Annotated in this window: 50 protein-coding genes (2 of these 50 only partly in view); 24 read left to right on the top strand and 26 right to left on the bottom strand. The window is 69.2% G+C overall.

Features of this window, described 5'->3' with window-relative positions; all coding sequences use genetic code 11:
* Positions 1-2,370 carry the 3' portion of a LamG-like jellyroll fold domain-containing protein gene (locus tag AC0685_RS21115; RefSeq protein ID WP_478227110.1) on the top strand. Its footprint begins 153 nt before the window's first position, so the window shows 2,370 of its 2,523 coding nt (coding positions 154-2,523); the start codon falls outside the window, past its left edge; it ends in the stop codon at positions 2,368-2,370.
* A gap of 22 nt (positions 2,371-2,392) precedes the next feature.
* Here the strand turns inward: AC0685_RS21115 and AC0685_RS21110 are convergent, their stop codons facing one another.
* A complete protein-coding gene (locus AC0685_RS21110; RefSeq protein ID WP_478227109.1) occupies positions 2,393-4,048 on the bottom strand; it encodes a DUF885 domain-containing protein in 1,656 nt (551 codons plus the stop codon).
* 85 nt (positions 4,049-4,133) lie between these two features.
* Here AC0685_RS21110 and AC0685_RS21105 point away from each other — a divergent pair, with 85 nt between their 5' ends.
* Positions 4,134-5,132 (top strand): enoyl-CoA hydratase/isomerase family protein, encoded by a 999-nt coding sequence (locus AC0685_RS21105; protein ID WP_478227108.1) that lies wholly within the window; start codon positions 4,134-4,136, stop codon positions 5,130-5,132.
* On the opposite strand, the gene AC0685_RS21100 is transcribed toward AC0685_RS21105, so the two are convergent.
* Together AC0685_RS21100 and AC0685_RS21095 are read right to left on the bottom strand one after the other, a co-directional pair.
* Positions 5,120-5,824 (bottom strand): SWIM zinc finger family protein, encoded by a 705-nt coding sequence (locus tag AC0685_RS21100; protein ID WP_478227107.1) that lies wholly within the window; start codon positions 5,822-5,824, stop codon positions 5,120-5,122. The two genes, AC0685_RS21105 and AC0685_RS21100, sit on opposite strands and share 13 nt — an antisense overlap.
* Positions 5,817-8,813: a DEAD/DEAH box helicase gene (locus tag AC0685_RS21095; RefSeq protein ID WP_478227106.1), complete on the bottom strand. Its 2,997-nt coding sequence runs from the start codon at positions 8,811-8,813 to the stop codon at positions 5,817-5,819. Before AC0685_RS21095 ends, AC0685_RS21100 begins: the two co-directional genes overlap by 8 nt.
* A gap of 146 nt (positions 8,814-8,959) precedes the next feature.
* Between AC0685_RS21095 and AC0685_RS21090 the strand changes: the two genes are divergently transcribed.
* Together AC0685_RS21090 and AC0685_RS21085 are read left to right on the top strand one after the other, a co-directional pair.
* Positions 8,960-10,075 carry a sensor domain-containing diguanylate cyclase gene (locus AC0685_RS21090; RefSeq protein WP_478227105.1) on the top strand — a complete coding sequence of 372 codons (1,116 nt, stop codon included), beginning with the start codon at positions 8,960-8,962 and terminating at the stop codon, positions 10,073-10,075.
* A 428-nt stretch (positions 10,076-10,503) separates the two neighbouring features.
* Complete coding sequence (locus AC0685_RS21085; protein WP_478227104.1) at positions 10,504-10,710, top strand: hypothetical protein; 207 nt, start codon at positions 10,504-10,506, stop codon at positions 10,708-10,710.
* 6 nt (positions 10,711-10,716) lie between these two features.
* On the opposite strand, the gene AC0685_RS21080 is transcribed toward AC0685_RS21085, so the two are convergent.
* Positions 10,717-11,145, bottom strand: coding sequence for a MarR family winged helix-turn-helix transcriptional regulator (locus AC0685_RS21080; protein ID WP_478227103.1), 429 nt, complete (start codon positions 11,143-11,145; stop codon positions 10,717-10,719).
* A 70-nt stretch (positions 11,146-11,215) separates the two neighbouring features.
* Between AC0685_RS21080 and AC0685_RS21075 the strand changes: the two genes are divergently transcribed.
* Entirely contained in the window at positions 11,216-11,824 is a 609-nt protein-coding gene (locus AC0685_RS21075) for a TIGR03086 family metal-binding protein (protein ID WP_478227102.1), read from the top strand.
* Here the strand turns inward: AC0685_RS21075 and AC0685_RS21070 are convergent.
* Positions 11,806-12,678, bottom strand: coding sequence for an alpha/beta fold hydrolase (locus AC0685_RS21070; protein WP_478227101.1), 873 nt, complete (start codon positions 12,676-12,678; stop codon positions 11,806-11,808). The genes AC0685_RS21075 and AC0685_RS21070 overlap by 19 nt on opposite strands.
* A gap of 90 nt (positions 12,679-12,768) precedes the next feature.
* Here AC0685_RS21070 and AC0685_RS21065 point away from each other — a divergent pair, with 90 nt between their 5' ends.
* Positions 12,769-13,374 carry a TetR/AcrR family transcriptional regulator gene (locus AC0685_RS21065; RefSeq protein WP_478227100.1) on the top strand — a complete coding sequence of 202 codons (606 nt, stop codon included), beginning with the start codon at positions 12,769-12,771 and terminating at the stop codon, positions 13,372-13,374.
* Here the strand turns inward: AC0685_RS21065 and AC0685_RS21060 are convergent.
* A complete protein-coding gene (locus AC0685_RS21060) occupies positions 13,358-14,077 on the bottom strand; it encodes a TetR/AcrR family transcriptional regulator (protein WP_478227099.1) in 720 nt (239 codons plus the stop codon). The two genes, AC0685_RS21065 and AC0685_RS21060, sit on opposite strands and share 17 nt — an antisense overlap.
* A gap of 83 nt (positions 14,078-14,160) precedes the next feature.
* Here AC0685_RS21060 and AC0685_RS21055 point away from each other — a divergent pair, with 83 nt between their 5' ends.
* Positions 14,161-15,618, top strand: coding sequence for a carotenoid oxygenase family protein (locus AC0685_RS21055; protein ID WP_478227098.1), 1,458 nt, complete (start codon positions 14,161-14,163; stop codon positions 15,616-15,618).
* A 44-nt stretch (positions 15,619-15,662) separates the two neighbouring features.
* Here AC0685_RS21055 and AC0685_RS21050 read toward each other — a convergent pair whose 3' ends face one another.
* From AC0685_RS21050 to AC0685_RS21025, 6 genes are all read right to left on the bottom strand, one after another.
* On the bottom strand, positions 15,663-18,416 hold the full coding sequence (locus AC0685_RS21050) for a DUF5682 family protein (RefSeq protein ID WP_478227097.1): 2,754 nt from the start codon (positions 18,414-18,416) through the stop codon (positions 15,663-15,665).
* Positions 18,413-19,525 (bottom strand): ATP-binding protein, encoded by a 1,113-nt coding sequence (locus tag AC0685_RS21045; protein WP_478227096.1) that lies wholly within the window; start codon positions 19,523-19,525, stop codon positions 18,413-18,415. The genes AC0685_RS21050 and AC0685_RS21045 overlap by 4 nt, the downstream gene beginning before the upstream one ends.
* A 19-nt stretch (positions 19,526-19,544) precedes the next feature.
* Positions 19,545-20,915 carry a VWA domain-containing protein gene (locus tag AC0685_RS21040; RefSeq protein ID WP_478227095.1) on the bottom strand — a complete coding sequence of 457 codons (1,371 nt, stop codon included), beginning with the start codon at positions 20,913-20,915 and terminating at the stop codon, positions 19,545-19,547.
* Positions 20,912-22,291 carry a hypothetical protein gene (locus AC0685_RS21035; RefSeq protein ID WP_478227094.1) on the bottom strand — a complete coding sequence of 460 codons (1,380 nt, stop codon included), beginning with the start codon at positions 22,289-22,291 and terminating at the stop codon, positions 20,912-20,914. The genes AC0685_RS21040 and AC0685_RS21035 overlap by 4 nt, the downstream gene beginning before the upstream one ends.
* Complete coding sequence (locus tag AC0685_RS21030; RefSeq protein ID WP_051071892.1) at positions 22,291-22,788, bottom strand: hypothetical protein; 498 nt, start codon at positions 22,786-22,788, stop codon at positions 22,291-22,293. Before AC0685_RS21030 ends, AC0685_RS21035 begins: the two co-directional genes overlap by 1 nt.
* A 71-nt stretch (positions 22,789-22,859) precedes the next feature.
* A complete protein-coding gene (locus tag AC0685_RS21025; RefSeq protein WP_478227093.1) occupies positions 22,860-23,498 on the bottom strand; it encodes a haloacid dehalogenase type II in 639 nt (212 codons plus the stop codon).
* A 64-nt stretch (positions 23,499-23,562) separates the two neighbouring features.
* Here AC0685_RS21025 and AC0685_RS21020 point away from each other — a divergent pair, with 64 nt between their 5' ends.
* Positions 23,563-24,138, top strand: a complete 576-nt coding sequence (locus AC0685_RS21020) for a CGNR zinc finger domain-containing protein (RefSeq protein ID WP_478227092.1) — start codon at positions 23,563-23,565, stop codon at positions 24,136-24,138.
* 231 nt (positions 24,139-24,369) lie between these two features.
* A complete protein-coding gene (locus tag AC0685_RS21015; RefSeq protein ID WP_478227091.1) occupies positions 24,370-25,086 on the top strand; it encodes a dioxygenase family protein in 717 nt (238 codons plus the stop codon).
* Between the two features lie 322 nt (positions 25,087-25,408).
* Here the strand turns inward: AC0685_RS21015 and AC0685_RS21010 are convergent, their stop codons facing one another.
* Positions 25,409-26,128 (bottom strand): S1 family peptidase, encoded by a 720-nt coding sequence (locus AC0685_RS21010; protein ID WP_478227090.1) that lies wholly within the window; start codon positions 26,126-26,128, stop codon positions 25,409-25,411.
* A gap of 279 nt (positions 26,129-26,407) precedes the next feature.
* Between AC0685_RS21010 and AC0685_RS21005 the strand changes: the two genes are divergently transcribed.
* Together AC0685_RS21005 and AC0685_RS21000 are read left to right on the top strand one after the other, a co-directional pair.
* Positions 26,408-27,103 carry a nitroreductase family protein gene (locus AC0685_RS21005; RefSeq protein WP_478227089.1) on the top strand — a complete coding sequence of 232 codons (696 nt, stop codon included), beginning with the start codon at positions 26,408-26,410 and terminating at the stop codon, positions 27,101-27,103.
* A gap of 174 nt (positions 27,104-27,277) precedes the next feature.
* Positions 27,278-28,666 carry a Gfo/Idh/MocA family protein gene (locus AC0685_RS21000; protein WP_478227088.1) on the top strand — a complete coding sequence of 463 codons (1,389 nt, stop codon included), beginning with the start codon at positions 27,278-27,280 and terminating at the stop codon, positions 28,664-28,666.
* Positions 28,667-28,911: 245 nt separating this feature from the next.
* Here AC0685_RS21000 and AC0685_RS20995 read toward each other — a convergent pair whose 3' ends face one another.
* Positions 28,912-29,694, bottom strand: coding sequence for an adenylate/guanylate cyclase domain-containing protein (locus tag AC0685_RS20995; protein WP_478227087.1), 783 nt, complete (start codon positions 29,692-29,694; stop codon positions 28,912-28,914).
* Between the two features lie 228 nt (positions 29,695-29,922).
* Here AC0685_RS20995 and AC0685_RS20990 point away from each other — a divergent pair, with 228 nt between their 5' ends.
* Positions 29,923-30,519: a DUF6801 domain-containing protein gene (locus AC0685_RS20990; protein ID WP_478227086.1), complete on the top strand. Its 597-nt coding sequence runs from the start codon at positions 29,923-29,925 to the stop codon at positions 30,517-30,519.
* An 82-nt stretch (positions 30,520-30,601) separates the two neighbouring features.
* Positions 30,602-31,417 (top strand): MBL fold metallo-hydrolase, encoded by an 816-nt coding sequence (locus tag AC0685_RS20985; RefSeq protein WP_478227085.1) that lies wholly within the window; start codon positions 30,602-30,604, stop codon positions 31,415-31,417.
* On the opposite strand, the gene AC0685_RS20980 is transcribed toward AC0685_RS20985, so the two are convergent.
* The 6 genes from AC0685_RS20980 to AC0685_RS20955 all read right to left on the bottom strand — a co-directional run bounded on the left by AC0685_RS20980 (position 31,410) and on the right by AC0685_RS20955 (position 39,753).
* Positions 31,410-32,723, bottom strand: coding sequence for an MFS transporter (locus AC0685_RS20980; protein WP_478227084.1), 1,314 nt, complete (start codon positions 32,721-32,723; stop codon positions 31,410-31,412). The genes AC0685_RS20985 and AC0685_RS20980 overlap by 8 nt on opposite strands.
* Positions 32,724-32,744: 21 nt before the next feature.
* Positions 32,745-33,590 (bottom strand): DUF3592 domain-containing protein, encoded by an 846-nt coding sequence (locus AC0685_RS20975; RefSeq protein WP_478227083.1) that lies wholly within the window; start codon positions 33,588-33,590, stop codon positions 32,745-32,747.
* A gap of 183 nt (positions 33,591-33,773) precedes the next feature.
* On the bottom strand, positions 33,774-34,301 hold the full coding sequence (locus AC0685_RS20970) for a DUF3592 domain-containing protein (RefSeq protein ID WP_478227082.1): 528 nt from the start codon (positions 34,299-34,301) through the stop codon (positions 33,774-33,776).
* Between the two features lie 58 nt (positions 34,302-34,359).
* Positions 34,360-37,401 carry a hypothetical protein gene (locus AC0685_RS20965; RefSeq protein WP_478227081.1) on the bottom strand — a complete coding sequence of 1,014 codons (3,042 nt, stop codon included), beginning with the start codon at positions 37,399-37,401 and terminating at the stop codon, positions 34,360-34,362.
* Positions 37,388-38,443, bottom strand: coding sequence for a hypothetical protein (locus tag AC0685_RS20960; protein WP_478227080.1), 1,056 nt, complete (start codon positions 38,441-38,443; stop codon positions 37,388-37,390). Before AC0685_RS20960 ends, AC0685_RS20965 begins: the two co-directional genes overlap by 14 nt.
* On the bottom strand, positions 38,440-39,753 hold the full coding sequence (locus AC0685_RS20955; protein WP_478227079.1) for a hypothetical protein: 1,314 nt from the start codon (positions 39,751-39,753) through the stop codon (positions 38,440-38,442). Before AC0685_RS20955 ends, AC0685_RS20960 begins: the two co-directional genes overlap by 4 nt.
* Before the next feature lie 153 nt (positions 39,754-39,906).
* On the opposite strand from AC0685_RS20955, the gene AC0685_RS20950 reads away from it, so the two are divergent.
* Positions 39,907-42,891 carry a 3-keto-alpha-glucoside-1,2-lyase-like domain-containing protein gene (locus tag AC0685_RS20950; protein WP_478227078.1) on the top strand — a complete coding sequence of 995 codons (2,985 nt, stop codon included), beginning with the start codon at positions 39,907-39,909 and terminating at the stop codon, positions 42,889-42,891.
* 81 nt (positions 42,892-42,972) lie between these two features.
* On the opposite strand, the gene AC0685_RS20945 is transcribed toward AC0685_RS20950, so the two are convergent.
* From AC0685_RS20945 to AC0685_RS20935, 3 genes are all read right to left on the bottom strand, one after another.
* Positions 42,973-43,905 (bottom strand): carboxypeptidase regulatory-like domain-containing protein, encoded by a 933-nt coding sequence (locus tag AC0685_RS20945; RefSeq protein ID WP_478227077.1) that lies wholly within the window; start codon positions 43,903-43,905, stop codon positions 42,973-42,975.
* An 86-nt stretch (positions 43,906-43,991) separates the two neighbouring features.
* Positions 43,992-44,738 carry an EI24 domain-containing protein gene (locus AC0685_RS20940; protein WP_478227076.1) on the bottom strand — a complete coding sequence of 249 codons (747 nt, stop codon included), beginning with the start codon at positions 44,736-44,738 and terminating at the stop codon, positions 43,992-43,994.
* A 28-nt stretch (positions 44,739-44,766) separates the two neighbouring features.
* On the bottom strand, positions 44,767-46,110 hold the full coding sequence (locus AC0685_RS20935; protein ID WP_478227075.1) for an FAD-binding protein: 1,344 nt from the start codon (positions 46,108-46,110) through the stop codon (positions 44,767-44,769).
* 81 nt (positions 46,111-46,191) lie between these two features.
* On the opposite strand from AC0685_RS20935, the gene AC0685_RS20930 reads away from it, so the two are divergent.
* Together AC0685_RS20930 and AC0685_RS20925 are read left to right on the top strand one after the other, a co-directional pair.
* A complete protein-coding gene (locus AC0685_RS20930) occupies positions 46,192-47,364 on the top strand; it encodes an MFS transporter (RefSeq protein ID WP_478227074.1) in 1,173 nt (390 codons plus the stop codon).
* Complete coding sequence (locus AC0685_RS20925; protein WP_478227073.1) at positions 47,361-47,798, top strand: Dabb family protein; 438 nt, start codon at positions 47,361-47,363, stop codon at positions 47,796-47,798. The genes AC0685_RS20930 and AC0685_RS20925 overlap by 4 nt, the downstream gene beginning before the upstream one ends.
* On the opposite strand, the gene AC0685_RS20920 is transcribed toward AC0685_RS20925, so the two are convergent.
* A complete protein-coding gene (locus AC0685_RS20920; protein WP_478227072.1) occupies positions 47,778-48,773 on the bottom strand; it encodes a hypothetical protein in 996 nt (331 codons plus the stop codon). The genes AC0685_RS20925 and AC0685_RS20920 overlap by 21 nt on opposite strands.
* A gap of 157 nt (positions 48,774-48,930) precedes the next feature.
* On the opposite strand from AC0685_RS20920, the gene AC0685_RS20915 reads away from it, so the two are divergent.
* The 3 genes from AC0685_RS20915 to AC0685_RS20905 all read left to right on the top strand — a co-directional run bounded on the left by AC0685_RS20915 (position 48,931) and on the right by AC0685_RS20905 (position 52,005).
* Positions 48,931-49,503 carry a TetR/AcrR family transcriptional regulator gene (locus tag AC0685_RS20915; protein ID WP_478227071.1) on the top strand — a complete coding sequence of 191 codons (573 nt, stop codon included), beginning with the start codon at positions 48,931-48,933 and terminating at the stop codon, positions 49,501-49,503.
* A gap of 8 nt (positions 49,504-49,511) precedes the next feature.
* On the top strand, positions 49,512-50,660 hold the full coding sequence (locus tag AC0685_RS20910; protein WP_478227070.1) for an SGNH/GDSL hydrolase family protein: 1,149 nt from the start codon (positions 49,512-49,514) through the stop codon (positions 50,658-50,660).
* A 250-nt stretch (positions 50,661-50,910) separates the two neighbouring features.
* Complete coding sequence (locus tag AC0685_RS20905; RefSeq protein WP_478227069.1) at positions 50,911-52,005, top strand: S1 family peptidase; 1,095 nt, start codon at positions 50,911-50,913, stop codon at positions 52,003-52,005.
* A gap of 21 nt (positions 52,006-52,026) precedes the next feature.
* Here AC0685_RS20905 and AC0685_RS20900 read toward each other — a convergent pair whose 3' ends face one another.
* The gene (locus AC0685_RS20900) at positions 52,027-52,923 is read right to left on the bottom strand and encodes a LysR family transcriptional regulator (protein ID WP_478227068.1); all 897 of its coding nucleotides are present in this window, start codon (positions 52,921-52,923) and stop codon (positions 52,027-52,029) included.
* Positions 52,924-53,003: 80 nt separating this feature from the next.
* Between AC0685_RS20900 and AC0685_RS20895 the strand changes: the two genes are divergently transcribed.
* The gene (locus tag AC0685_RS20895) at positions 53,004-53,411 is read left to right on the top strand and encodes a hypothetical protein (RefSeq protein ID WP_478227067.1); all 408 of its coding nucleotides are present in this window, start codon (positions 53,004-53,006) and stop codon (positions 53,409-53,411) included.
* Positions 53,408-54,976 (top strand): multicopper oxidase family protein, encoded by a 1,569-nt coding sequence (locus AC0685_RS20890; protein ID WP_478227066.1) that lies wholly within the window; start codon positions 53,408-53,410, stop codon positions 54,974-54,976. The genes AC0685_RS20895 and AC0685_RS20890 overlap by 4 nt, the downstream gene beginning before the upstream one ends.
* A 72-nt stretch (positions 54,977-55,048) precedes the next feature.
* Here AC0685_RS20890 and AC0685_RS20885 read toward each other — a convergent pair whose 3' ends face one another.
* Positions 55,049-55,252 (bottom strand): hypothetical protein, encoded by a 204-nt coding sequence (locus AC0685_RS20885; protein ID WP_192744723.1) that lies wholly within the window; start codon positions 55,250-55,252, stop codon positions 55,049-55,051.
* A gap of 246 nt (positions 55,253-55,498) precedes the next feature.
* Between AC0685_RS20885 and AC0685_RS20880 the strand changes: the two genes are divergently transcribed.
* The 3 genes in view from AC0685_RS20880 to AC0685_RS20870 are tightly spaced (each overlapping or abutting the next) and all read left to right on the top strand, a layout consistent with a single transcriptional unit that may run on beyond the window.
* The gene (locus AC0685_RS20880; RefSeq protein WP_478227065.1) at positions 55,499-55,852 is read left to right on the top strand and encodes a RidA family protein; all 354 of its coding nucleotides are present in this window, start codon (positions 55,499-55,501) and stop codon (positions 55,850-55,852) included.
* Positions 55,845-56,489, top strand: coding sequence for a helix-turn-helix transcriptional regulator (locus tag AC0685_RS20875; protein WP_340682426.1), 645 nt, complete (start codon positions 55,845-55,847; stop codon positions 56,487-56,489). Before AC0685_RS20880 ends, AC0685_RS20875 begins: the two co-directional genes overlap by 8 nt.
* On the top strand, positions 56,486-57,032 hold the 5' portion of the coding sequence (locus tag AC0685_RS20870; RefSeq protein WP_478227064.1) for a pyridoxal-phosphate dependent enzyme. The gene runs 416 nt beyond the window's last position; 547 of the gene's 963 nt are visible here — the first part of the coding sequence; it begins with the start codon at positions 56,486-56,488; the stop codon falls past the right edge of the window. Before AC0685_RS20875 ends, AC0685_RS20870 begins: the two co-directional genes overlap by 4 nt.

The following is a 57,032-nucleotide window of genomic DNA, read 5'->3' as shown; positions in this document are numbered from 1 at the left end:
ACCACCCCGTGGACGAACCAGGTGTCGCCCACGAACGCGTTGCCCGAGTACCCCCGGCCGCAACTGGTGCGCGAGAACTGGCAGAACCTCAACGGGGTCTGGGAGTTCGCCGGCGCCGCGCCCGGCGAGGTTCCGCCCTTCGGCGAGAAGCTCGCCGAGAGGATCCTGGTCCCCTATCCCACGGAATCGGCGCTTTCCGGGATCCAGCGGCACGAGGACTTCATGTGGTACCGGCGGACGTTCACCGTGCCCAGGCACTGGAACGTCGGCAGGGACAACACGCTCCGGATCAACTTCGGCGCCGTCGACTACCAGGCGAAGGTCTACGTCAACGGCAAGGAGGTGGCCGCGCACCAAGGCGGCTACGGCGCGTTCTCCTCGGACGTCACGTCGGCACTGAAACCCTACGGAGAGCAGGAGATCATCGTCGGTGTCGAGGATCGCGCCGACGCGACCTGGCAGCCCGTCGGCAAGCAGCGGCTGGTTCCCGACCGCGGCATCTTCTACGAGGGCGCCTCGGGCATCTGGCAGACGGTCTGGATGGAACCGGTCGCGGCGAAGCACATCGGCACGCTCGACATGGTCCCCGACCTCAATTCCTCCACGCTCAAGCTCACCGTGGACACCGGCGGGAACTCCGGGCTCACCGTCGAGGCCGTGGTCCGCGACGGCAGGAAGGTGGTCAGCCGCAGCAAGGCATCCGCCTCCGGGACGATCTCCCTGCCGGTGCCCAAGGCGAAGCTCTGGTCGCCGGATTCGCCGTTCCTCTACGACCTCGACGTCGATCTGAAGGACGGCCGCCGCACTGTCGACAAGGTGTCGTCCTATTTCGGCATGCGCGAATTCGGCACCGCCAAGGGCGCCGACGGCAAACTCCGGTTCACCCTCAACGGGAAGATCCTTTTCCTCCAGTCCACTTTGGACCAGGGTTACTGGCCGGACGGCATCTACACCGCGCCGACCGACCAGGCGCTGCGCTTCGACCTCGAACAGCACAAGGTCCTCGGTTTCAACACGGTCCGCAAGCACATCAAGACCGAACCCGACCGCTGGTACCACCACGCCGACAAACTCGGCCTGCTCGTCTGGCAGGACATGCCGTCGATGCGCACCGGCGGACGTCCGCCCGCCGACGCCCAGCGGCAGTTCCAGGTCGAGCTGAAGGAATTGGTGGAGCAGAAGAAGAACTGGACCTCGATCGTCGGCTACGTGCCGTTCAACGAGGGCTGGGGCGAGTGGTCGCGCGAGACCACCGGCAAGATCGCCGGCGACGTCAAGGCCCAGGACCCGACCCGGCTGGTCAACGCGCACAGCGGTGTCAACTGCTGCGACTCCCTCGGCGATTCCGGCAAGGGCGACGTCATCGACTGGCACGCCTACCCTGGCCCCGCGAAGCCGATGCCCGACGGCAAGCGGATTTCGATCGACGGCGAACACGGCGGCTATGGCCTCGAAGTCGAGAACCACATGTGGTTCGGCGAAGGCCACGCCTACGAGATGGTGCAGGACCAGGCGACGCTGAACAGCCGCTACGTCCAGAACCAGCGCGACGTGCTCGCGTCGGCGCAGAGCTGCGGTATCAGCGGCTCGATCTACACGCAGATCACCGACGTCGAACACGAGGTCAACGGCTTCTTCACCTACGACAGGCAGGTGAAGAAGATGGACTTCGCCCAGGTGCGGGCGGTCAACCAGGCGATCGTCCGCAACGCCGACGGCAGCGGCTCCGGCGCGCCCGGCCCGGGCCCCGGCACTCCCGGGATCGACGGCGTGCACGCCTACAAGTTCGACGAGGGCACCGGATCCAGCGCCAAGGACTCGGTCGGCACCGCGCACGCCACGCTGACCAACGCGCAGTGGGCGGGCGGTGTCCAGGGTGGCGCACTGGCCTTCGCGGGCAACGGGCAGGCCGACACCGGAGCGAACCTCGTGAACACGGCGGGCAGCTACTCGGTTTCGGCGTGGGCCAAGCTGGATGAGGCGAGCGGCGCGTTCCAGACCGTCGTCAGCCAGGACACCGGCCGCGACAGCGCGTTCTTCCTGCAGTACTCCGGACAGGACCAGCGGTGGGCGATGAGCTTCGTCGGCCTCCGTGCCCTGTCGCCGGAGAAGCCGGAAGCCGGCCGCTGGTACCACCTGACCGGCGTCCGGGACGCCAAGGCCGGCACGTTGTCGCTCTATGTCGACGGCAAGAAGGTCGGTGCGCGGAACGCCTGCTCCGCCGCACCGAGCACCGGGCACACGGTGATCGGGCGCGGCCAGTACGGCGGTCAGCAGGTCGACTTCCTGCGCGGCGCGGTGGACGACGTCCGGCTCTACGACCGGCCGCTGACCGACGCCGAAGTCGCGACGCTCGCGAAGCGCGACTGAGCCCGGGCACGCGGCGCCGGGGTCACTCCCGGCGCCGCGTGCCGTCCACCCATTCCCGCACGATGTCGCCGAGCACGGGCAGCGGCACCTGCCCGTTCCTCAGCATGACGTCATGGAAATCCCGGATGTCGAAAGACTCGCCCAGGTGTTCCTCGGCGAAGGCCCGTAATCGCTGGATTTCCAGCCTGCCCGTCATGTACGACAGTGCCTGACCGGGCCATTCGATGTACCGGTCGGTCTCGGATTGCACTTCGACGTCGCTCAGCACGCAATGCTCGGCGAGGTAGTCCACGCATTGCTGCCGGGTCCAGCCCAACGCGTGCAGCCCGGTGTCGACGACGAGCCGCGCCGCGCGCAAAGAGTCCTCGGCGACCATGCCCAGCCGCATGACGTCGTCGGAGTACAGGCCCATCTCGTCGGCGAGCCGCTCGGTGTAGAGCGCCCAGCCCTCGTCGAACGCCGAGAGCGGGACGAGCTTGCGCAGCCGGGGCACGTCCTCCAGCTCGTAGGACACGCAAGCCTGGAAATGGTGCCCTGGAACCGCTTCGTGGAAAGCGACCGACTCGGCGATGAACCGGAACCGTTCGGTCACCCGGTAGGTGTTCGTGGAGTAGACCCCGGGACGGGTACCGTCCGCCGACGGCACCATGTAGTACGCCGGCGCCGCCGAGGGGCCATCGGCTTCCGGAACAGCGCGCACCACGCATTCGGCCGACGGCACCCGGCGGAACCAGTCCGGTGCCGCGGCCGTGGCCCGCGCGATCGCTTCCGTCGCGGTCGCGATCATCTCGTCCGCGTCCCGCCAGCACAGCGACGGATCGGTGCGCATCCGCCGCCGGACCGCGACGGGGTCGTCCGCGCCGAACACGGCCGCACCGAGCCGCCGGTACTCCTCGTCCAGCTCCCGGCCGAGTTCGAGGCCGGTCTGGTGCAGTTCCTCCGGCGAGATCCCGGTGGTGGTGTGCGTCCTGACCAGACCCGCGTAGCTCTCCTTGCCGCCGTCCAGCCGGCAGAGACCCGGCCGATCGTCGGAACGGCCACGTCCGGCGATCTCGCGGGCGAGCACTTCGCGATAGGCGACGAGCGCCGGGCGGACCTTCTCGGTGAACAGCCGCCGTCGTCGTTCCGCGCGGTCACCGGTCAGCGGCGGGACGAGCAGCGGATTGGGTTCGGCGGCCAGGAACCGGTCGACGTGGTCGATCGCGCCGCGCACCGCCCGTTCCACCGGGGTCCGGCCCGCCGCGACCCCGGCGCGGTGACGGTCGGCCAGGGCCGCGAAGAACTCCGGGAACGCCGCCAGCCTGGCCAGATAGTCCTCCTCCGCCTGCTCCCCCGACGGCTCCAGCTGCGGAAGCCAGGACAGCACCCCGGTGCCCTCGGCCGCCATCTGATCGGCGAGGGTGAACTCGACACTCCGCGAGTCGAGCCTGGTCAGCAGCGATTCCGCGTGATGGGCGACGACACCGAGGGTGATCCGGTCCGGATCCGTGGAGCGGGCGGCGTGCCCGGCGATGCGGACGGCCCGCTCCCTCAGCCGGTCGTCACCCGCCTCCGAGACGTCCCGCAACTCGTGGTCGTGTCCGGGGATGTTGTCGAAGGTCGCCATCAAGGGCATCTCGGTCGCGAGGACGTCGAGGAGTTCGTCGGCAAGCTCCGCCGCCGTCGGCTGTTCGCTCATATCCGATGACTACCAGAATTTCCGCGCGCTGAGGCGTGCGCCACAAGCGCCACATAGTCGGACGTCCTACTTTTAGGGTGGCTTCGTGAATGACGTCCAGTTCCTCGTCGAGAGTGGAATCGGCCGGATCACGCTGAACCGGCCGCGTGCGCTGAACTCGCTGAACCACGGCATGGTCCTCGCCATGCTCGACCACCTCGAAGCGTGGCGCACCGACCCGGGTGTCCGCGCCGTGCTGATCGACGGCGCCGGCGATCGCGGGCTCTGCGCGGGCGGCGACATCCGCGCCATCTACGAGGACGCCCGCGCCTGCGGCACCGCGTCCCTGCGGTTCTGGGCCGACGAGTACCGCCTCAACACCGTGATCTCGCGCTATCCGAAGCCCTACCTCGCGCTGATGGACGGGCTCGTCATGGGTGGTGGCGTCGGCGTCTCCGCGCACGGCAGCCACCGGATCGTCACCGAACGCTCCCGGGTCGGCATGCCCGAGACCGGGATCGGCTTCGTCCCGGACGTCGGCGGCACGTACCTGTTGTCCCGCACGCCCGGCGAACTCGGGACGCATATGGCGCTCACCGCCGGGGCGATCTCGGGACCCGACGCGATCCACTGCGGACTCGCCGACCATTTCGTGCCCAGCGAACGGATCCCGGACCTGCTCGACGCGCTGGCGGCCCGTACACCGGACGACGCGCTGGAGCTGATCGCCGAACCCGCGCCGCCGAGCACGCTGGCCGGGGACGCCCCCTGGATCGACCGGTGCTACGCGGCGGACACCGTCGAGGAGATCCTGGGCAGGCTCCACGCCGAGGGGGACGCCGCGGCCACCGCGGCCAAGGAGATCGAGGCGAAGTCGCCGACCGCGCTGAAGGTGACCCTGCGGGCACTCCGGTCGGCCGCCGCGATGCCCGATCTGGAAACCGCGCTGGCGCAGGAGCTCCGGATCTCGACCCACGCGCTCTCGTCCGCCGAGTTCGCCGAGGGGATCCGAGCACAGATCATCGACAAGGACCGCTCCCCGAAGTGGTCCCCCGCCACACTGTCCGAAGTGGACGACGAGCTCGTCGACGCCTACTTCGCCTGACCGGTGATCGCCCGGTAGAGCGGCCGCAGCAGGGCGGTGACCGAGGTTCCGTCCACTGTGGCCGTGAGCGGCGGGACCTCGTCGAGCAGTCCCAACGGGTCCCCGGCCCGCGGCCGTCGCGTGTTCGTGACGTCGCCGGCCGGGCCCCAGCCGAAGAAGTCGTCCATCACCTCGTCGAGACCAAGGGGCTCGGCCTCCGCTGACGGGGCGGTCACCCGGGCACCCGCCTGCCGTCCGATCTCTTCGAGCAAGGCCGTGCGGTCGCGGCCGCGGAGCGTGAAGATGGCGAACGGGTCCGCCTCCTCTTCGAGCGCGATCAGCCCGGCGACGAGGTGATCGCAGGGAACGCGGGTGCCGGGGCAGGTGCAGTCCAGCGACAGTTCCCACGCCGCCTCGGGGAACAACGGCACCTGCTCGGCGGCGAAGAAGCGATCGATGTCGTCCGGGATCCGGCCGTCGAGCAAGGCCGTCTTCGCGGTCTCGTCCGCGGCGACGGCGGCGACGACCGCCGTCCACACCTGCTTGCCGAACGTCGGCAAGCCGATGCGGACCTCGTAGAACCGCTGCCGGGTCACCCGGACGCCGGCGACCGCGGCGCCGGGCCCGATTGTGAGCGTGTCGACCCGGCAGGGCGGCACGAGTCCTTTGTGGACACCCAATTCGCCGAGTGCCCGGAGGAATCCGTCAGTCATCGCCCGCCTCCCGTCCGAGCGCGAAGACCTCGCGCAGCGAATCGGTGGACAGCTCCGTGAGCCAGTCCTCCCCGTCGGTGACGACGAGATCGGCCAGCGCTTCCTTCTTGGTGATGACGGCGTCGATCCGCTCCTCGATGGTGCCGGGGCAGACGAACTTCCGCACCTGGACGCTGCGCCGCTGGCCGATGCGGAAGGCGCGGTCGGTGGCCTGCTCCTCGACCGCCGGATTCCACCACCGGTCGAGATGCAGGACGTGGGTGGCCGCGGTGAGCGTCAGCCCCGCTCCCCCGGTCTTCAGTGACGCGAGCAGGATCGACGGACCCTCGCCCGACTGGAAGTGCTCGACGATCGAGTCGCGGCGCCGCTGCGAAAGGCCACCGTGCAGGAAGGCGATCTTCGCGTTCATCCGATGCGAAAGATGCGGTACGAGCAGGTGCCCGAATTCCGCGAACTGGGTGAAGCACAACGCGCGATCACCGGCGTCCAGGATCTCCGCCAGGAGCTCTTCGAGCCGGTTGACCTTGCCGGAACGGTGCCCGATCGGCGAGCCGTCGTGCAGCAGATGCGCGGGGTGGTTGCAGATCTGCTTGAGCTTGGTGATCGCGGCGAGGATGTTGCCACGCCGTTTGACCCCGGCGCTGTCGGCGATCTTGGTCATCATCTCGTCCACGGTGGCGCGGTACAGGGTCACCTGTTCGCGGGTGAGGCGGTACTCCTGGAGGATTTCGATCTTCTCGGGAAGGTCGGCGAGTACGGTGGGATCGGTTTTGAGGCGCCGCAACAGGAACGGCCGGGTCAGCCGACGCAGCTCGGTGGCCGCGGGAAGATCGCCGCGCCGTTCGATGGGCACCTCGAACCGCTCGCGGAACTCCTGCCTGCCACCGAGCACACCGGGGTTGAGCAGATCCGAAAGCGACCACAGGTCGGCGAGCCGGTTCTCCACCGGCGTCCCGGTCAGCGCGATCCGGTGCCCGGCGGTAATCCGGCGCAAGGCCTGCGCGGGCCCGGTGTTCTGGTTCTTGACCGCCTGCGCCTCGTCGAGCACGAGCCGGTGCCACCGGATGGCCGCGAGCTCGTCGGCGTCGCGGGCGGCGGTCGAGTAGGTGGTGACGACCAGGTCCGCGCCCTCGGTCCGGACGCGGCCGCGATCGGCGCCGTGATGGAGGTGGACGCGCAGTTCGGGTGCGAACTTCGCCGCCTCCCGCTGCCACGTCCCGAGGAGCGACATCGGACAGACGAGCAGCGTCGGCCGCCTGTCCCCCTGTGCCCGCTCGATCGCTTCGAGCGCGAGCAGCTGGACGGTCTTGCCCAGCCCCATGTCGTCGGCGAGGCAGGCCCCGAGCCCGATCGACGCCATGAACGAAAGCCACGCGACACCGCGGCTCTGGTAAGGCCGCAGGGTCGCCAGGAACGTCGACGGGGGCTCGACCGGCTCGATCGTGCGCTGGACACGACCGGCGAGGAAGTCGTCGATCCAGCCGTCGGTCGTGACCTCGGTGACCGGGAGCGGCGTGTCGTCGAACCCGTGGAGCAGGGCCAGCAGGTCCGCGGAGGTGGGCAGCGGCGGTTTCTCGCGGTCCGGGTCGCGGCGGAGGTATTCGAGACCGGAGCGCAGCAGTTCGGGGTCCACGCTCACCCAGCGGCCGCGCAGCCGGACCAGTGACGACTTCGCGGCCGCCAGCCCGGCGAGTTCTTCGTCGGTCAGGGCGTCTTCCCCGACGGCGAGCGCCCAGCGGTAGGAGGCGAGCTGGTGACGGCCGAGCCGATGCACGGCGGCCTGGTCGACCGGCGCGCCGCGCACGGACAGCTTGAGCGCCAGCTTGCGCCTGCCGCCCCAGCTCGCCGGGAGCTGGACGTCGAATCCGGCCGCCACCAGCCGTTCCGCGCCGCCGTCGAGGAACTCCACGGTTTCGGCGACAGTGAGGTCGTAGATACCCGGCTTCTCGGCCTCGACCGCGGGGCCGAGCAGCGGCAGCACACCGGCGGCGCGCTCCAGCTCGGCGGTGAACAGGCCCTCGGGGTCGGTGAACTTGGCGCCGGCCTCACCGGACCAGACGTCTTCCGCCGGAAGCAGGAGGCTCGGATCGGCCGTGGAGCGCAGGAGGAACCGCAACTGCCACTTGGTCCCGTCGCCGGTCTGGTCGTCGGGGTCGTCGGCCGGGCCGTGCAGCGTGGGGACCTCGTCGAGCCGGAAGCAGACGGTGCCCTCGGTCAGGTCGGTGTCGCCGACCGCGTCCCAGGCGGCGATGCCCTCGGCGACGATCCCCATGCGGCCCGGCGCCTGGCCGATCCGGTCGTCGGCGCTCTTCAGCGCGTGGAGCCACGACCCGAACGGGCCCTCACGGCCATCGCTTTCCGTGGCATGTCCGGCGGCGGCCAGGCGATCGCGGACCGCCGCGTCGACCAGGGTGTGGAGCGCGTCGGTGACGAGCGCCGCCGGATCCGGCCCGGGATGTTCGGCCCGGCCGACCGGCGGGGTGGCCGCGATCAGCGCCCGGACCGCGACCGCGTCACCTCCCCGGGCCACGGGCCGCCAGCGTGCCCGCGCCACGATCTCGTTCCGCACGAGCGTGGGCAGCACGCGGCCGCGGCGCACCAGATCGTCCGCCAGCCGGACGACGGCGCGGAGATGGCGGACCGAGGTGCCGTAGCCGACCGTCTCGGCCAGGTCCTCCAGCTCCGATGGGTCGATCAGGAGCGCGGGCACCGACCAGGGTTCCAGCGTCAGCTCCTGCTGCGGGCGGCCGCGGGAGCCCAGTTCGGGCGAGGCGACCGGACCGCCGCGACGCGACGGAAGCAGAAGAACGGCCGACGCCGGTTTGCCGGGGTGCAAGGCGGTCAGATCCGCGACCGACGCGGCGAACGGGTGCGGCCGGGCCGCGCTCGACGGCCGCATCGACGTCGTCGCCGGGCGGTCGCCGTGCTCGCCCCAGAGCACGATCCCGCGGCCCCGGGACCACAGGCCGTGCACGACGAGTGGCGACATGGTCCTCCTTCCGCGGTCTGGTCCCTCCAGCATGCCCGGGACCGATCAGCGTCCGGTCAGCGAGGGTCACACCATCGTGTGGCTAGGCGGCGGCCGACCGCTCTTCTAACCTGATCAGTTCATCCCCACACGGAAGCGATCCTTCGATGACCGACGGAGAAGCACGCGCCGGCGTGCTTTCGAAACGCGCGCTCGTGATCGCGTCGCACGCCGTGGAGCGAGCCGCGCTCGCCGAAGGCACCGACGAAGACATGGTCGTCCTCGCGCTCTTCCAGCGACTGCCCTACTTCGAACGGGAACGGGAGGTCTACGCCAGGATCGCGCGCCGCGCGGCCGTCACTGTCGTCGGGATGGTCGATTCGGGCCGTCCGGACCTGCCGCACGGCGTGACCCCTGTCCTGTTGCGTGCCGAGGAGAGCCTCGCCCACGAGTGGTCGGTCGCGGTGCTCACCTCGACCTTCGGCGGCTCGGTCGTCGCCCAGGACCTCGACGATGTCGACCCGTCGGCGTCCACGGTGGAAGCCGCGCGGCGGTTCCAGGGCCGCTGGGGTTTCCGCCGCGACGAGGCCTACGCCGAGGTCGTCCGCCTGCGCGACGCGCTCGGTGATCGCCTGCCGCCCACCGCGCGGATCAAGATCGACGAAGTGCTGAACAGCGTGACGACTCCTGCGGCGGCTCCCGTGGAGAACCGGGCGGAAGCGGCGCTGCGTCACCTCGCCGGGCGACTGGAACGGCGCGCGCCGTCGAAACCGGAGGAACCGGCGCTCGCGATCGATCCCGACACCGGGCTGGCGACCATGGCCGGGATCTCCGGCTGGCTGGGCGCGTCGACCGACACCGTCCCCCTCGGGCTGATCATGATCACCGTCGACGATCTCGCCGAGGTCGGCAGACGCCACGGCGACCGGGTCAGGATGCACACCGAACAGAACATCGCGGACCTGATCCGCGAGGATCTGCGCCCTCTTGACAGAGCCGTGCGGCTCGGAACCGACGAATTCCTCCTCGTTCAGCCCGCTTTGGACGCCGCCGACCTCACCGAACACAGCCTCCGTCTCGAACGGCGGCTCGGCGCGCTCCACGCGACCTACCCGTTCGTGGATCTACATCCGCGGACGACCACCATGCTCACCCGGAAGCGGCCACTTCCCGTGCACTCCCTGCGCGGACAGCTGAAACAGGTGCGGTCGACGGCGTTGTGGCCGCCCAGCCAGGGCATGCTCCCGACACCGAACGGCACTGGTTCGACCTGGTTCCACTGATACGGTCACTCCGGTGGATACCGTCCTGGACACGATCGATCCGCGCGAGGCGCTGACGATCCTCGGCCCCTCGAAAGCCAAGATCCGCGGCGGTGACGCGTCCGGGGAGACCGGCGAGGTGTGGCCCGAACCGCTGCTACGCGCGCGGGCCGACGTCCTGGAGCGGTCCAAGGTGGACAACGGTGGGTTGCGGCAGGCCTGGCTGCGCTACACCGGGAACTTCTACCGGAACGTCGGCGGCGCGCTGGCCGAGGCCGCCGGAAGCGGTCGGTTGCTGCTCCTCAGCGGCGGCTACGGCATCTTGCGCGCCGACGAGCCGAGCCTACTACGACCGGAAACTCAAACTCGGCGACTGGCCGTCCGGAGTGCTGGAAAGCGCCGTACTCGGGGAGGCGCGCCGGATCGGGGCGACGAAGGTGGTCACGTTCGTGTCCGCCAGCGCCGACTACGCGAAACTGATCCGGCGAATCCCTTGGGACACCTCGGAAATCGGCGGCGTGCTGGTCACGATCGACTTTCATGGCGGCGGCGCGCAGGTCGAGGTGCCACGGCGGCTGGCTCACGCCTTCGGCGCATGGTGGCGCCGGTCGCCGTCGGACTACCCGCCGGGCATGGTCACCGAAGAACTCGGGTGAACCCGGTCACGGCGACTCGGCTTCGGACAGCAGGCGCGCGGCGCGGAGGAACGCCGCCCGGTCACCGGCGGAAAGCCGTCCGAGCAACCGTTCCTCCTGCTCCTGGATCTTCGACTGAGCCGACCTTCGCGCGGTGCGGCCGGCTTCGGTGATCCCCAGCAGCCGGACCCGGCGATCCTTCGGGTCCGGCTCGCGGGTGATCAGCCCGTCCTCTTGAAGGTTGTCGAGGGTGCCGATGATCCGAGTCTTGTCCGCGCCGATCGCCTTCGCGAGGGCGGCCTGCGTGCGGACGGGCCCGTCGTCGAGCGCGCTCAGCACCACGTAGCCCCACATGGTCAACCCGTGCTCGGCCAGCACCGGCGTCTCGGCGTTCATCAGCCGTCGCATCAGCCCGCCGAGCATCGCCGCGAGATCCGGCCTCCCCTGCTCCGCCATGCGCAGACCATACCGACCTGGTCGGCGGAACCTGTTGACGAACTCGTACGCATGCGTAGATGATACGCGCATGCCTATCGATGAACTTCGCATCCTCGACGCCCTTGTGACCCGGGCCAGCCTCGACCTCGTCAGCGAGATCGCCCCCGCGGATCTGACCAAGCCGACCCCGTGCAGCGCATGGACCTTGCACGGCCTGCTGGCGCATATGACCACCCAGCACCACGGTTTCGCCGCCGCGGCCGAGAGCGAGAGCCACCTCGACCATTGGCGGCTGCTCCCGCTGGACGACGACCCCGTCGCCACCTACCGCGCCTCGGTGAACCGGGTCCTGAACGCTTTCGCCCCCCACGACCTCGCCGACCGGAAGTTCGCTCTTCCCGAGTTCTCCACCGAAATCACCTTCACCGCGGAGCAGGCACTGGGCTTCCATTTCGTCGACTACCTGGTGCACTCCTGGGACGTGGCCAAAACCCTCGGCCTGCCGCTCGAGTTCCAGCGCGAGGTGCTCGACGCCGGACTGGGCTTCGCAAAGGCGATCCCGGACGGGAAGAACCGGAAGGCTCCGGGCGCCGCCTTCGGCCCGGCCGTCGACACACCAGGGCAGTCCGATCTGGACACGATCGTCGCCCTGCTCGGCCGATCGCCGTCGTGGCCGGATCAGGTGGTCGCGGCGTGATGCGCGGCCTCGAGGATCCGGGCGGTGACCAGCTCCGGTTTCTCCAGGGACAGCCCATGAGTCGTCTTGGGAACGACTTCGACCTCGATGCGCGGATTCAGCGAGTCGAGCCGGGCCGCCACCTCGCGGGCACACTGGATGACACTGCGTTCGGCGACGATGATCCGGGTGGGCACATCGATCGCCGACAACTCGTCATCGCTGAACAGGTGCATCTCCGGTAGTCGCTGTTTGTACTTGAGCGCGGCGAACAACAGGGGCCGCACGGTGTGCCGCACGTCCGGATCGCCGGAAGCCACCAGCCGGAGAAGCCACTTGGGCAGGAACCAGAGGAAGATCTCCCGGAAGCTCCACCAGATGAAGCTCCGGTCGATCACACCGAACCCCGCGGCTTCGATGGCGACGACACCGGCGATCCGGTCGGTCGTCCGGGTGGCGAGGTTCAAGGCGAGCCAGCCACCTCGCGATACGCCGGCGAGGTGGACCTTTTCGTGGCCGGTTCCCGCGAGCACCCCGTCGACGACCTCGGCGAGCCAGTCCGCGCAGTCCTCCACGGACTCCATGGGAGCGGCCTGGATCGATCGCCCCGGCTCGCCGATGCTGTCGACCGCGTGGATCCGGTGCCGGGCGGCGAGTTCGGCGATATGCGGATACCAGGACAGCGAGGTGCCCATTCCCCCGGAAAGCAGCACGATCGGCGGACCGTCTTCCGGCCCGCAACTCCGGACACGGGTCGGACCGAACCTCGTCTCGATGTCCAGTTCCTCGGCGGGAACCGGCCACTTCCGCAGGATCGCGTCATAAGTGGCGAAGAAGCGCTCCTCGGCCTTCTTGTCGGTGAACTCCCCCAGCATCGGACCTCCTCGAAGTTTTTATAGTGCACTTGCACCATAACAGTGGGTGGCCGTTCCCGCCAGCCCTCGCCGGCATGGCAGAGTGATCGCGTGCCGAAACGTGTCGACCACCAAGAGCGCAGGCGCGAAATCGCGGAGGCCCTTTTCCGGATCGCCGCCGCCCAAGGCCTGCAGGCGGTCACCCTGCGCGCGGTGGCCGCGGAGGCGGGCATCTCGATGAACCTGGTCCAGTACTACTTCCCGACCAAGGAAGAGATGCTGCGGTTCGCCTGGCAGCGGGTCGTCGAACTGACCGGCGAGATCGCCGGGAAGAGCATCGGCGAGGCGATGAAGACGGGGGACGAACGCACCATCGTGCGCGCCTACCTGACCGCCGTCCTGCCGGACGGCGAACGCCGCCGCATGCTGGCCGCGGTCCAGATCGCGTACTTCGCCGTCGACGTCACGCGCGGGAGCCAGGATCCCGATCAGGAACCCCTTCTGCCCCACTTGGTCCACGCGATCGCCGGCCTGCTCCGGGCGGCGCAGGAGAAGGGTGCCGTCCCCGTCCGCCTCGACCCCCTGCTCGAGGCGGACGCGCTCGCGACGATGTCCGCCGGTCTGGTCACGGGGATCATGGTCGACGCCCACACGGCCGAACGCGCGTCGGAGATCGTCGACTATCGGCTCGACGGAGTGTTCACCGGCGTTCGATGAGCGCCTCGATACCGTCCAGGATGCGACCGAGGCCGAACTCGACGTCGGCCTCCTCAATACCCTCCTCGCCGTACGCCTCACCGGAAATCACGGCGGCGACGCGCGTATAGCCCCGCCCTCCGAGGCGCGGGCCGAGGAACGCGCTCAGCGCCCGGACCTGATCAGGCGGGCTCGCGTTCACGTCCCGGAGCAAGGAAGCGGTACTGCGGACCCATCCGTCGACCAGGACGGCGCAGCCGGTCACGTCCTGGACGCTCAGGCCCGAGTCCGCCATCCCCTCGAGGAAGTTCTCCAGCCACCCCAGCAGATTCGGCGTACTCGGCGCCCTCCGCACCGGCAGGTCGATCAGCCACGGATGGCGGCGACAGCGTTCGAGGAGCGTGCGCGCCCAGGCGGTGACCGCGGCGCGCCAATCGCCGGACACCGGCTCCGGTGGCGGCCCCCACGCCGCCTCGGCCACCAGGACGAGTAGCTCCTCTTTGGAGCTCAGATATCGGTAGAGGGCGTTCGCGGTGATGCCGAGACGTTTGGCGATCGACGGCATGGACAGCGCCGCGTAACCCTCCGCGTCCGCCTGCGCGATGGCCGCGTCGACGATCTGCTCGAGGCTGTATCCCGGTTTCGGCCCGCGCCGCGGCGCCGGGGCGTGACCCCACGCCAGCGCGGTGCCTGGTGGCAGCAACTCGATCTCCACGTCGTCCATGGCCGCATTGTTGCACCTAAAACAGGTAAAGTCATACACTGTTCATGGTATACACAGTTAATTACTGAGTTGGGGGATCGACCATGACCGAACCGACCAGGCGGAACGTGCTTCGCGGGGCGGCGGCGCTGGCCATCGGCGGAGCCGCCGCGACCTTCGGGAGCAGCGGATCCGCCTTCGCCGAGCAGAATCCGCGCTACCCGTTCGTCGAAGGTGCGTTCGCGCCGGTGAAAGAGGAGGTGACGGCATTCGGTCTGCCGGTCACCGGCCGCATTCCCCAGGACCTCCGCGGTCGATATCTGCGCACCGGGCCGAACGTGCTCGGGCTCGAAGACCCGCGCGCCCACCACTGGATGCTGGGCGAGGGGATGGTGCACGGCGTCCGGCTGCGCGACGGGAAGGCCGAGTGGTACCGCAACCGGTGGGTGCGTTCGTCCGGTGTCGCGGCGAAACTCGGCGAGCGGTACCCGTGGCCGGTGCCCGCCGAGGATTTCGCGCCGAACACGCACGTGATCGGCCACCACGGCCGCATCCTCGCCCTTCAGGAGTCCGGCGCTCCGCCGTACGAACTCGACGGCGAGCTGAACACGTTGGGGCCGTTCGACTTCGCCGGTTCGCTGGCAGGCTCCTACACCGCGCACACCAAGTTCGACGCCCGCGCCGACGAGCTGCACGCGGTGACCTATCACCCGACGTGGGATCACGTACGGCACCTGATGGTCGACCGGACCGGCCGGGTCGTGCGCACCACCAGGATCCCGGTCACCGACAGCCCGATGATGCACGACTTCGGGCTCACCGAGAACTACGTGGTCGTCTTCGACGTGCCGGTCACCTTCGATCCGCAGCCGGGCAAGGTCGTGCCCTACAAGTGGAACACGGGCCATCCGGCCAGGGTGGGGGTGATGAACCGCGACGGCGGCCCGGTCCGCTGGTTCGGGGTGGATCCGGTGTTCTATTCGCATACGCTCAACGCCTACGAACAGGGCTCCACGGTGGTGGTCGACCTGACCACGATGCCGGGTCCGTTCGAGGTGGCCGGCAAGCAGGGCTTCGGCGGCCCGTCGGCGTCGGGACCGCCGGTGCTGGAGCGCTGGACGATCGATCTCGCGCAAGGACGGGTCCGGCGCCGAGTTCTCGACGACCGGCCGCAGGAGTTCCCGCGGGTCAACGAAAGCCTCGTATCGCGGCGGCACAGGTACGGGTACTCGGCCTCTCCCGGCGAACTGTTCGACGTCTACTTGGACAAGCCCTCCGGCTCCTTCGGCAACGCGCTGATCAAGCACGACCTGCGGAACGGGCGTTCGGAGGTGCACCGCTTCGGCCGGGGCGCCGACGCGAGCGAAGCGGTGTTCGTGCCGTCGTCCCGCAGCAAGTCCGAAGACGACGGCTACGCCCTCGCCTACGTGAACAATCCCGACCGCAACGCCTCGGATCTGGTGATCCTCGCGGCGCAGGACTTCACCGCGAAGCCACTGGCCCGCATCCATCTGCCGAGGCCGGTGCCGCTGGGCTTCCACGGCAGCTGGGTCGCCGACTGACGGATCGGGGCGGTCGCCGGACGTCCGGCGACCGCCCCTCGGGTTCACCCGCCGGTGAGCACCTCCTCCAACGCGGCTGCGGAGTCCGGATACCGCTCGAGCAGCGCCAAGCCGGTGCGCGCGGTGCTCGCCCACGGCTCCTCACAGCCCAGCAGGCCCGCCACGGCGTCGCAGCTCGCCGGATGCGCCGCCAGCAACGCGAGGCCGCCTCCCCCGGTTTTCCTCGTCACCGCAAGGGGTTCCGGCTGGTCCTTCCAGGGCGGAACCCAGGCGTCGAGAGCTGTGAGCCTGCCGGGGAAGATCCGCCCTGCCTCACGCACGAGCAGCGGCACCAGCTCCGCGCCCCGGGACCGCAACGTGGTGATCAACGTCGGCAACCACGGCAGCAGCAGCCTGTCCGGCAGCTCGGCGAAAGCGTTCGACACCGCCTCGACGACGAAGTCGGCCAATCCCGGCGCCGGCTCCAACGCGTGGACGAAACCGCTGAGGTAGCGCGGATAAGCCGGCAGCACCATCGGGTTCGCCAGCAGTCCGGCGCAGCGCTCACGCAGTTCCGCACGCGTGAGACGGCCGAGCTGGACCTGCGCCGCCCACAACAGCGCCACCTTCGACGGCTCCTCCGGATGCGATCCGGCGATCGCCAGCTCCAGCTGCGTACGGTCGCACCCCAGGGACAACGCGAGCGCCTCCATGCTGAACAGGAAGCCCAGCATCGCGGCGACCTGCTCGACACCGGCCTCCTCGTCGGCGAAGGTCGCCGGGAGCAGCGTGCAGTAGTGCGCGTACCCCGTCCGGACGAAGTCCTCGATCCACCGGGGCAGCACCGGCTCGCTGGTCCGGTAGTGCGCCAGCAGCCTCCGCACCCGCCGCAGCACTTCCGGGGCGCCGTCGACGGTGCGTTCGGTGGCCAGTACCTCCAGGGCACGTGTGCCCAGCTCTCCCGCCAGCCGCGCGCTGCGAAGGTAGAGCGTCGCGTCTTCGACCGCCCCGAGCACCTTCGCCGCGGTGGCCTGCGGATGGTAAGCGGCACGCCGAAGCCGTTGCTCCAGCACCTGTTCGACACTGACGCCCTCATAGCCCAGCTCGATGAGGGCTCGCTGGTGGGTGCCCAGCGCCAGATCCCACGACTCCTGGATCGGCCGTTCACCGAGCCGCCGCTCCCCCATGATCGGCCGCGCCGCACCGTGGGGCATCAGGTAGCGCAGCATCCAGAGCAGATCGGAACAGGGCTCCAGCTCCGGCCTCGACGCGATGTCGAGCAGCGCCCGTTGCACACCTCGTTGCTGCAGCTTGAGGTTCAGGGGTTCGAGCCGGTCGTGAACGTCACGCGCCAGCGGCGGCAACGCGTCGTAGCCGACCTGGCCGATCCGGTCCCCGCCCATCATGATCTCGACGAGGCGGCGCACGTCACGCCTGCCGGGCACGACGTCCTTTTCGATACAGGTGACCGCCGCGTCCTGGAAGTCGTACGGCGTCGGCTTGGCCCGGTCGCGCAGACCCGCCAGCAGGATCGAGGTCTCGAACACCGCGATGGCGTCTGCGGTCGAGGCCAGGTACCCGTTGCGCCGCGCCGCGCGGACGATCTCGACCGACCACCCCAGCAGTTCCGCCTCGTCCAGCCGGTCGAGCACCGGAGGTCGTTGCAGGAAACCCGAAAGCTGGTCCGACGCCACCGGATCCGGTGCCGGCGCGGGCAACTCCGCGGCCTTCCGCTTCGGCCCTCCTACCTGTCCTTCCAGCTGGAACTGCTTCACCTTGGTGCGCTTCAGGTTCTTCGCCCACTCGGTCGCGGCGATCGACACCGATCCCCCGGCGAGCCCGAACTGCGCCTCGATCGAGGCGTGGCTCGACGGGATGAGCCCGTACTGCCACGTGCTCTCGCTGCGCTGGCTGATCACGAACCCGTCCGTACCCTCGACGCCGAACTCCGCGACCCGGCTGGCCGCGTGGAAGGCACCGCAGATGTAGAGACAGTCCGCGGGATCCGCACCCGAGGCGGCGAGGTGCTCGCGCATCCGGGTCCACATGTAGCGCTCGCGGTCTTCGTCCACCCGGACACGCCGGGTGTCGCCCGGCGCGAGACGACGGAACAGGCTGCCGATCAGGAACATCACCTGCCGGTAGGTGTCGTGGTCGCTGTCGCCGAGCGGCAGCTCGACGTACTGGTGCCACCACTCCGACCAGTGCCGCACCCGCCCGTGCCGCAGCAGGTGTTCCTCGAGTTCGGCGAACCGGGGCCGGAGGTCACCGATCTCGACACCGACCGCGTCACCGTGCAACGCCGCCTCTTCCTCGGCGGGCGGCGTGTCCGGCTCCGGGGACGGTTCGCGTTCGTTCCACTGGAAGACGTGGTCCGCCGACCGGTCGACGAGGACGAGCTCGACTCCCGGGGTGTCGAGGGCGTACGCGATCGCCTGGTACTCGGCCGAAGCCTCGGTGATCGGCGCGACCACGGACAGGGGCGCCCACTCCGCGGGGAATCCCTTCACCTCCGTCGCGAACGCCTGGACCGCCACCGGGAGACGGCAGTTGCGCAGCTCGGTCAGCAATGGCGCCATGTCTTCGCACAGCTCGAGGTAGACCACCTTCGGCTGTTTCTCCCGCAACCGCCGTGCCATCGCCACGGCCGAAGCCGGGGAATGATGGCAGACCGGGAAGATCTCCAAAGGCTCGCGCACCGCGCGGTCGACGTCGTCGACGAGCCCGAGCAGGATGCCCTCCAGTGCGCCGGGCCCGTCGGCGAAGGCGGCCGCGGCCTCCTGCAACTGGCCGCGCAACGCCTCGAAGGCGCCGCTCACGAGAGGGAGGCGATCGCGTCGCGGCCGCCGTCGAGGAACTCGGGCCAGTCCCCGCCCTCGTCCTTGCTGCGCGGCTCGACGACGCCGTGCAGGTACTTGTTGAGGATCGCCAGATCCTCCGGCTCGCGACGGGCGAGCGAACCGACCAGCGAAGACGCCAGCGTGCGGGCGGTCAGCTCGTGTTCGCCGAAGAAGTTGCTGTGCAGCACCGCGTCTTCGAGCACGCCGATCTGTTCGGCGGTGGACAACGCGGACTCCAGCTTCTCGTCGTCGCTGCCCGCCGACGCCGCCGCGGCACGCAGGTCGCCGAAGCTGCGCAGCAGCACGTCGAGCAGCGTGGGCGGCACGTCCAGCTCGATCTGGTGGCGGCGCAGGAGTTCCTCGGTGCGGAAGCGGACGATCTCGGCCTCGCTCTTCTTGTTGGTCACCACAGGGATGCGGACGAAGTTGAAGCGACGCTTGAGCGCGGACGACAGGTCGTTGACCCCGCGGTCGCGGCTGTTCGCGGTGGCGATCACGGAGAAACCGGGCTTGGCGAAGACGATGCCGTCACTGTCCAGTTCCGGTACCGAGATGTACTTCTCCGACAGGATCGAGATCAGCGCGTCCTGCACGTCGCTGGTGGAGCGGGTCAGCTCCTCGAAACGGCCGATCGAACCCGCCTCCATCGCGGTCATGATCGGCGACGGGATCATCGACTCGCGGGACTGGCCCTTGGCGATGACCATGGAGACGTTCCATGAGTACTTGATGTGGTCCTCGGTGGTGCCGGCGGTGCCCTGCACGACGAGCGTGGAGTTGCGGGAGATGGCCGCGGCCAGCAGTTCGGCGAGCCAGCTCTTGCCGGTGCCGGGGTCGCCGATCAGCAGAAGGCCGCGGTCGGAGGCGAGGGTGACGATGGCCCGCTCGACGATGTTCCGGTCGCCGAACCATTTCTGCGAGATCTCGCGGTCGAGGCCGTCGGCGCGTTCGGAACCGAGGATGAACAGGCGCAGCATCTTCGGGGACAGACGCCAGGCGAACGGCTTGGGGTTGTCGTCGACCGACTCCAGCCAGTCCAGCTCTTCGGCGTACTTGATCTCGGCGGGGGCGCGCAACAGGTCGGACATGTCTTGCCTTTCGGGAGGTTCAGGAGGTGAGGAAAGTCTTGAGTTCGTGGACGAGCTTGGTGATGTGGCCGGAGATCACCGGCGTGCCGAGATCCTTGAAGCGCTCGCGGAACCAGGGGTTCACGCTGCCCCGGCCGGCGCTGGTGACCGAGCCGACCGGGATGAACTTCGCCCCGGACCGGTGGATCGCGGCCATGCTTTCGAAGAGCTGCTCGACGCGGGTCTCGTAGAAGTCCGAGATCCACACCACCACGGTGTTCGCGGGTTCGGCGATCTTCGGCTGGGTCAGCGCCATCGCGACCATGCCGTCGTTGCCGCCGCCGAGGTTGGTGCGCAACAGCGTTTCGAAGGGATCGTGCACCCACGGCGTGAGGTCGAGCGCCTGGGTGTCGTAGGCGATCAGGTGAACGTCCACTTTAGGCAGCCCGGCGAAGATCGAAGCCAGCACCGCGCAGTTGACCATCGAGTCCACCATGGAGCCCGACTGGTCGACGACCGCGATGAGCCGCTGCGGCGTGGTCTTCTTCGCGGTCTGCTTGTAGTAGAGGCGATCGACGTAGAGCCGCTCCTCGTCGGGGCTCCAGTTGGTGAGGTTCTTCCAGATGGTGCGATCGAGGTCGAGGTTGCGGAACACGCGCTTCGGCGGGACCGAACGGTCCACCTTGCCCGTCGAGGCCTTCTCGACCTGGGTCCGCAGGACCTCCGCGATCTCGTCGACGTAGCGGCGGATGAGCGATTTGGCGTTGGCCAACGCCACTCCGGACAGGTTGTCCTTGTCCCGCAACAACTGTTCGATGAGCGACATGCTCGGGCTCAGCTTCGCCGCGAGCGCCGGGTCGGCGAGGACCTCACGCAGATGCATCCGTTTGACCAGGTCCGCCTCGATGCCGCCGAGCTCCGGGCCGATGGCCGGGAGCAGGGTGCTCAGGTCGGGCGCGCCACCACCGCCGGTGCCGCCGAGGCCGGTCGGGGCGCCGCCGCGACGACCTCCGCGCAACTCGCCCGGACGGCAGCCCAACGCGCGCTCCAGCCAGCCCGCGTCGGCCTGCCAGCGGGACAGCTGCCCCGCCGTCACCGTGGGCGGCGCCGGAGCGAAGACGTTGAGCAGCACCTTCGACACGAGCGCCGCGCGCCGCACTTCCGCGGCCTTGTCCCGGCTCTCCTCGGCTTCGGGGACCATCAGCCCGTCGAACTCGGCCGCCAGCTCCGGATGACGCTGGACGATCGAGTCGACCGCGACGTTCGGATCCAGCACGGCGGACGGCAGGCCGACGTCCTCGACCACGGCCACACTCGCCGATTCGAGCGCGGCCTGCTCCTCGGTGTCGAAGAGCCGGGCGAGCAGCCGCCAGTACAGGACCTGGCGGCGGTTGTCCTCGGGTTCGGTCATTTCCGCAACAGCCTTCCGGCGCGTTCGCGCAGTACGGCCGCGGCGTCGGTGGCCGCCTTCTCGGCTTTCACCCCGGCCTTGTCCGTGGTGCCGCCTGCCCAGGCTCCGGCGTGCACGGCGGTGGTCTTCTTGCGCACGATGGTTTCGACGGCGAGCGGCTGGAGGCGGAATCCGCCGTCCCACCGGATCAGGCCGATGCACGCGCTGGAACCCGCGACCGCCTTGGGTGTCAGCGGGCCGGCGGCCGGGATGCGATCGGTCTCGACGGAAAGCCGATTCCCGGCGAAGGTGAACGTGAGCGCGTCTTCGTCTCCCTCGATCCCGTACCCCTCGAGGAAGACGGGAACGGCGAGTCGCACCGGGTGCCGATCCAGCGGCTCGACCGTCGGCGTGACGGCCTTCGGCAGAGCGACGCGCGCGGTCGAGAACGCGTCCGCGGGCTCTCCGAGACGGGCAAGTTCGTCTCGCCAGAGGACGTCGCCCTCCGCGGTGACCGGCATGTCGGCGAGGTCCATCGAGCGGCCCTCGCTGATCGCCGTGAGCAGGGAAAGATGCGGGCGCAGCAACTGCCAGATCCCGGCGCCGATGATCGTGTCCGGCTTCGGCGCGGTCACGTTCGCGCGCACGAGCCGCGGCGGGGTGCCGTCTTCGGGTTCGAACACCGCGTGGACCTGGGCCTGCGCGGCCGTCGCATGTTCCAGCAGGTCGACCCCGAGAGGCAACAGGCGACCGGTGACCGTGCCGATCACCGGCGTCGCCGCCGCCCCGGGCAGGGTCAGCAGCATTCCGCGCGACCACAGGTCGCCCCAGCGCCGGGCGGGGATCCGCTCCAGCGCCGCTCCAGGACAGGACGCCGCGAGTTCCGCGGCGAAACCGTCGAGCAGGACGGCCAGCCGACGGAGGCTCGGTTCCGCGAGCAGCGCGGAGATCACCTGCGCCGAAGCCGAGATCAGGTCGTGGTCGATACCCTGCCAGCCCGCGCGGGCCAGATCGGACAGCCAGGACCGTGCGGCGACCAGGAGATTGAGCGGTTCCGGCTCGGCGGCTTGCCCGGCGGAGTCCTCGCCCAGCGGCCGGCCGGTCGCTTCGACCAGGCGCGCGAGAACCGCGTCGTGCACGGAGCCGAACACCGCGATCCGTGCCGCCGCAAGGGAAACGAAATGTTCCTCCCCTGCGGCACCAGCTGCGGTCTTCTCGGCCGCCTCGGCGACTCTGGACGCCAATGGCGACCCCGCGACGGCGTCAGCCAGCTCCGTCAAGCCCGCGATCTTCTGGGGACGCAGCAAGCCGGCGACGAGCACGTCGTCGAAGGCATCGACAACCGCCAGCGCCTCGTCGAGACCGGCGATGGGATCGGTGAGCAGATCGACACGCATCAGACCACCGCCCTCGTCGGCGGGAACCACTGCAGCTCCGGTACCGGCGCCGTCGACGGCTCGAATTCGAGGTAGGCCAAGTGCCGCAAGAACTGGCTGAACACGGAAGCGGCGGCGGTGTTGTCACCCTGCGACGGCCGCGTCGCGCTCATGGTCTGCGAAATGGCCTGCGCGGTCGGCTCCGGAACCTCGACGCGCAAGTACCGCGCGACCCGCTCCGCACCGTACTGAAGGGTGGATTCGTTGATCAGGGCGAGAATGTGGTTGCAGAACATGCCCCGGGCTCCGCCGCAGGGCCGGTTGTTGTTGGTACTGCAGGCAAACTCGTACGTGCTCGCCGCGACCGACGAGACGTACACCCGGCCGATGTCCGATCCGCTGGACACCACGCCCTGCACCCGTCCGTCGGCCAGTTCGACGAACGGGACCTTCGCGAGCTTGCGCGGGCGAGCGGGTGGCAACACCCTGGCCGTGCTTGCTCTTTCCCAGTCTGACAACGCATCTTCTCCTTGCGGGGTGTCTCGGTGGGGACTGGGATGAACCTAGCGGGAGGCACCGACAGTTTTGATCACATCCGGCTTTTCGCGAGCTGACCGGCCAGATCGGCGAGGCCGTCTGCGTGGAAGTCGAAGCGATCCATGGCCTTCGGCGGGTCCCCGACGGGCCTGGCGACGTAGGCGGTCCGGAGACCGACGCTCTGTGCTCCCCTCAGGTCCCATGCGTGGGCGGCGACCATCAGCAGCCGCTCCGGCCTCGTCTTGCTCAGCTCGACGGCCAGCTCGTAGACGGCCGGGTCCGGTTTGTAGGTCCGCGCCTCCTCGGCGGAGAGCGCTTGATGCCACCGGAGACCCGCATGGGCGTTGATCCGGAGCAGGCTCGTCCGGCCGGCGTTGGAGAGACCGATCAGCGGGTATCGCTCCGCGAGGCGAGCCAGCCCTTCGACGGTGTCGGGCCAGGGCGGAAGTCTCGGCACCACGTCGGTCTTAGTGACCAACTGGGCCGCTTCGCGGTCGAGAACGTCGCTCGGGGCGAACGGCCGTTCCCCCGCGACAATGCGCCGCTGCTCGGTCTCGATGTGGCCCAGCCACTGGCCGACCAGGTCATCCGCATCGGTGCCCGGCGCCGCTTGCCGGACCGCCTCGCGGATCCCGGCCGGTTCGTCGACGAGCGTGCCGAGTATGTCGAACACCAGGGCGTCGATCTCCACGGACAACCTCCAGGTAAGGGTTAAACTAGCAGTTAACCGCGAAGATACGAGAGGTCGGTAAGGGATGCAAGTAGCGTTAGACGATTACGTCCGGGCGGCGGGCGTCGCTACCGACCTGGTCAACACCGCCCCGAAGGTCTGGCACGGCGAAGACAAGCTTTCCGACCTGGAGTCTCTCGCCGCCTTCGCCGAGCTTCACGCACTGCCTGAGCCCACCCGGCCTGGTGATCTGCGTGCCGTTCATCGGTTACGCGTCACGGTGCGGGATCTGATCGACCACCCGGATCAGGCACGCCTCATCACCGGAGCCACCGCGCTCACCTCTTCGATCGGTGACGTCACTCTTCTGACCGACAGCGCACGATGGGCCGTTTCGGCCCGGCCTGACGCGACGGTCGCGGACTCCCTGGCCCTGGTCTGCGGCGTCGGGATACTCGGCGTCGTCCGGTCTCTCGGCGTGGAACGGTTCCGCGCCTGCGGCGCACCTACTTGCGGAGGTGCGTTCATCGACACAACACGTCCGGGGCGGCGTCGCTATTGCATGCCGGGATTATGCGGGAATCGCGTCAACGTCGCGAACCACCGGGCACGCAAGCTTTCTCAAGATGGATTTCGAGGCGCCGTAGGCGAAATGCCGTAGCAGCGGTTCGAGAATTCGGCCCATCAAATAATACTGCTCGCTTCGAAGTATGATGCACGAGAGTGAACCGTCTCGACAGCGAGCGAATCATGGCGGACAATCGGATGCGCGCGGCACCCTGCGACAATCCATTGTTGCGCTCAGTTCCCTTACTCCCATCATTTGGCGAAAAGGAACCCCATGCATGACGATGATGAGCCAGTAGGCCGAGTTCTCGGCAGGCGGCAGGCGTTGATCCTTCTCGGCGCCGCCGGCGCGACACTCACGGTCGCCGGATCCGCCACCGCGAGCGCCACCACCTTCAACGCGGGCACACCCGAGGTCTGCACGCTGGATTGCGTGGTCAAACCAGAGCAGATGGAGGGCCCGTACTTCGTCGACGAACGACTCAACCGCTCCGACATCCGCAGTGAGCCCTCCACCGGGCAACTGGTTCCCGGCACCGCGCTGGTGATCAACTTCACCGTTCAGCAAATCCGTCAGCAGCAGTGCACGCCACTACCGGGAGCCATGGTCGACCTCTGGCAGTGCGACGCGTTCGGGCTGTACTCCGACATTCCGTCCCAGGGAAGTCGCGGCCGCCGTTTCCTGCGCGGTTACCAGAACACCGACCAATCGGGAGCGGCCCGGTTCACCACCATTCTGCCAGGCTGGTACACGGGACGCACGCTGCATATCCACATCAAAATACGCACCGTCGGAACCAACGGCAGGCCGTACGAGTTCACCTCGCAGCTTTATTTCACGCCCGAGTTCGGCGCGGCCTATCTGCGGACCGAACCGTACCGGCGGAAAGGTCCGGCCGACACGACCAACAGCCGGGACTCGATCTACCGCAACGGCGGTGCCCAGATGCTGCTGCGTCCACAACAGACCGGCAGCGGCTACACGGCGGACTTCGCGATCGGTCTCGACCTGTCGAACACCCAAGTCGGCCGTCCCGACTAGAGCAAGCACAGGGCCCTCCCCGGCAAGCGCCGGGGAGGGCCCTGTGCACGCCGAGGTTGAAGACGGGCGCGGCCCCTCAAAAGACCTGGCACCTCTCATGACCGTCCACAAGGGACACCGCTCGGAGAAGTACGCCCGTTTCGGATGGTTTGCCCGATTTCACCAGGGGGTCGTGAGTGGTAATGAGCGTTCTAACCCTCATTACCACTCACGACCCCACTCGGAACCGTACATTTGGACATCGATCGGGCACGCGGGGCATGGTCAGCTTACGTCAGCCAGTTCGGCCCCGTGCTGGACCACGCCACGTCCGCCATACCCCTCAGACGCCGGCGATCTGCTGGATCCAGGGCCGGTACCGCGTGATGTTCGTGTAGGCGGTGGTCGTCTGCCGGTCGCTCGTCGAGGCGACGCCGACCTGACGGCCGGAGGCGAACATCGGGCCACCCGAGTCCCCACCGGCGGTGATGCCGTCGCCGCGGCGCGCGCACACCGCGATGCCGCCGTTGTAGTCACGGCAGGACACCGACGTGACCGACACGTTGGCGACCTTCAGGTAGCGGGACTGGCAGTTGATCTCCGAGCCGCACTGGCTGGTCGCGCCCCAGCCGTAGACCTGGACGGTCTGCCCCACGGAGACGTTGGCGGTGGTGCCCAGCGGCGAGTACGTCGCGTTCACCGGCGCGGTGAGCCGCACGATCGCGAGGTCGGCGCTCGGGTGCCGGGTGACGGTGGAGCCGGTGGCCATGGTGCCGCCGCTCTGCTGGTCGAGGCTGCCGATCCGGAAGGTGAACGTACCGCTACTGGCCACGCAGTGCTTCGCGGTCAGGATGTACTGAGGCGCGATGATCGTCGAGGTACAGGTTTGCCTGCCGTTGGCGAAGAGCCTGGCCGCCCACGGGCCGCTCGACGCGTTCTGGCCGCCGATGATCATCGGCTGGACGTCGGAGGACGGTTCCGCGGCGGACGCCACGGGGGCGGTGACGCCGAGCAGCGCCGCGAAGGCGGTGCCGGCGATCAGGGCGAAGGAGCGCAGTCGCATGGTTCCGACTCATTTCTGCGGCCCGGGTTCGGCCGCGCGATGGGGACGGGTGTGCTGATTCTGGTGCGCGGCAAGAGAAACCTGACACCGACGAAAGTCGTGCAGTGGATACCTATCTCTACGCCGCGACACCGCTAAGTGGCGCTCTAGGTAGCGGAACCGCCCGCCGGTTACGACGACCGGCTTCCGTCCACTTGAGACAGACGGCGGCATAACTCCAGGGACATAACCCGGCTCCGGGGCTTCCCGAAAACCGGGTCCGCCGCCAGAATCGCCATCATGACCACAGCACAGTGGACCCCGACCTACGGCGACCCCTTCGAGCCGGTTCCCTACCGTCCGGCGCGCGTGCCCGCGGAAGAATCGCTGGCCACCGCCGCCGATCTGCGCCGCCGCATGGACACCCGCCGCACCGTGCGGATGTTCTCGACGGACCCCGTGCCCGAACAGGTGGTGGTGGACGCCATCGCGGTGGCGGCCACGGCGCCCAGCGGCGCGCATCAGCAGCCATGGACGTTCGTGCTCATCAAGGACGCCGAGACCAAACAGCGGATCCGTGAGGCCGCCGAAGAGGAAGAACGCGTTTCGTACGAGGGCAGGCTCGGCGAGGAGTGGCTGTCCGCCTTGCGCCCGCTGGGCACCGACGCCGTCAAAACCCATCTCACCGACGCCCCGTACCTCATCGTGGTCTTCCAGCAGCGCTATTTCCTCGACGAGGACGGCACCAAGCACAAGCACTACTACGTCGACGAGTCGGTGGGCATCGCGGTCGGCATGCTGCTCACGGCGTTGCATCTGTCGGGGCTGGCCGCCTTGACGCATACGCCGTCGCCGATGCGGTTCCTCGGCGAACTACTCGAGCGGCCACTGAACGAGAAGGCGTTCGCCGTCATCCCGGTCGGCTATCCAGCCGACGACTGCGTGGTGCCGAACCTGGTGCGCAAGTCGATCGACCAGGTGCTGATCCGTCGATGACCATCCGCGCGGCCCGGATGTGTACGCGCACCCGGGCTGCGCGAAACACCGGCAAACAAGCATCCAAATTGCGCAATAGTGCAGTTTACTGCACACTTTGGCACATCTCTTGACATATCCGGCGGCGATTGGACAAAGTCTGGGCACCGAAGGCGACACGAAGGAGTGTTCTTCATGGCCGACCTGCCCTCAGTCTCCCGGCGGACACTGTTCGGCGGCGCGCTCGCCGCCGGAGCGCTCGCCGCGATCCCGACGAGCGCGACCGCGGCGGAAGAGGCGGAAAGCGCACCCCGCCGTCCTGGTCAGCGCAGCATGATCGGGGTCCCGTTCGAGCGGCACCAGACCGTCCGGATCGCGCTGATCGGTCTCGGCAATCGCGGTATGTCCATGATCGGCGGGTGGAGCGCCGTCCCGGGCGCCGTGGTCACCGCGGTCTGCGACATCCGCGCCGAGCGCGCGAAGGCCGCCGCGGACAAACTCGCCGCCGGCGGGCGTCCTCGCCCGGCTGAGTACGGCGGATCCGCCGACGCCTACCAGAAGATGCTCTCCCGCGACGACATCGACCTCGTTTACATCGCCACCCCGTGGGAGTTCCACTACCCCCAGGGCAAGGCGGCGCTGCTGGCAGGCAAGCACGTCGGCGTCGAACTCCCCATCGCCACCGAGCTCGACCAGTTGTGGGACCTCGTCAACACCAGCGAGCAGACCCGCAAACACCTGTTCCTGGCCGAGAACTGCAGCTACGGCCGCAACGAGCTGGCCATCCTCAAGATGGCGCACGAAGGCGTCTTCGGCGAGGTCACCAACGGACACGGCGGCTATTTGCACGACCTGCGCGAACTGCTGTTCTCCGACACGTATTACACCGACGCGTGGCGCCGGAAGTGGCACACCCGCAGCACCGCGAGTTTCTACCCGATGCACGGCCTCGCGCCGATCGCCGCCTGCATGGACGTCAACCGCGGCGACCGGTTCGCCACGTTGCGCGCCACGGCGACCGAGCCGAAGGGGCTCGCAGACTACCGGAAGCGCCACATGCCGCCGGGCCACCCGTCGTGGAAAGAGACCTATATCAACGGCGACCTGGTGACCTGCCTGATCGAGACCGAGCAGGGCCGGATCATCCGCGCCGAGCACGACGTCAGCTCGCCGCGTCCGTACAGCCGCATCAACAGCCTCGCCGGCAGCCGCGGCATCGTGGAGGACTACCCCGCCCGGATCTACGTCGAGCCCGACCACAGCGGCCACGCGTGGAAGGACTTCGGGCCGTACCGCGACCGTCACGACCACTGGCTGTGGAAGAAGCTCAAGGACGACCCGAACCTCGGCGGGCACGGCGGCATGGACTACGTGCTGCAGTGGCGGATCGTGCAGCAGATGCGCGCCGGGCTGGTGCCGGACATCGACGTCTACGACTCGGCGGCCTGGTGCTCCCCCGTGCCCTTGAGCGTGGTCTCCCTCGCTCGCGGCGGGAAACCGGTCGCGGTGCCGGACTTCACGCGCGGTGGCTGGACGAAACGCCGGGCGGGGCTGGACTCGCAGCCTTCGGAGATGCCCGGCTAGGACTCCGGCCCGTGAGCGGCAAAGCGAACGCGGCGAGTCCGTGAAGGCCTCCTTCCCTACATTCAGGGTAGGGAAGGAGGCCTTCACGGACTTTCCCGACTCCTGGCGTCCGATGAACGCGCCCACGGAGGTGGTCACGAGCGGCGATTCGGGTACACCTCCGCTGTGCGCATCCCGAAGACGGTGCCCGGTACTCATGCCGCGAAAGCCACCGTTGACCTACCCCTCGATAGCGTCCTCACCACTCACGAGGAGTAGCGAGGTACGACACGGTAGACACGGAGGTCCTTCGGGGTCCCCTTGGCGCGGAAACTCCGGCGCGGTCGCACGATCACCGCGCCGGGGTCCAGCTCGTCGACGACACTTCCGCTGGCCAGCACCTCGTCGCCGTCGGCGGCGGCCATGACGCGGGCGGCGATGTTCACGTCGACGCCGAGGTAGTCGTTACCGACCCGCCGCGGATTCCCTCGATGAAGCCCCGCGCGCAGGTGCGGGAGATAGCCCTCGGCCTTGATCACACTCACGGCGGAGCACGTCTCGTAAGCGGCGTTCACCGCCTCGCCCGGGTCGGCGAACACGGCCATCACGCCGTCGCCGAGGCCCTTCACGATGCTGCCGCGATGCCCGGTGACGACCGATTCGGTCACTTCGCCGACCGAACGCAGCAGCTCCAGCACGCGTTCGTCGCCCGCCTGCAACGCCCATGTCGAGAAGCCGACCAGATCGGTGAACAGCACCGTGATCCCGTCCGCGGACACCGGCGGCGCGCCGGACCGGCGGACGGCCTGCCAGGCCTGCACGGCGGCCAGCCCCAGCTCGCGGGTGGCGCTGGGCCGGTCCGCACCCGCCTCGGCGAGCAGCCGGGCGAGCCGGTCGGACGAGCGGCCCGTCGACGGCGCGAGCGGGTCACCCGGGACCAGCCTGCGGAGGAACCGCGCCCCGCGCACCAGTTCGCCGCGCTGATCCGTCGCGCGCAGGAACCTGCGGGTCCGGAGGTGCCACGGCTCGGGTCGTTCGGTCACGATCAAGACCCTAGCCCGCTCACCTCGCGTCCGTCGCACCTGTCACCGAGGTGACAAGAATGCGGACACCATTTCCCCTTTCCTCCCCCGCATGACAATTCACGAACTCGCCATTCCACATACACGTGACAAGATCGAAGCGCAAAGAAAACGCGAGAGATCTTTTCCTTTCCTCGTTGGTGACTTTCCACCTACATTCGGTTTCGAGCCCATTCAACGATGAAAGGACCTGACATGACGGAAACCCTCGTACGGAAGGGTGTTCGGCGGTTCTGCGCGGCCGGGATCGCGGCCGCCGTCGCCGGGACGGTCATGCTCGCCGCGGCGGGAACCGCTGCCGCCGTCGAAAAGAATCTCACGTACAAGGGCGGCTTCCCCATCATCGGCGACCAGAAGGTCGCGGTGGTCGTGAAGGCGGAAATCCCGGCGGCGGCGAAGGCCGGGGAGCCGGTTTCGGTGCCGTTCACCCTCGACGTCGACGCCGGTCAGGCCGCGGGCGACGGGCTCCGGCTCGTCGGTGCCAAGAAGCTCTCCGGCACGATCGGCTCGAAGGTGAACATCGCGCTCGGCGAGCAGAAGATCTCGATTCCCATCGAGCTGCCGATCCCGGACACCGAGGTACCCGCCGAAGGGCCGCTGAAGTTCACCGCGCAGGGCAAGGTCGACTTCACCATCCCCGCGGGCACCCCCGCCGGCGAGGCGACCAGCAGCGTGGACGCCGCGGCGACCTCGCATATCGTCACCGACAGCTCGCTCGGCGAGTTCGACGTCCAGCTCGCGCTCGACCCGCCCGACCAGGACGCCGTCCTCGGCAAGACGACCATCAGCTGAACCCCCGTCTTCCCCCGGCTCGGCGAGCCGGGGGAAGACGCGTCTTGACCTCCAGCGCACTGGAGGTCGCAAGCTGTCGATCATGCGGATCTGCGACAGGTGCGGTATCGAACATCCCGCCACTCCCGAGCCTCCCCGGTGCGTTCTCGACCGAGGCGAGGTCGGCATCGAGGAAGCCGGTGACCTCGGCGCGCACACCGGACGCTGGTGGACGCACGAGGAACTGATCTCCGTGCCGCACAAGACCTCGCACCGCGATCACGGACGTGGCCTGCACAGCATCAAACGGGAGCCGAACCTCGCGATCGGGCACTGGTCGTTCATCGCGGTGACCCCGGCGGGCACCCTGCTCTGGGATCCGCCGTCCTGGTTGGACACCGAGGTGCTCGACGTCGTGCGCGGGCTCGGCGACGTCGCCGTGATCGCCACCAGCCACCCGCACATGTTCGGCGCCCAGCTCGGCTGGAGCCGCGCGCTGGGCGGGGTTCCGGTGCTGGTCAACGAACGCAACCGCGAATGGCTGCCCGCCCCCGATCCGGCGTTCGAGTTCTGGGACGAGCGCGTGCAACCCCTGCCGGGCCTCGAACTCGTCCGGCTCGGCGGGCATATGCGCGGCAGCGCCGTGGCCAGGACGCCGGACGGCAGCATCCTGGCCGGGGACACGATCTCGGGCGGGCTCGCGCCGGACTGGGTTTCGTTCCAGCGCAACTTCCCCAAGCACATCCCGCTGTCGGGAGCCGTGGTCCGCCGCATCGTCGACCGGCTCGACGAGTTCTCCTACGACCGCCTCTACACCCTCGGTGGTGACACCATCGACCGGGATGCCCGCGCGGTGGTGCGCCGAAGCGCCGAAACCCATATCCGGTGGGTGAACGGCGACTTCGACCACCTCACTTGATCGCGCGTTTGTCCTTGCCGCGGAAGGTCAACGCGATGGCCCCCGCCATCGCCATGAAGAAGGCGACGGCCCACATCCCGGCGCGGAAGCTCCCGGTCAAACCCTGCAACCAGCCGGTGAGGTAGGGGCCGACGAAGCCCGACAGGTTACCGAAGGAGTTGATCAGGCCGATCCCGGCGGCGGCGCCGACTCCGGACAGGAAGGCGTTGGGCAGCTGCCAGAACACCGGGATCGCGGTGAACACGCCGACCGCGCAGAGGGTCACCGCGATCATCACCCACAGCGGCGAGCCGAGATACAGCGCGGCGGCGATCGCGACCGCGCCGACGAACGCGGCGATGGCGACGTGCCCCGCCCGTTCGCCGGTGCGGTCGGAATGCCGTGCCCACAACACCATGGCGACGGCGGCCACGGCGTACGGGATCGCCGTGATGAGCCCGATCTCCACGATGCTGTAGTTGGTCTGGAACTGCTCCTGGAAGCCCTTGATCACCTGCGGGAGGAAGAACGCGAGCACGTAGAGGCCGAAGATGATGCCGAAGTAGACGGCGCTCAGCGCGAGCACACGCGGATCGGTCAGCGCCGATCGGGTGCTCACCTCCTTGCCGACCTCACGGATGTCTTCCGCGTCGATCGCCGACTGCAACGCCGTGCGCTCGCCGGGGGTCAGCCACTTCGCGTCCTTCGGCTTGCTCGGCAGCAGGAAGAACACCGCCACCCCGAGCAGGATCGACGGCACCCCTTCGGCGAAGAACATGAACCGCCACCCGGCGTCGAAACCCAGGACGCCGTCGCCGTGCTTGATGAGCAGGGAGGAGACCGGGCTGCCGATGACCGACGAGAGCGGCACCGCGAGGAAGAACAGCGCGACGATCTTGGCCCGCTGCTTTCGCGGGAACCAGTAGGTCAGGTAAAGGATGATGCCGGGGAAGAACCCGGCCTCGGCGATCCCGAGCAGTACCCGGACGATGTAGAAGCTGACCTCGCCCTGGATGAACGCGGTGGCCGAGGCGACGATGCCCCAGGTGATCATGATCCGCGCGATCCAGATCCGGGCGCCGACCTTGTGCAGGATGACGTTGCTGGGCACTTCGAAGAAGAAGTACCCGACGAAGAACAGGCCCGCGCCGAGCCCGTAGGCGGCCGAGCTGATGCCGAGGTCGGCGTTCATGGTGAGCGCCGCGAACCCGACGTTGACCCGGTCGAGATAGTTGAGCAGATAGAGCAGCCCGAGTAACGGGACCAGCCGGATCATCGCCTTGCGCACCGCTGGCGCGGTGGACACCTCTGCCGTCTGTTCGTCCATCCGCGCGAGTGTAGAGGGCGATCAGAACAGCGGAGGCAGGAACGCACCGAAGTTTCCGCCGGCGGCCCGATCGGCGGGATCCGGGTCCACTTGGACCGAGTCGGGGTTCCGCGGGTCGTAGGTGACCTTCACCGTCGAGCCGCGGGCAGGGGCCTGAAGCGGCGGGGTGATCATCGTCGTGACGACGGTCCGCTCGCCGTCGTCCGTGGGGAACCGGACCTGCACGGTGAACCTGGGATTCCCCATCACCCAGACGTTCGTGAACTCGACGCCGAGTACCTGGCCCATCACCTGACGGCCCGTCTGGGCCAGCGCCTGCGCGCGGTCGTCCGCCTCGGCCTTGGTGACGAACGCCCGTCCCAGCACCATGATCATGACCAGCGCGGTCACCCCGGCCACGGCCGGAACGAGGTACGGCTCGTAGTAGACGATCCAGTCCACCTCGGTCCACGGTTCGGACGGCAGCCGCTTCCCCACCGCCTCGGGCGGCGTCCAGGAAGGGATCGCGACGCCGCTGCCCAGCGCGATGCCGAGGGACGCGGCGAGGCTGCTCGCCCGGAAGCCGATGCCCATCCCACGCAACGACATCCCGCCGCCCCACAGCATCGCGAACCCGAGCGACGAAGCCACCGTGATCGAGACGCTGAAGAACAGGACGAGCGAAACCGCCGGGCCCGCGTCGGGCCCCCACGCGTCGACGCGGTTCAGCGACATCAACCGGAAGCCGTCCAGCAGCCCGAGGGCGCCCGACCAGCCCGCCGCCGCCCAGGCGAGCGTCGTCGGCACGCCGAGCAGCCAGAGCCGCAGGCCGGGGCGGTGGGCCTGCCGGGGATCTCCCGGCAGGCCGAACTCGAAGGTCCCGAACATCGCCGCCGCCTAACTGTTGTGGGTGAACCCGCGACCGCGATCGACGTCGGCAGGGCGCGGTATGGCAAAAAGGTCATGTCGAGCGAGCAAGGCGCCCTGCCACCGCGATAGCGGGGCCTTCGGCCGGGCGGGTTCACGCGTATGGTCACTTCTCCGGACCTCTCGCAGCTCCGCCTACCAGCGCTAAGAGATCGGCCCGAACACGGCGACCTTCGCCGGGTCGGCGGGGTCGACGCGGGCTTCGTGGCGGGTGCCCGGCGCGTACTGCTGGATCGTCGCCAGCGGCGCGATCAGCTGCGTCACCGTCCGGTAGGTGGTGCCGTCAGTGCGGGTGACTTCGAGCGTCGCGGTGTACTGCGCCTGCCCGGCGATCTTCCGGCCGGTCGGCTCCAGCTCGCGGACCACCAGGGTGGCGGGCTCGCAGGTGTCGTAGAGCCGCCGCAGTTCGGTGCCGTAGGCCTGAAGCTCCTGCTGCTGACGCAGTTGCTCGTCCATCGGCAGCGCCATGAACGCCGCCATGTCCGGGTCGGCGTTGAGGCTCCGGAACGCCTGCGCGGCCAGCTGCGGCGTCGGCAGCTGCGGGGTGATGTCGTGACCCTGCGCGGCGGCGGCCTGCCGGAACTGCTCCGCGTGACGCTGGAAGTCCTGCTCGCCCCGCGTCATGCCCTGCTGCGTCGCTTCGTTGATCTTGTCGCGGATCTTCTTGAACATCGGGTGCCGCCTTTCGCCGTGTCGTTCGTGCTGGACACAGCTTCGGGCGGCCGTCCCGCTACCGAACCCAGGTTTTCCCGTCGTCGGTCGCGTCGAGGCAGGTCAGCGGCGCCCAGAAGACCGGTGAGGCCGCCGGTTCCGGCTTTTCGCGCCAGCGGGCGAGCCGGGACCGCTGCCAGGCGCACAGTTCGGTGACCGGATCCTCCCCGGCGAGCGCGGTGTCGACGGCGATGACGAGCTCGGACATCGGGTCCGAACCGGGCACCGCGGCCGAAGTCGGCAACGCCCAGACCGTGGCGGCGACCAGCCCCGCTCCGGCCGCGACGGCGGCGAGCAGCACACCGAACGGTTCGGCCAGACCGAAATCGCTCGCGCTGGCGCAGCCGATCAGCGCCACCCGCGCGGGCATGGTGTCCATTTCGGACAGCGCGAGGTCGGCGGCGGTGAACGGCCGGTGCGTTCCGATCGGCGCGGCCGTGCCGGGAAGGTCGGCGGAACAGGACAGATGGAGCGCGGTCTGCGCGCCGTATTCGTCGCGGACGCGGCTGACGTGTCCGACGAACACCAACCGGGCACAGGGGCCGGACAGCAGTTCGGCGAGCAGACGGCGGTCTGTGTCGGTGCGGCGGACCAGATCGAGCCCACGGACGGCGGCGGGAAGGACCGGGCCGTCGGCGATCCGCTTGTCGAGATGACGGATCAGCGGCGACGCCGGTTCTTGCTTGCCGAGCACGGAACCCAGTTCGCCGAAGGCACTCTGGCCGGGGATACGCGGGTCGAGCAGGTAGACGGGCGGACCGTCGCCGGCGGGCGGACGGCGCGGGATCGCGGCCGGGGCGAGCAGCGAGACGTCGGCGACGTCGAGCACGCGCTCGTCACTGTCGAAACAGCTGCCGATCTCGTCGATCTCGAGCACGTGGTCGGCCCGCCTGTCGGGCAGGGCGAGCAGCCCCCACGGGACACCGGCGAGGCTCGGGGACGGCTGGATCCGCAGGAGCGGGCGGGTTCCGCCGTCGGCGGCGCGCCGGAGCCGCTCGACCAGGTCCGCGGGCAGGATGTTGAGAGCGAGGACGCGGGCCAGGCGTTGTTCGCCGTCGAAGCTGCCGAAAGCGTCTTCGCTCAGTGAGCGACGGACGGCGTCGGCCGCGCTCTCGCCTTCGCGTGGTGTGGGCGACGCGGCGTCCAAGAATTGGCGAGCGGTCCCGACCAGGGCGAATTCGATCGGATGGGTGTGGACGGTGTCGAGGTCCTCGGTGGTCCGCCAGGTAAGGAAGGTGTGGCCGGCGTCGGCGTAGCGCAGGAGGAACGTCTCGCGTCCGGGCTTCGCAGACGGCCAGGTCTCGACGGTTTCGGCGACCGTGCGGGGTAGCTGATACCGCTCGGCGGCGCGGCGGAGCCACGGGTCCAGCTCCATGGGCGACGAGGGCGACCAGCGCAGCGCGGGCGGCGGGGCGAGCCGCAGCGGAAGCGACGACGTCACGGAACCCAGTGCCGCCAACGGAAGCCCTTCGGCCACCGGGCCCACTTCGAGGGTGGGCAGCGCGCCGGTGAGGTCGAGCGAGCGCCCCTCCACACCCGTGTACGCCCCGACGGCGCAGGTGCGCTCGATCAGTTCCGCCGCCAGCCTCGGCTCCTGGAGCTGCGCCAGCAGCGCCATCACCATTTCCGTCGCCGGACCGGCGACGTCGCGGGCCCAGGCCGTGCGTGCCTGCGGCGAGGTGAACTCGAACCGGTACTCCGCCGCCGCGAGCGCAAGCGGAAGCAGCAGGTCCAGCACGGCCGGGAGGTCTTCGCCGTGCGCGAAGCCGATCGTCGCCGCCACGAAATCCGTGTGCAGGCGATCCGACCAGTCCCCCGACGTCCGCGCCGACTCCCGGGCGCGGGTCACGTGTTCACTCGCCTTCGTCCAGTCGCCTTCGGCCATCGCGCAGCGGGCCAATGCCACGTCGAGGCGCCGCAGACCCGGCACGTCGGCGTTGGCCGTCCAGATCTTTCCGGCGTGCTCGAACTGATCCCTGGCCTGCACGACGTCGCCTGTGTGCAGCAGCAGTGTGCCCAGCGCGTGGCTCGCCTCCGCGACATCGCCGTTCAGGCCCGCGGCCGCGAGTTCCTCGCGGGCGGCGACGATCGCGGCGACCGCTCCGGGGAGGTCGCCGCCGAAGGCCCGGTCGGCCGCCAGCTCGATGCTCGCCCTGGCGGCCAAGGGACAGCCTTCGTGCTGGGCACTCAGCCGCAGCAGATCCGCGCGCGCGTCGGCGTCTTCGCCACCCGCCTGGCGGACGCGGGCCCGCTCGGCTCGCGCCATCGCCTGCAGCGCCGCCACCTGCCCGCGGATCTCGTCGATCTCCGCGATGGCGTCCAACGCCGTCAGGATCTCCTCGATCGCGGCCCGCGCGCCCGCCATGTCCCCGGCGGCGATCTGGACACGCACGTCGAAGATCCGCAGTTCCAGCTCGTCCGCGCCGTACACGTCGAGCAACTCGGGCGGGTACTGCTCCGGCCCCTCTTCCTTGCGCGACGCCGCCCGGCGGCGTTGCCCGACGATCAGCTCCCGCGCCTTGGCGACGTCACCTTCCTCCGTGCACAGGGAGATGAGCACGCGCTCGGCTACCTCGCGGGAGCCTTCGATCATCCGGAGTTCGACGTACTGTCCGTAGTGGACGATGGCGGTGGTGCTGACCTTGAAGGCCTGGAGCACGGCGTCGGCGCACTGACGAGCGTTGCGAAGGTCTCCGGCGGAGTAGCAGACGGTGGCCAGATCGCTGACCGCGGCGAGGTCCAGATCCGTCCGGTCGAGCCGCTGCGCGATCTCCCGCATCTTGCCGTACGTCCGGTGCGCGCCGGCGACGTCCCGGGCGGCGGCGAGCCGCTTGGCCTTGTCCTGGAGCTTGACCGCGTCGACGAGCAGCTTCCGGTACTGGCGTTCAGACAGCGAGCACGCGGGCAGTTCGCCGTACGGCGCCGGATCGAGGCCGAAATGCCGTGCGACACAACGACAGTTGTAACCGTGCGAGGTCGCCGGCCCCAGTTCGGGCGGCAGCGGGCGGTCGGGTGAATTCCGGGGCGGTGGCATGCCGACGAGCACGTCAGAACTCCTCATCGGCGGAAGCGGCCGCCGCCCGTTCGGCGAGCGTCCTTGCCGCCGGAGGACGTGCCCGGACGAGCGCGACCACCTCGGCCCGGTCTTCCGCCGTGGTCCCGTCGACACCTTCTCCCGCGACGCCGACAACGACGGCGATCTGTCCACTATGGACACGAGCGGCGAGCCTGGTCGCGGTCTCGTCCAGCTCCGCCGTGCCGGAGAACCGCCCGGCACCCAGCTCCAGCGGCACCTCGGCGAACGGCTCGCCCGCATGACTCGCGAACGCGGTGATGGCCGCGTCGGCGAACGCGCCCGCGACGACGATTTCGAGCCTCGTGGCGGTCGCGGCGGCGACGATCCGCCAGGTCACCGCGTCCTCACCGGCGTCAAGGATCCCAGGTGGTACCCGCGCCCAGTCGACGCTCGCGCGTCCGCTCGCCAATACCCCTTCGCCGGGTGCGAGCGGATCGAGGCCCGCGGCCAGCGCGTACGCGCGTTGGCCGGGTGTCGCCGTTTCCCACCGTGCCGACATTTCCGCCGCCGTCTCGGCGCGTACGACGTCGTCCTCGTCGTCGAACCAGGCGGCGAGCCGGGTGCACAATCCGCGGACTTCTTCGGCGACCGGCGGGCCCGCCGCCAGGAGGGCGTCGTCCGCGATGGCCGCGTCGAACAGCTCGGCAGGGGAAGCTTCGAACCCGTCGAGAAGACCTTCGGCCAGGCCCTCGACGTCGGCCGTCGCGACCGCAGTCTCGAGATCCAGCAAGGCCGGATCCAGCGGGGGAATCCCGAGTGACGGACCGGCGGGCCACCAGCGACGCAGCCACAGCAGCAAAGCGAGCCTGCCGAGTTCCGGCTGGGCAGGAAGCTCGATGTGGCCCTGGCCGAGCGCGACGAGAGTCGCCTCCGCGCCCGCGAGCCGGGTCAGCCAGGGTTCCGCGGCCGCGGCGTCGGTGAGTTCGATGTGCATCGTGGAGGCCCGGCCCGCGAGAAGATCGACGAGAGCGAAGCGAATGAGGCCGCCATCGGCCGCGATGACGGGAGTATGCACCGGATGCGTCACGACACGGCCTCCAGCTCCGGCAGGCGGGCCGTGAGCGCGCGCCGCACCTTCGTCCGCAGATCCAGTGAGGTCGAACGGACCACGCCGGTGACCAGGTCGCGTACTTCGGCGGCGTCGGCGGGCTGGTCACCGCGGACGTCGAAGCCGTGCAGCCGGACCCACAGCCTGCCGAGGAAGTGCTTGGCGAACTCGTGAAGATCGCGCAGGAGTTCGGCGTCGGGTCGCGGAGTGAGCGGCGTGACGCCGGCCAGGGCTCGACGAGCGTGCAGGACGTACCCCTCCCGGGCGACTTGGGCATTGAGCCGCCGCGCGAATTCGGGAACGCCGGCGGGCGCCGCGCCGTCGAGTGGCCTCAGCGCGGGCGCGAGGACGACCCCGAGCGCGAAACACGCGGCCAGCGCGGGCAAGCCGAGCCCGAATCCGGCGGCGACCCTGGTGAGTTCGTCATCGACGAGCTCGGCGACGGGAGCCCGCTCATCCAGAGGCAGACGGCGCAGGGTCGCGCGCACCCGTCGCTCGACACTGCGTTCCAGGAGTTCGGGACCGGTTTCGTCGCTCCGGTTCAGCGGCGGGACGGTGGTGCGATCCCCGCGCTGCAGACCGAGATCCGGTGCGCGCAGCCCTGAAACCTCTTGAACGACTTCGCTCAGACCGCGGGCTCCGCCCGGCTGTCGCAGCATCAGGCCGAGAGCGTGCCCGGTGACCGAATCGGCGAGCGCTCGCCAAGCGGAGTCGGAAAGTTCGTCGACGAACGCGCCGAGTGCGGTGATGTCCTGCGGTACGGCGGATTCGGCTTGCCAGCGGCGCCGCAGTTCCGCGGTCAGCTCGGCCGAGTACCGCGGATCCGAGAGGTAGGAGGTGAGCTGATCGACGCCCACGGCGCCGCCCTCACCGTGCAGATCCCGCAACGCCGCCGCGGCCGTCTCCGCCGCGTCCGGCCCCGGCGAGCCGAAACCGGTCGCCAATTCGTACGCCAGCGGGAAACACACGTCCTGGACGTTGCCCGCGGTGATACGCAGGGCGCGGCGCTGTCGTTTGAGGTGGATGAACCACGAGGCCGTCGCGCGCAGCCTGTCGGCGTCGGCCAGCAGCACTTCCGTCAACTCGGCCGCCGTGGCCGGGTCCAGCACGGGACGGCCGAGCCGGGGCCGCGCGGCGGTGCGGATCACCAGCGGGTCGATGAGCTTCTTGATCGTCCGGGTCAGCGGACCGCCGTCGGCCGACGACAGGACCTCGACACCGTCGATGCGTTCCCATGCCTGAGTGAGAACGGCCGAACGCAGCCGGGGCCCGCCCGATTCCGTCGTCAATCGCCCTCCCTCCCGCAGGCCACGACTCTATCGGAGAGACCGTTCGGACTAACTTTCGTCCGTTCTGTACATACTTTCGTTGACTTCAACCGAAAGTCCTCTTAGGTTCAGCGTCGTCACAGAGGTGCTCCGCCGCCGACCCGAGGAGCAACGATGCTTCCGTCTGTCCGCAAGCGCTTCAACCGGACCATCGTCGCCTCGTTGGCGCTGGTCACGGCAGTGTCCGGGCTGGTGACAGCCCCGGCAGAAGCGGCCATCCCACCCCAGCAACCAGGTGTCACGCTCCGCACGTACGACCTGCAGCGCGAGCTCACCAAGCTCTGCGCGATCAAATCCGGCCAGACTCCCAACGTCGACAAGCTGATGCCGACGATCAACTGGACCACCACGGCCGACTTCGGGCTCAACGAGCAGTTCGTCTCCGAGGTCATCGGCAACATCAACATCGCCTCGGCCGGGCAGTACGAATTCCGGCTCACCAGCGATGACGGCTCCCGGCTCCGGATCGACGGCCAGACGGTGATCAACCACGACGGCCTGCACGGCGCGACTCCCGCGACCGGTTCGGTCCAGTTGAGCACCGGGTATCACGCACTGCGGATCGACCATTTCGACAACCTCCACGACCAGCAGGTCACCCTCGAATGGCGGCCACCGGGCGCGGCGGACTTCGCGCTCGTGCCGAATTCGGTGCTCAGCACCGACGCCGACGTCGTCCGGGTGACCTCGCCGGGGCGCAAGGAATGCGAGGGTGCCACGGATTCGCCCGGTGACGGCCTGCCACTGAACGGCGTCCACCCAGGTTTCACGCTGACGAACCTGCGTCCCGACGGTTTCCAGCCGCAGGTCACCGGCATGGACTGGCTGCCGGACGGACGGCTCGCCATCGCCACCTGGGGCGGTTCCGACAAGACCCTCGGCGAGGTCCACTTGCTGAGCAACGTCAGCGGGAACACCGACCCGAGCAAGGTCCGCACCCAGCGCGTCGCCAGCGGGCTGAAGGAACCGATGGGCGTCAAGTACGTCGACGGCAAGCTGTACGTGTCGGAGAAGACTCGGCTCGTCGAACTGAACGACACCACCGGCGACGGTGTGACCGACGACTACCGCACCGTGGCCACGTGGCCGTTCGGTGGCAACTTCCACGAGTTCGCGTTCGGCCTGCTGTACAAGGACGGCTTCTTCTACGCCAACCTTTCCGTGTCCATCAACTACGGCGGCGCCACCACCGACCCGCAGCCCGCGCCGAACCGCGGCACCACGATCAAGGTGAACAAGGCCACCGGCCAGGTCTCCTACATCGCCGGCGGGCTGCGCACCCCGCACGGTATCGGCTGGGGACCGGAAGGCGACGTCTTCGTCACGGACAACCAGGGCGGCTGGCTTCCGGCGAACAAGCTCGTCCGGGTCAAGCAGGACCGCTTCTTCAACCACTACACCAATCCCCCGGGCCCGTTCGACTCCAAGCCCGTCACCGCTCCCGTGTTGTGGTTGCCGCACAACGAGATCGCGAACTCGCCGAGCAACATGGTCATGCTCTCGCAGGGCCCGTTCGCCGGGCAGATGGTGTACGGCGACGTAACCTACGGCGGGCTTCAGCGAGCGTTCCTGGAGAAGGTCAACGGCGAGTACCAGGGAGCCGTTTTCCGTCTCACACAAGGACTCGAGTCGGGTGTCAGCCGGATCAGCCTCGGCCCCGACGGCGCGATCTACACCGGCGGGATCGACGGCGGCGGCAACTGGGGCCAGCCCGGCAAGCTCGCCTACGGCCTCCAGAAGGTGACGCCCAACGGCACGAACGCCTTCGACATCCGCGCCATGCGGGCCGTCGCGGGCGGATTCGAACTGGAGTACACCCAGCCGCTGTCGGTCGAAACCGCGCAAAACCTCGCGGCGAAGTACCAGGCTCAGCAGTGGCGCTACCAGCCCACCCCCGCGTACGGCGGACCGAAGATCGACGAGCAGACCCTGTCCGTCACGGCCGCGAGCCTCTCGGCCGACCGCAAGAAGGTCACGTTGCAGATGGCGGGCCTGAAGGCAGGGCACGTGGTCCACGTGCGTTCGCCGCGTCCGTTCGCGGCGGAGTCCGGTGCGGCGTTGTGGAGCACCGAGGCCTGGTACACGCTCAATTCTCTGGTCGGTGGCCCTCCGGCGAGTACGACCTACGAGGCCGAGCGGGCCGCGTTGAGCGGTGGCGCCGGGACGAACACGAACCACGCCGGCTACACGGGCACCGGATTCGTCGACGGCTACTGGAACCAGGGCGCCGCCACGACGTTCACCGTGAACGCGCCGAAGTCCGGTGCCTACAACGCGGCCTTGCGCTACTCGAACGGCCCGGATCCGGCGCCAGGGACCAAATCGGTGACCGTCTACGTCAACGGGACGAAGGTGAAACAGGTCAGGCTCGCCAGTACCGGTAACTGGGACACCTGGAACACACAGCCCGAGACGCTGAACCTGAAAGCCGGGGCGAACACGATCTCCTATCGCTACGACACGGGCGACGCGGGCAACGTCAATCTCGACAGTCTCACCCTGACCGAGTCGCGGCGTATCCAGCTGTTCAAGGGCACCGATCTGAACGCGTGGGAGAAACGCGCGGGCGGCGCGGCGACCTGGCCGGTCTCGGGCGGCGCGATGGAGTCGTACGGCGGGGACATCCGCACGAAACAGCAGTTCGGTGATTTCCGACTGCATGTCGAGTGGAACGAGCCGAACTATCCGCCGGAGGTCACCGGGCAGGCCAGGGGCAACAGCGGCGTCTACCTCCAGGAACGCTACGAACTGCAGGTGCTCGAATCCTTCGGGGACACCACGCTCGCCGACAACGAAGCGGGCGCGATCTACTCGAAGAAGGCACCCGACCGGAACATGGCGACGGCTCCCGGAACCTGGCAGACCTACGACGTCACCTTCCGTGCCGCGCGGTTCGACGGTGCCGGGAACAAGACCGACAACGCCCGGGTGACCGTGGTCTGGAACGGCGTCGTGGTCCACAACGACGTGGCGATCGACGGCGGGACGGGCGACAGCATCCCGGAGAGCGCGGCACCGGGCGCCATCCGGCTGCAGGACCACGGGGATCCCGGGGAGAACCCGCGGTTCCGCAACATCTGGATCGAGCCCATCGGCTGAGTGGTGCCGGTCCGGCGTGGTCCGTGAAGGCCTCCTTCCTTACCCTCACGGTAGGGAAGGAGGCCTTCACGAACTTGAGGCTCAGCGGCGGCAGGGACCGAGGTCCACACCGCCGGTGGTCTGCCCGGCGGTGACCGGAATCGGTGTGGCGGAGGCGAAATCGGCCGCGTCCCGGTACCAGCATTCGGCGTCGACGTAGTACTTGATCTTGACGTTCTGCGCGGCGAGGCCGTTGACGGTGTACTGCCCGTCCGAGTCCGGCGTGGCCCAGTCGAGGATGTCCCCGGTGCGCGCGCTGTAGCTGTAGACGTACCCGAGGGTGGGCTTGCCGTCCGCGCCGGCGCATTTGCGCAGCTGCGGCGGATGCCCTTGTTCGACTTGCGAGCACGCTCCCGCGATGGGCGCGCCGGTCTTCTCGTCCGTCGCGACCACCCGGAGGTTCCCGTACGGTGCGATCGCCTCGTCGACGACGGCGACTTGGTCATCGGCGACGACGAAGGTCTCCGCCTCCGGGAAGCTCGCCTTCTGCCGGATCCATTGCGAGCGATCGCCGTAGGTGATCACCATCGTGTAGGTGTCCGCCTTCACGTCGCCGAACGAGTACGTGCCGTCCGCTGCGGTGAGGACCGTCGACCACCACCGCTGGTTCTGGTCGGTGAAGCTCACCGACGCCCCCGCGGCGGGCTTTCCCTGGTCGGTGATCCGGCCGCGGACGGTGGCCGCGCCCTGCGGCAAGCCGAAATCCAGTGCGTGCGGCAGGCCAAGTACGTCCGCGGCGAGCGCGCTTCCCTTGTTGTGCGACCAAAGCTCGGCATATCCGGCGGCGGTCGCGCGTGCCTTGTAGCTTCCTTCAGGTCGAGATCGAACAGCGTCACGCACGCTCCGGCGATCGGCTCTCCGGAGTCCGCGGCTTTTGACCACCCCGGACACGATCCCTTCGGCGACGACGGCCGGACCGGTCGTCAGCAGGGCCGCGATCGGTATGGCGGTGGCCAGGAACAGTGCTCTCTTCATCGGAAGCTCCCCTCAGTGTCCGCCAACGATGGCGCCGAGGGGCTGCTGTGTCTGCGTCATCTGACACAGACACGGCCCGGGGAGGCTCAGGAGGCCTCCGCCGCGAGGACCTCACGGGCGACGAGCACACCGCCGACGAACCCCACCGGCATCACGATCAGCGCGGCGAACGGGATCAGGCACAGCAGCGACACAGGAAGCCCCAGCCCGAGGGCGAGCGCGCGGTGCCGGCGCAGCAGCGGCCGGCGCTGCTTCAAGCCCATCCCCCGCCGGTAGAACGGCACGGCGATCAGTTCCAGCGCCAGGAACCACGCCGTCACCAAGGCCAGCAGGACCGGCACGACCGTCTGCCCCACCACCGGGATGAAGCCCGCGATCAGCAGCGGGATCGTGAACAGCAGCGAGCGGAGCACGAGAGCGATGCCGTCTTTCAGGCCCAGCACCAGCAACCGCCACCCCGAGAGGTCCACCGCGCCGGGCACGCCACCGAGGTCGTCCTCGACCTTCTCCGCGATGTGTTCGTAGAACGGCCCGCCGACGGCGAGGGTGATCGCCGTGAACCCGATCATGGCGATGGCCAGCGCCACCCCGAACACCGCGACACCGGCCGCCACCCGGATCGTCGTCTGCCAGCCCGGCGACCAGTCGTCGGCGAACGGGGTGAGCAGCAGCGAGAGATCATCGATCCAGAAAGCCAGCGCGACGACACCGCCGATCAGCAACAGCGTGGTCAGCAACGCGGGCAGCGCGCCGATCAGCAGCAGTCTCGGCGACCGCAGAAGGATGCCCAGGCCTTGCCCGAACATCCGGAAACCCTTGAAGAAATCCCGCATCGGACATTTCTACCAGTGTCCGCGGACCTCAGGGCACCCGCAGGCACTGTCCGGGGTTGAGCAGATTCCCCGGCGCGTACCGGGCCTTGGCGTCGGCGAGTTTCGGCCAGGCGCCGCCGAAATGCGCGCGCCAGTCCTCTGTGGACATCGGCAGCGCGTTCGACGGATAGACCTTCCCGCCCAGCTCGCGTGCCTTCCGGTAGAGGTCCACATTGAGCTCCAGCAAGCGGGCGTTGTGCAGCGGATCGCGGGGCGAACCGACGCGCAGCGGCGAGAACAGCCAGGAGATCTCCCCCGGCGGCACGGTGAACAGCGGAGTCTTCAACCGGTCGTTCCGCACCGGGTAGAGCAGGACCAGTCCCGTGGCACCCAGTTCGGGTTCGCCGGTGGTGGCGAGGGTTTCGGCGACGAACCGCTCGACCGTGTCGTCCGTGAGGAAGACGTTCAGCCACGGATGCGGATGGAACCAGCTTCCTTCCGCCCGCAGGGCGGCCTCCCCGTCGGCCATCCGGTTCAGGAAGTCGAAATACCCCGTGTCCTCGTCTTCGGACTCGCCGAAACCGAGCGAGTCCAGCGACGCGTCCTCGTCCGGCCCGGCGGGCGGCGAGTAGTAGGCCACCGCCTCCAGCATGTACCGCCAGCCGTCGCCGACGGGGATCAGCTGGCCCTCCACGTAGTCGAAACGACCGTCACGGACAACCGCGCGCTGGTCCGCCAAGAACGCCGGGAGCGAGTCGTAGTAGAGCTTCCATCGCCGGGCCCGCGCCGGGGCCGGGGTCAGGCGCAGGGTCGCGCGGGTGATCACCGCGCATTGCCCCAGGCCGCCGAGGACCGCGTCGAACAGGTCCTCGCCGCTCTCGCGTGAGCAGGTGAGCACCTCTCCGGCGCCGGTGACGACCTCCAGTTCCACCACGCCGTCGGTCTGTGTGCCGTGGTGGTGGGTGGCGCCGCCGATCCCGCCGACCACCAGGGTGCCGGCGACGGTCAGCTCGAGATAGTCGGTGAGTACCGGAGGTGCCAGCCCGTGCGGCAAGGTCGCCTCCAGCACTTCCCGCCAGCGGGCGCCCGCGTCCACCGACACCAGATCACCGGTGACCACCCTGTGCGGCGGCAGCGAAGTCATGTCCAGCAGGATCCCGCCCTCGACCTGTCCCTGCCCGTACGGCGAATGCCCCGCTCCGCGGGCGGCGACCGGCAGGCCCCGCGCGGCGGCGAACCTGAGCACGATCGCCACGTCGGTCACCGAGGCGGGCCTCACGACCAGCCCGGGCCTGGTGTGGATCAGGTTGCCCCAGTCCCTCCCCGCCACGGACAGCGCGGCTTCTCCGGTGAGGATCGCTCCGGCGATGGCGGGCAGGATCTCGTCGGTCATGCTCGCACGCTACCGAGAACGGGCGGACATAGGCGATTTTCACCGACGCGAACCCCGCCGTCGCGCTGCGAGATTGGGGGCGTGACGAACACATTGGCGCCGACGCGGCGAGCCCGCGGCACCGTGCTGGCCGCGGCACCGCTGACCATCATGGCCGCGGCGATCATCGCGCCCAGCCTGCCCGCGATGCGGGAGGTCTTCTCCGGTACCCCCGGCTCCGGCCTTCTCGTGCGGTTGACGCTGACCGTGACCTCCCTCGCGATCGCGATCAGCGCGCCCCTGTCCGGGATCGTCGCCGACCGCGCCGGACGCCGCCCCCTGCTCTTGGCCGGCCTCGGGCTCTACGCGATCTCCGGGACGGCGGGATTCTTCGTGAACGACCTCTACCTGCTGCTGATCACCCGGGCGGGGCTCGGCTTGGCCGTCGGCGGGATCATGACCGCGGTCAGCACCCTGATCACCGACTGGTACTCCGGCGAGCGCCGTTCCTCGTTCCTCGCGTTGCAGCAGGCTTTCGCGAGTCTCGGCGGTGTCGTCTTCCTGCCGCTGGCGGGGGTGCTGGCCACAGTCAGCTGGCAAGCGCCGTTCTGGATCTATTCGGTCTCGGCGATCGTGGCGATCTTCGCGATCACATCCCTGCGCGAACCGGTCCGGAGCAGTCCCGCGGTCAGTGAGCGCGCGCGGACCCGGCTGCCCGCGCGCATCATCGGCGTCTACGTCCTCGCGTTGGTGGCGACACTGGTCTTCTACATGGCGCCGACTCAGTTGCCCTTCCTGCTGGAAGGGTTCGGCAGCGGCCCCGCCGTCGTCGGGGCCGTGGTCGCCGGGAGCACGTTGACCAGCGTCGCCGGTGCACTGGCGTTCCCCCGCCTGCGTGAGCGCCTGAGCCCCACGGCGATCACCACGGTGAGCGTCGCGCTCATGGGCGCGGGCTGGCTGGTGATCGGCACGGCGGGCACCGTCGCCCAGGTCGTGGCCGGACTGCTCGTCGGAGGGTTCGGCGTCGGTTTCGTCGTCCCGAACCTCAACCTGCGCCTGGCCGAGTTCGCCCATCCCGCGCACCGCGGCCGCGTGCTCAGCGGCCTGGTCGCCGCGATCTTCCTCGGGCAGTTCCTGTCCCCCATCGTCGTCCAGCCACTCGTCCAGGGCATCGGCATCGCCGGCGCGTTCACCTGGACCGGTGTCGCCCTGGGCGCCGGAGCGGCACTCGCCGCTCTCCTCCCGAACCGGAACAACGGAAAGGAAACACGATGATCTACCACGGCAACCGTTTCACCCTGCGCCCCGACGCCTCCCCGGAGCAGGTCGAAGAAGCTCTGGAAAGCCTCCGCAACCAAGGCCGGGTCATCCCGTCGGTGAAGTCCTTCGTCGTCGGCCGCGATTTCGGCGGTGACTACGAATGGGGCGCCGTCTTCGCGATCGAAGACCTCGACGGGTACTGGGAGTACCTCATGCACCCGGCGCACCGGAACACCGACCGGGTCGGGCTGCCGCTGGTCGACAGGTTCGCGTCCTTCGACATCACCGACGACCCGGATCCGGAGATGGGCGCGAAGATCGCCGAACTGCACCAGCGTCGCTACGACAACGACGCCGAGCTGACCGCGCTGATCTCCGATCTCGGCGAATACTCCGGCAGCGCCGCGCCGGGAAAGCACGGACCGGCTTCAGCCACCGTCCGCGAGTGAGCCGCTGCCGTCGGGGCCGGTCACGATCACCCGGGTGCTGACGGCGGTGCCGAACGGGACGGTCGTGACCTGCCACGTCTGCGGTTCCCCGACTTCGATGGTCGCCTTCGCCCGCCGCACCAGGGCAGGGACGCGGTCGACCTCCAGCGCGCGGAGGTCGAACCGCGGCACCTGGGCGCCCGTCGGCGCGAAGACCACGGTCAGCCGCCGGTCCTCGACGACAACGGTGATCACCTGCGAAACGTCCGCGGCCTGCGCCAATGAGTCGATCGCCCGGCGCAACTCCCCTTCGCCCAGCAGGGATCTGTCGACGTCGACGGTCGCGGATCCCGAGGAGGACGTGGTCACACTGGACTGGGTCTCTTCCGTCCGGGCAGGCGTTTCCGGCGCGAACAGCTCCGCGCCGAACAGGAACAGCACGAGCGCCGCGCCGAGCAGGAACCCGAGGACGGCGAGCGCGGCGAACCCGCAGCCCTCCGCCGGTTCCTGCACCAGGCTGGACTCCGGAGCGGATTCGATCGTGGCTTCGGCCGCGCGGCGTTCCCACGACGGCGGCGGCCGGTCCACGACCTCCGCCTTCCACGGCCGGTCCGGCGGGTACCGGACGACGAGGACGTCGCCCGTCCGGTAGTTCGGGATGTCGACCAGGTTGATGCCGTGGGTGATCTTCACCCGGAACGTGGCCAGGCCGTCGGGGGCGACGGTGAGGGCGAGGTCGACCGGGATGTCCCCCGTCTCGGTGCCCCCGGCACGAAGGCTTTCGATCTTGGCGAGCGCGACCACCGGAACGATCTTCGCCTCACGGGCGCGTCGCGGCGCCCCGGCGAGGTAGAGCAGGATCCCGTAGACGATCGGCAGTCCGACGCCCGTGATGATCAGCGGAACGTACTCGATGACGACGCCGGCGATGAAGGCGCACAAGGTCGTCCCGCTGATGATCCCGGTCAGGAACCCGCGGACGAGGGTGAGCGGCATGGACACTCCAGAGTTCGGTTCGCGGGCAGCCGGTCGCCGAGGGCGGGATGGCGCCTCGGCCGGTCCACCCTTTGCCGAGCCCGGCGCTACCGAACCCAGGTTTCGTCTCCTAATCCTATTAGGCAAATCCCAAATGGACTATGCTAGAGTGACAGCCATGGCGCGAGCGGGATTGACGACGGAACGGGTGATCCGGGCGGGCGCGGAGCTGGCCGACGAGATCGGTTTCGAGCACGTGACCCCGACCGAGCTCGCGAAACGGTGCGGCGTCAAGACGGCGAGCCTGTATTCGCACGTACGGAACGCCCACGAACTGAAGACCGAGATCGCCCTGCTGGCCTTGGCCGAACTCGCCGATCTCGCCGTTACCGCGGTGGCGGGACTGGCGGGCAAGGAGGCGCTGGTCGCGTTGGCGAACGTCCACCGCGACTACGCCCTCGAACACCCGGGCCGGTTCACCGCCGCGAGGTTCCGGCTCGCACCGGACAAGGCAGCCACCAGCGCCGGCGTCCGCCACGCCGAATTGACGCGGGCGATCCTGCGCGGCTACGACCTCGCCGAACCGCATCGGACGCACGCGGTCCGGTTGCTGGGCAGTGTGTTCAGCGGTTTCGTCGGCCTGGAGGCCGCCGGAGGTTTCAGCCACAGCACCCCCGGCCCGCAGGAGAGCTGGACCGAGATCCTCGACGCGCTCGACGTCCTGCTGCGCGCCTGGCCCCGAACGAAATGAACGGAAGAATGCTCACCACCCCGATCACCGCCGGCCTCGTCCGCGGCGCGCTCGACCTCGAATCCACCGAGCGCGGCGTGCTCCCCCACCGGCTGCCCGCGCGGGCGCGGCAGCAGATCCCCGACGGCCAGCTGACCATGGCGGAGTCGCAACCGTCCGGCGTGCGGCTGGTCTTCCGCACCACGGCGTCCCTCGTCGAACTCGACGTCCTGGCCACCAAACGGGTCTTCACCGGCACACCGCCCCGGCCCGACGGCGTCTACGAACTGTTCGTCGACGGCAGGCTCTCGAGGCAGGCGAGCGTGGCCGACGGCGACACGATCAGCGTCGACCTGGCCACCGGTGCCGCGCGGCACGAGCCCGGCCCCGTGCGAACCCTGCGGTTCGACGACCTGCCCGGTCACGAGAAGACCGTCGAAATCTGGCTGCCGCACAACGAAACGACCCGGCTGGTCGCCCTGCGCACCGACTCGTCCGTCCACAGTGTACAGTCGAGCGGTCGCCGGACCTGGCTGCACCACGGCAGTTCCATCAGTCACGGTTCCAACGCGACGACCCCGACCGGGACGTGGCCCGCCACGGCCGCGGCCCTCGCCGGGGTGGACCTGGTCAACCTGGGCTTCAGCGGCAGCGCGCTGCTCGACCCGTTCACCGCCCGCGCGATGCGGGACACGGCCGCCGACATCATCAGCGTCAAGATCGGCATCAACGTCGTCAACGCCGACCTGATGCGGTTGCGCGCGTTCGGCCCGGCGGTGCACGGTTTCCTTGACACCATCAGGGAAGGCCATCCCACCACGCCGTTGCTGGTCGTCTCGCCGATCCACTGCCCGATCCACGAACACACGCCGGGGCCAGGCGAGTTCGACCCGGACGCCCTGCGTGAGGGGAAAGTGCGGTTCAGGGCCGCCGGCGATCCCGCGGAGACCGCATCGGGAAAGCTGACGCTCACCGTGATCCGCGAAGAACTCGCCCGTATCGTCAAGGAACGGAGCGCGGCCGATCCGAACCTGCGGTACCTCGACGGCCTCGAACTGTACGGCGAGGCGGACCACGCCGAGCTGCCGCTGCCCGACGCCCTCCACCCGGATGCGGCCACGCACCGGCTCATCGGGGAGCGCTTCGCCCGCCTGGCCTTCAACGCCGCACTCACGTGAGATCCGTTCCTGATCACGCGAGTCACGTAACCACCGTTTGCTGTGCGCGTATCCGTCGGTAGACCGAACGGCGGGTACCTATTTTTCTTCCTGTCCAACGAAAGTCGGTATCCGCCACCGGTGCGGCGGATCACCATGATCGGCACCGGATCACCGGCGCCGGGTCGCCTTGGCCGTGCCCGGCTACCCACTGTGTCCAGTGCGGCCACCCCTCGCGCTGGATGTCCCCTCGCGAAAGTGAGTCACCGGTATGCGCACAAACCCCTTAGCCCGTACCGCCACGACACTGGTGGCCGCGGCCGCGGTCGCCGGCTTCCTCGCCCCGTCCACGGCCACCGCCACCACCATCGCGGGCTACTCCCCCACGGTGCAGCACGAGGCGGTGACGTCCCTCGCCGCCGAAGCCGGGATCAGCCAGGCCGCCGCCGTCGAATTCCTCCGGACGCAGACGGCGAGCGTCGAGAAGCTGCAGAAGGTCACCGCTTCGCTCGGCTCCCGCGCCGCCGACGGATACCTCGACGACGCCGCAAAGCCGGTCGTGAACGTCCTCGACCAGGCCGCCGCGGACCAGGTGACGGCAACCGGGGCGCAGGCCCGGGTGGTCAAGCACTCCAGCGCCGCGCTGGCGGGGGCACAGAACGCCCTGCAGGCGTTGCCGTCGGTCGCGCACACGTCGATCGGCCTCGACCCGAAGGCCAACCAGGTCGTCTTGACCATCTCCGACGCGGCCAAGGGCACCGAAGCCCTCGTGAAGGCCGCCGAAGCACTCGGCGACCGCGTCCGCGTGGAGCGGACCACTGGCGAAATGCACACCGCGATCTACAACGGTGAGGCCATCACCGGCGGCGGCACCCGGTGCTCGGTCGGGTTCAACACCAACCGCGGCGGCCAGAACTACATCCTCGACGCCGGTCACTGCACCCGCGCGGTGTCGCAGTGGAACGTCGGACCGTCGCAGGGCGCCAGCTTCCCGACCAACGACTACGGCCTGATCCGCAACACCACCGGCAGCGCACCCGGCGCCGTCACCCTGTGGAACGGCTCCACCCAGCGGATCGCCTCCGCCGGTACCGCCACCGTCGGGCAGCGGATCAGCAAGAGCGGCAGCACCACCCGCCTCACCTCGGGTTCGGTGCAGCGGCTGAACGTCACGGTGAACTACGCCGAAGGCTCGGTGCACCAGCTGATCCAGACCAACGCGCTGGCCAACCCCGGCGACTCGGGCGGCTGCCTCTTCTCCGGCAGCGTCGGCCTCGGCATCACCTCCGGCAAGGGCAGTGGCACTTCGTACTACCAGCCGATCGGCGAGGCACTGAGCGCCTACAGCGTCACGCTCAACCCGTAAGGGCGCCCCACCGGGCCCCGGTCACCTCGACCGGGGCTCGGCCCGCGCACGGAAGTGGCCGACCAGGTGATCGCGAAACAGTTGGGCGGCAACGGAAAGGTACGTGTCCTCGCGCCACGCGACGCTGAGCACGCGGCGGCAGTCGGGATCGTCGACGTCCAGCCAGACCACCGCCGAGCCGGTGACGGCGCGCAACCCCAGGGAAGGCACCAGCGCGATACCGAGCCCCGCGTCGACGAGCTGGAAGAGCACCGCGGCTTCGTCTCCCTCGCAGACGACGTGCAGGTCGAGCCCGGCCTTTGCGAACAGACGATCGACGAGCCCGCGTTGCCAGTAACCGGGCCGCGTGGTGAGGAACGGCTCGCCCTCGAGATCCGCCAGGCCGACACGGCCGCGCTCGGCGAGCCGGTGCCCGGAAGGAACGCAGAGCATCACCGCCTCGTCGAGGAGCACACGGCTGCGGATGTCGTTGCCGGTCAAGGGTTGCGACGTGACGCAGAGGTCGACGTCGCCGGCTCTCAGTTTGTCCGCCATCCCCTCCGCCGATGCCTGGGAAAGCCGCAAGTCCACCAGCGGATGATTGGGGACGAAGGTGCGAAGCGGTTCGGTGAGGACCAGGAGGCTTTCGGCTGCGACGGCGACGGTGCCACGTTCCAGCCCGGCGGCGTCGTCGAGTTCCTGACGGGCGTCGTCGAGTTCGGCCAGCGCCCGGTCGACGCGGCGGAGGAACGCGGTCCCGAACCGGTTGAGCCGGATCCGGCGGCCGTGCCGGTCGAACAGCGGTACGCCGAGGTCGTTCTCGAGCCTGGCCAAGGTCCGGCTGAGCGAGGGTTGCGCGACACGCAGCTTTTCGGCGGCCCGGCCGACGTGTTCGAGCCGGGCGACCGTCTGGAAGTACCGGAGTGCCAGAAGATCCACTGCTGATACCTCGCCTGTTATGAACAGATAACCGATCTTGTCTTGGACAGCATAAGGCGTCGGCTTCTACGTTCGATCACGTGAGTGAAACCCTGACCAGCCCGAGCCGGACGGCGAACGGGACGCTGGTGGTGAACCGGGTACTGGTGAGCGCCCACGCCGTCGCGATCATCGGCCAGCCGATGTTCGCCGGCGGCTACCTCGGCGGCGACTACGACATGCTCTGGCTGCACCGCTGGGGCGCCGACGCCGTGTCGTACCTGGCGTACGCGCAGATCCTGGCGGCGCTGATCCTGTGGCTGGTCCGCGGACCGCGCTGGCTGTTCTGGATCAGCCTGCTGCTCGCGCTGGGTGAGACCGGACAGTATCTCGCCGGGATGAAGGGCGCGCTCGACCTGCACATCCCGCTCGGCGTCGCCCTCGTCACCGCGACGGTGCTGACGACCATCGCCGTCTGGCGGCCGCAGACCTGGCGGGTGGACCGATGAGCAGGCGGCTGCCCCGCAGGACCTTCTTCGGGCTCGCCGGCGGGGCCGGTGTCCTCGTCGCGGCGGGGGTCGCGGCTCCCCGCCTGCTCGCGCGGGGCGCTCCGGGGACCGGCGAGTTGCTGCGCAGCGGACTCCCGTTGCCGGAGCCGTTCCGGGTACCGCTGCCGATCCCGCCGGTCCTGCGTCCGCAAAGGACCGCCGAGGCCGATCACTACACGATCACCCAGCGGGCGGCGGCGGCCGAGATCCTCCCCGGCGTCCGGACGCCGATCTGGGGCTACGACGGGATCTTCCCCGGTCCGACGATCGAGTCGCGGCGGGATCGGACGGTGGTGGCGCACCACCGCAACGAACTTCCCGTGCCGACCGTGGTCCACCTGCACGGCGGGCACACCCCTGCCGACTCCGACGGCTACCCGACCGATCTCGTCCTGCCGCGATCCGGGTGGAGCACCGCGCATACCGGGCACGGCATGGCCGACGCCCGCGCCCGGATCTCGAACGGCGAACGCGACTACGTCTTCCCGCTGCGGCAACGGGCCGCGACCCTGTGGTACCACGACCATCGCATGGACTTCACCGGCCCGGCCGTGTACCGGGGCCTGGCCGGCTTCCATCTGGTCCGCGACGACGAGGAAGACTCACTGGGACTCCCGTCCGGGGACCGTGAACTGCCGCTGATGATCGCCGACCGGTCTTTCGACGAGCACGGGGCCTTCGCCTATCCCTCGCTCGACCGGTCGCTGCGGACCACACCAGGCGTCGAAAGTGCTTATGTGGAAGGCGTTTTCGGTGATGTCATCCTGGTAAACGGCGCGCCGTGGCCGGTACACGAGGTGGCGGCCGTCAAGTACCGCCTGCGCCTGCTCAACGGCTCCAACGCCCGGCGCTACGACCTGGCGCTGGACCCGTCGCCGCGCGGCGGGGGCGGTTTCGTGCAGATCGGCGCCGACCAAGGCCTCCTGGACGCGCCACGCGTACACGACCATCTCCCCATCGCGCCTGCGGAACGGTACGACGTCGTCGTCGACTTCGGCCGGTATCCGGCCGGCACCGAGGTCACCCTCGTGAACCGGCTCGGCACCGGTTCGACCGCCCAGGTCATGCGATTCGTCGTCGCGCGCCGCGCCGCGGACGACAGCCGCGTTCCGGCGAAACTCGGCGAAATCCCGCCGCTCACTCGCGAACAGGCCACGACCACGCGGGACTTCTCGTTCCGGGCAGGCACCGTCCACGGCCGCGCGGGCTGGGTGATCGGCGGGGAACCGTTCTCACCGGACGTGATGTCGGCGAGCCCGCGCCTAGGCGACACGGAGATCTGGCGGTTCGTCGCCGACATCCACCATCCCGTGCATCTGCACCTGGTGGGCTTCCGGATCCTTTCGCGGGGCGGGCGTCCGCCGGGGCCGTTCGACGGCGGCATCAAGGACACCGTGGACCTGGCCCCCGGCGAGTCGGTCGAGGTCATCGCGCGGTTCGACGGCTATCGCGGCCGTTATGTCTTCCATTGCCACAACGCCGAACACGAGGACATGGCGATGATGGCGAACTTCGAGGTGGTCTGAGCGATGTCAGGAAAGGGGCGTTCAGGACGAAAAACGTCCTGAACGCCCCTTTCCTGACGACTCGGGCCCGGCTCAGCCCACGCCGAGCAGGGCCGCGAGCGCCTCGACCAACGACGCGGACAGGCCGGCGATGGTGCTGTCGAGGTACTCGGCGATCGGCGTGAGTTCCGCCGCTGACGCCGAGCCGCCGAAGACGGCGAGCATCGGAACCGCCAGCAGGCCGGCCGCCAGGCCCCGCTTCGTCCAGCGGCGGGTGGTGCTCTGGGTGTCGCGCATGGTGTGCATCCTCTCGGCTGTGGATGTGCGGACAGGGACCGCACGCCGAGGAGGCTGCCTTGATCATCGAAGGCCGGACAAGGCGGTTCACCGCCATTTGACGATCATGAAACAGCGGTCGCTCGTCCGAGTGAAGCCCGTTAACCCGAGCGACTACCCGCGAGTAACACCCCGTTCACCACGTGAGCGGTATGTCACTTCCTATTTCGGTTGGACTTTCCGTCCAGCGCTTATACAGTCAGTCTCGTGACCAACGAGCATCCGTACCCTCCGGCCTTCCGCAGCGGCGACCTGGTTTCCGTGTCCGGGCGGCTCGGCGTGAGCGAGGCCGGCGCACTGGTGCCCGGCGGATTCGGCGCCGAATGCCCGCAGGCCTTCGCCAACCTCGACGCCGCGCTGCGTTCGGTGGGCGCGACGAGGGCCGACGTGGTGAAGGTCGTCGTCTACCTGACCGACATCGCCGACCGCGACGGCCTCAACCGGGTCTACGAAGAGTTCTTCGCCGAGCCCCGGCCCGCCCGGACCTGTGTGGGAGTGGCGTCGCTGCCCTATGGCGGCGTCGTCGAGGTCGAAGCCCTGGCCCGAGTACGCGATGTCTGAGCAGGACGCGATCCTCGACGCGCTCGCCCCGGTCGCCGACGGCATCGCGGCGACACTCGGCTCGTTCTGCGAGGTCGTGGTGCACGACTTCCGCCGTCCGGAGAAGTCGGTGGTCGCGATCGCCGGCTCGGTCACCGACCGCACCGTGGGCGGCTCGATGAGCGAGATCGGCATGGGCCTGCTCGCCCGCGGCGACGACGCCGAAGACCAGCTGAACTACGTCACTCGGACGGCGTCCGGGAAGCTCGTGAAGTCGTCGACCATGCTGCTGCGCGACAGCGGCGGCTCGGTGTTCGGCGCCTTGTGCGTGAACCTCGACGTCACCGCGCTGGGCCAGCTGCGGACCCTGGTCGGCGAACTCGCCGACGTCGGCACCGCCGCGGAAACGCCGACCACCACCTTCGGCGACGACGTCGACGCGGTGGTGGACGCGATCGTCGACGAGCACCAGCTCCGGCTGAACAAACCTTGGACCGCGCTCAGCCGCGAAGAACGCCTCGACCTGTTCCGCAGCCTGCACGCGCGCGGCGTCTTCGCCGTGCGGCGGGCCGTGCCCCAGGTCGCGGCCCGGATCGGGATCTCCCGCGCCTCCGCTTACAACTATCTCGCCGAAATCCGTGATCAAGGAGCATCATGACCGCCCCCGTGACCATCGACGACATCCGCGACGCCGCCGCCCGTCTGGCCGGTGTCGCGCACCGGACGCCGGTCGTGCGTTCCCGGACCCTCGACGACCTCGTCGGCGCCGAGGTCTTCATCAAGTGCGAAAACCTCCAGCGCGTCGGGGCTTTCAAGTTCCGTGGCGCGTACAACGCCGCTTCGCGACTGTCGCCGGAACAGCTGGCCAAGGGCATCGCCGCCTACTCGTCGGGGAACCACGCCCAAGCCGTCGCGCTCGCCGCGCGGGAACTCGGGAGCAGCGCGGTCATCCTGATCCCGGAGGACACCCCGCAGTCCAAAAAGGACGCCACCGCGGGCTACGGCGCCGAGATCGTCACCTACGACCGGTACACCGGCGACCGCGTCGCGATCGGTGAGGCACTGGCGGCCGACCGCGGTCTCGCGCTCATCCCGCCCTACGAGCACCCGCACGTGATCGCCGGGCAGGGCACCGCGGCGCTGGAACTGCTGGAGGACACCGAATCACTGGACACGCTCGTCGTCCCGGTCGGCGGCGGTG

The sequence above is a fragment of the Amycolatopsis sp. NPDC043889 genome (assembly GCF_056435645.1).
Note: the sequence above shows the minus strand (reverse complement) of the source record. Positions and strands in the feature narration are given on the sequence as shown.

Coding starts and splice junctions, on each gene's coding strand:
- AC0685_RS20935 (WP_478227075.1), bottom strand. CDS start 46,110: ATGACCGACGAGATCCTGCCCGCCATCGCCGGAGCGATCCTCACCGGA.
- AC0685_RS21000 (WP_478227088.1), top strand. CDS start 27,278: ATGGCCGACCTGCCCTCAGTCTCCCGGCGGACACTGTTCGGCGGCGCG.
- AC0685_RS21055 (WP_478227098.1), top strand. CDS start 14,161: ATGACCGAACCGACCAGGCGGAACGTGCTTCGCGGGGCGGCGGCGCTG.
- AC0685_RS21045 (WP_478227096.1), bottom strand. CDS start 19,525: ATGTCCGACCTGTTGCGCGCCCCCGCCGAGATCAAGTACGCCGAAGAG.
- AC0685_RS20980 (WP_478227084.1), bottom strand. CDS start 32,723: ATGGACGAACAGACGGCAGAGGTGTCCACCGCGCCAGCGGTGCGCAAG.
- AC0685_RS21035 (WP_478227094.1), bottom strand. CDS start 22,291: ATGCGTGTCGATCTGCTCACCGATCCCATCGCCGGTCTCGACGAGGCG.
- AC0685_RS20985 (WP_478227085.1), top strand. CDS start 30,602: ATGCGGATCTGCGACAGGTGCGGTATCGAACATCCCGCCACTCCCGAG.
- AC0685_RS20940 (WP_478227076.1), bottom strand. CDS start 44,738: ATGCGGGATTTCTTCAAGGGTTTCCGGATGTTCGGGCAAGGCCTGGGC.
- AC0685_RS20975 (WP_478227083.1), bottom strand. CDS start 33,590: ATGTTCGGGACCTTCGAGTTCGGCCTGCCGGGAGATCCCCGGCAGGCC.
- AC0685_RS21070 (WP_478227101.1), bottom strand. CDS start 12,678: ATGCTGGGGGAGTTCACCGACAAGAAGGCCGAGGAGCGCTTCTTCGCC.
- AC0685_RS20890 (WP_478227066.1), top strand. CDS start 53,408: ATGAGCAGGCGGCTGCCCCGCAGGACCTTCTTCGGGCTCGCCGGCGGG.
- AC0685_RS21020 (WP_478227092.1), top strand. CDS start 23,563: ATGCAAGTAGCGTTAGACGATTACGTCCGGGCGGCGGGCGTCGCTACC.
- AC0685_RS21005 (WP_478227089.1), top strand. CDS start 26,408: ATGACCACAGCACAGTGGACCCCGACCTACGGCGACCCCTTCGAGCCG.
- AC0685_RS21040 (WP_478227095.1), bottom strand. CDS start 20,915: ATGACCGAACCCGAGGACAACCGCCGCCAGGTCCTGTACTGGCGGCTG.
- AC0685_RS21010 (WP_478227090.1), bottom strand. CDS start 26,128: ATGCGACTGCGCTCCTTCGCCCTGATCGCCGGCACCGCCTTCGCGGCG.
- AC0685_RS20965 (WP_478227081.1), bottom strand. CDS start 37,401: ATGAGGAGTTCTGACGTGCTCGTCGGCATGCCACCGCCCCGGAATTCA.
- AC0685_RS21075 (WP_478227102.1), top strand. CDS start 11,216: ATGCCTATCGATGAACTTCGCATCCTCGACGCCCTTGTGACCCGGGCC.
- AC0685_RS21110 (WP_478227109.1), bottom strand. CDS start 4,048: ATGAGCGAACAGCCGACGGCGGCGGAGCTTGCCGACGAACTCCTCGAC.
- AC0685_RS21095 (WP_478227106.1), bottom strand. CDS start 8,813: ATGTCGCCACTCGTCGTGCACGGCCTGTGGTCCCGGGGCCGCGGGATC.
- AC0685_RS20990 (WP_478227086.1), top strand. CDS start 29,923: ATGACGGAAACCCTCGTACGGAAGGGTGTTCGGCGGTTCTGCGCGGCC.
- AC0685_RS20920 (WP_478227072.1), bottom strand. CDS start 48,773: ATGCCGCTCACCCTCGTCCGCGGGTTCCTGACCGGGATCATCAGCGGG.
- AC0685_RS20970 (WP_478227082.1), bottom strand. CDS start 34,301: ATGTTCAAGAAGATCCGCGACAAGATCAACGAAGCGACGCAGCAGGGC.
- AC0685_RS21080 (WP_478227103.1), bottom strand. CDS start 11,145: ATGGCGGAGCAGGGGAGGCCGGATCTCGCGGCGATGCTCGGCGGGCTG.
- AC0685_RS20905 (WP_478227069.1), top strand. CDS start 50,911: ATGCGCACAAACCCCTTAGCCCGTACCGCCACGACACTGGTGGCCGCG.
- AC0685_RS21100 (WP_478227107.1), bottom strand. CDS start 5,824: ATGACTGACGGATTCCTCCGGGCACTCGGCGAATTGGGTGTCCACAAA.
- AC0685_RS20875 (WP_340682426.1), top strand. CDS start 55,845: ATGTCTGAGCAGGACGCGATCCTCGACGCGCTCGCCCCGGTCGCCGAC.
- AC0685_RS20915 (WP_478227071.1), top strand. CDS start 48,931: ATGGCGCGAGCGGGATTGACGACGGAACGGGTGATCCGGGCGGGCGCG.
- AC0685_RS20910 (WP_478227070.1), top strand. CDS start 49,512: ATGCTCACCACCCCGATCACCGCCGGCCTCGTCCGCGGCGCGCTCGAC.
- AC0685_RS21090 (WP_478227105.1), top strand. CDS start 8,960: ATGACCGACGGAGAAGCACGCGCCGGCGTGCTTTCGAAACGCGCGCTC.
- AC0685_RS20925 (WP_478227073.1), top strand. CDS start 47,361: ATGATCTACCACGGCAACCGTTTCACCCTGCGCCCCGACGCCTCCCCG.
- AC0685_RS20950 (WP_478227078.1), top strand. CDS start 39,907: ATGCTTCCGTCTGTCCGCAAGCGCTTCAACCGGACCATCGTCGCCTCG.
- AC0685_RS20945 (WP_478227077.1), bottom strand. CDS start 43,905: ATGAAGAGAGCACTGTTCCTGGCCACCGCCATACCGATCGCGGCCCTG.
- AC0685_RS20885 (WP_192744723.1), bottom strand. CDS start 55,252: ATGCGCGACACCCAGAGCACCACCCGCCGCTGGACGAAGCGGGGCCTG.
- AC0685_RS21060 (WP_478227099.1), bottom strand. CDS start 14,077: ATGGACGACGTGGAGATCGAGTTGCTGCCACCAGGCACCGCGCTGGCG.